Consider the following 57,550-nt stretch of genomic DNA (forward strand, 5'->3'; position numbering starts at 1 on the left):
CTCGCCGAGATCGCCGGCCAGTACCTGCGCAAGGGCTCGCAGGTCTACGTCGAAGGCTCGCTGCGCACCCGCAAGTGGACCGGCCAGGACGGCATCGAGAAATACACCACCGAGATTCGCGCCGACCAGATGCAGATGCTCGGCAGCCGCACCGGCGCCGGCGGCGGTGGCGGCGCACCGCAAGGCGGCGGCTACGACGAAGGTGCCGGCGGCGGCTACGACAGCATGCCCGCACCGGCGCCCGCACGCCGCGCACCGGCACCGGCCGGCGCCCCCATGGCGGCACGCGCCCCGGCGCCCGCACCGCGCGCGGCGGCACCGGCGCCCAGCCGGCCGTCCTCGGGCTTCGACGACATGGACGACGACATCCCGTTCTAAGCCGACGCAGGTTCTCCCCACCGAAGACAAAGGGCTCCAGTCATCAGGCTGGAGCCCTTTTTCCATTGCCCCTTCCGAGCCGATCCACCCGCCATGAACACCAACGCCGCCACCACCGCCGCGACCTCCAGCTTCGACCAGCTGGCCCTCTCGCCCGCCACCATCGCCAACCTCACCGCCCTGGGCTACACCGCCATGACGGCGATCCAGGCCGCCGCCCTGCCGCCCGCCCTGCTCGGCAAGGACCTGATCGCCCAGGCCAAGACCGGCAGCGGCAAGACCGCCGCCTTCGGCCTGGCGCTGCTGGCCAACCTCAACCCGCGCCGCTTCGCCGTGCAATCGCTGGTGCTCTGCCCCACCCGCGAGCTGGCCGACCAGGTCACCGCCGAGATCCGCCGCCTGGCGCGCGCCGAGGAGAACATCAAGGTCGTCACCCTGTGCGGCGGTGTCGCCATGCGCGGCCAGATCGCCAGCCTGGAGCACGGCGCCCACATCGTGGTCGGCACGCCGGGCCGCATCATGGACCACCTGGAGCGCGAGACACTCGACCTGTCCGCCCTCAACACCCTGGTGCTGGACGAGGCCGACCGCATGCTCGACATGGGCTTCGTCGACGACATCGCCAAGGTGGCCGCCCGCTGCCCCGCCAACCGGCAGACGCTGCTGTTCTCGGCCACCTACCCCGAAGGCATCGCCAGGATCGCCGCCCGTTTCATGCGCGATCCGCAGCGCATCGAAGTGGCCTCGCAGCATGCCGAGGCACGCATCCGCCAGCTCTGGTACGAGGTGCGCGAGAACGAGCGCCTGCAGGCCGTCACCCAGCTGCTCGACCATTTCCGGCCGGAAAGCACCCTGGCCTTCTGCAACACCAAGCAGCAGTGCCGCGACCTGGCCGAGGTGCTGCAGGCGCGCGGCTTCTCGGCCCTGGCGCTGTACGGCGAGCTGGAACAGCGCGAGCGCGACCAGGTGCTGGTGCAGTTCTCCAACCGCAGCTGCTCGGTGCTGGTGGCCACCGACGTGGCCGCGCGCGGCCTGGACATCGCCCAGCTCGAAGCCGTCATCAACGTGGACACCACGCCGGACGCCGAAGTGCACATCCACCGCATCGGCCGCACCGGCCGCGTCGGCCAGGCCGATGCCGAGGGCCTGGCGCTGAACCTGGCCAGCCTCAACGAGATGGGCGCCGTCGGCCGCATCGAGCAGCTGCAGGGCCGCGAGTCGGACTGGCACCAACTCAGCGAGCTCACCCCCGCCCCCGGCGGCACCCTGGTGCCGCCCATGGCCACCCTGCAGATCATCGGCGGCCGCAAGGAAAAGATCCGCGCCGGCGACGTGCTGGGCGCGCTCACCGGCGACTGCGGCTACACCCGCGAGCAGGTCGGGCGCATCAACGTCAACGATTTCTCCACCTATGTGGCGGTGGATCGGAACATCGCCGCGCAGGCGGTGGAGCGGCTGTCGGCCGGCAAGGTCAAAGGACGCAGTGTGAAGGTGCGTGTTCTGGAATAAAGTCACGATCTTGCGCGCGTGTCCATTTGCGTTACCAGGTGTGACTTAATGAGTACATTCCTGCCGCAAATGTGGGAATCCACGCGTTAAAAAGTACTCGCTTGCGGTATCTTTGAAGCTCTTCGCGCGGCTGCATCGGCGTCTCCTCACCGCCAGCAGCGGCGCCAGTTCTCAAGGTTGACCCAATCGATCCTCGTGGCAACCAGGAGCTCCAGGTGGAAAGCAACGTGTTACACATTCCTTTTCGGCGCCGCATCCGGGGCCGTTCGGCCGCTTGTGCCGCCGCCTTGCTGGCGCATGCCGCGCATGCCCAGTTCGTTCCCCCGAACCCGACCGCACCGGCAGCGGCAAGCTGTTGCTGACCGGCGGCGTCTCGCAGGTCGAGGGCGCGGCCGGCGGCGGCCTGGTGCCCTGGGCCGTCGTCAGCGGCTACGACACCGGCGGCCAGTGGGGCGGCAATGTGCACGCCACCCGGGTGCGCACCGGTGAATTCAACCTCGACACCTACGGCGTGGCCGTGGGCGTGAACGACCGGCTCGAACTGACCCTGGCGCGCCAGATCTTCGACACCCGCGCCGCCGGCGCCGCGCTCGGCCTCGGCGCCAACTTCAAGTTCGAGCAGAACATCGTCGGTGCCAAGCTCAAGATCATGGGCGACACGGTGCTGGACGCCGACACCTGGATGCCCCAGGTCGCCGTCGGCATCCAGTACAAGCAGAACCAGCAAGGCGACGTAGTGCGGGCCGTGGGCGCGCGCAGCGACTCGGGCACCGATTTCTACGTGGCCGCCACCAAACTATTCCTGGCCCAGAGCGTGCTGGTCAACGGCACGGTGCGCATGACCAAGGCCAACCAGTTCGGCCTGCTGGGTTTCGGCGGGCCCAACGGCAATTCGTACAAGCCGCAGGCCGAACTCTCGGCCGCCTACCTGTTCCGCAAGGACCTGGCCGCCGGCGCCGAATTCCGCACCAAGCCCAACAACCTGGCCTTCGCCCGCGAGCAGAGCGCCAAGGACATCTTCGTGGCCTGGGCGCCCAACAAATACCTGTCGCTCACCGCGGCCTACGTCGATCTGGGCGACATCGCCACCGTGCGCAACCAGCACGGCTGGTACCTGTCCGGCCAGGCCGGCTTCTGAGCGGAGCGCACCCTGCCATGACATCCCTGTTTGCCCGTATCGCCGCCGCCTTCCTGTGCGCGGCATGCCTGGTCGCCGCGCCCCTGGCGCGTGCCGACGAAGCCCTCTACCAGCAGTTCGGCGGCGAAGAAGGCCTGCAGCGCATCGCCGACGACATGATCGCCAACTCCTTCTCCAACCCGAAGACGGCGCCCTACTTCGCCAAGGCCTCGGTCAAGCGCCTGCGGGTGCAGCTGGCCACGCACTTCTGCGAGCAGATCGGCGGCCCCTGCAAATACACCGGCAGCTCGATGAAGAACGTGCATGCGCCACTGCACATCGACCGCGCGGCCTTCAACGCGCTGGTGGAGAACCTGCAGGCCGCCATGGACAAGAACAACGTGCCCTTCCGCGCGCAGAACCAGCTGCTGGCCAAGCTCGCGCCGATGTACCGCGACATCGAGAACCCGCGCGACGCGCCTTCCGTGGTGCCGCTGCGCGAGCCCCTTCCCTCTCCCGACGAGCCGGCTGAAGCCGCGCCGGCCGACACAACCAAGCCCGCCACGCCATGAACACACAAGTCTCGTCCCGGCAGCTCGCCCGTCGGCTCGCGGCGCTGGCACTCGGCCTGATGGCCGCGGCCGCAGCGCAGGCAGCCGGTGTCGCGGTGCAGGCCGTCAACGCCCGCGGTGCGGCGCTGTCCAACGTGGTCGTCTACGCGGTGCCGGTCAACGGCAAGGCGCCGGCGCTGGAGCCCGGCAAGAAGGCCATCATCGACCAGATCGACCGCGAGTTCGTGCCCCTGGTCTCGGTGATCCAGACCGGCACCGCCGTCAGCTTCCCGAACAAGGACGACGTCGAGCACGCGGTGTATTCCTTCTCGCCGCCCAAGCGCTTCGAAATCAAGCTCTACTCGGGCGTGCCGGCCCGGCCGGTGGTGTTCGACAAGCCGGGCATGGTGACCCTGGGCTGCAACATCCACGATTCCATGGTCGCCTATGTGATGATCGTGGACACTCCGTACTTCGCCAAAACCGACAAGTCCGGCCGCGCCACTATCGAGAACCTGCCGGCCGGCGCCTACCGCATCACCGCCTGGCATCCCCAGCAGCGCGACCCCAATGCCTTAATGACGCAGAATACGGATGTCGCCGCCGGCACCGCCACCGCGCCGCCACTGAAGTTCACGCTGCCCACCGAAACCAACTGAGATCGTCTTGCCCACGCTGCGCATCCGGAGCCTTCGAACCCGCATCGCGCTGACTTTCTCCGCGCTGCTGCTGGTGGTGCAGCTGCTCGGCTTCTTCGCCGCGCGCGAAACCATCACGCACGCCGCCCGCCTGAACACCGAGACCGAGCTGCAGCAGGCCGAGAAGGTGTTCAACCAGATCATGCAGTCGCACCGCGACCAGCTCTCGCAGGCGGCGGCGGTGGTGGCGGCGGACTTCGGCTTCCGCGAGGCGGTGGCCACCCGCAACCAGGGCACCATCGTCTCGGCCCTGCGCAACACCGGCGACCGCATCAAGGCCGACCTGGTCATGCTGCTCGACCTCGATGCCCGCACCGTGGCCGACACCCGCATCAGCGACGAGGAAGGCGCCCTCTTTCCCTACCCCGACCTGATCGCCCAGGCACGCAGCAACGGCAGCGCCTCCAACATCATCCAGCTCGACGGCCGGCTCTACGAGCTGGTGGTGGTGCCGGTGAAGGCGCCGGTCACCATCGGCTGGGTGGCCATGGGCTTCGAGATCGACTCGCGTTTCATCGGCCTGCTCAACTCCACCATGGCGCTGGACGTGAGTTTCCTCGGCCAGGCCGTGGGCGGCGGCTGGGCGGTGCTGGCCAGTTCCCTGCCCGGCGGCACCGCGGCCAACCTGATCGCGCCGGCCAACGCCGGCCAGCTCGGCCGCGAAAAATCGATCCGCCTGACCCTGAACCAGGAGGAATACGGCGCCCGCACCGTGCTGCTGCACAGCGGCCCGAACGGGGTGGAGGCGGTGCTGCAGCGCTCCATCGCCGAGGCCGCCGCGCCCTTCCTGCGCATCCAGGCGGCTTTGCTGGTGCTCTCCCTGATCGGCTTGGTGGTGTCCATCGTGGTCAGCCTGCTCATCGCCCGCGGCGTGACCCGCCCGGTGGCCATGCTGACCGGCTTCGCCCGCAGCGTGGGCGAAGGCGGCAACCCGCCGCCGCTGGAGCTGGCGCGCGAGGACGAGATCGGCGCCCTGGCCCACACCTTCAACGACATGCGCGAGGCGCTCGACGAACGCGAGGCCCGCATCACCGGCCTGGCCTACCAGGACAGCCTCACCGGCCTGCCCAACCGCGCCCTGTTCCGCGAACGGGTGATGGAAGCGATCGCCCTGGCGCAGCGCGGCGAAGCGATGGTGGCGGTGATGGTGATGGACCTGGACCGCTTCAAGTACGTCAACGACACCCTGGGCCACACCATCGGCGACCAGCTGCTGGTGGAAGTGGGCCAGCGCCTGCATGCCGCCATGGGCCCGCAGTCGGCCACCGTGGCGCGCCTGGGCGGCGACGAATTCGCGGTGCTGCTGATCGACGGCAGCGAGGCCGAAGCCATGCGGGTGGCCCAGAGCCTGCTCACCCTGCTGGAGCGGCCGATGCTGCTCGAAGGCCAGGTGGTGGACGTCGGCGCCAGCATCGGCATCGTCTGCTGCCCCATGCACGGCGACGACGTCGACACCCTCATGCGCCGCGCCGACATCGCCATGTACGCCGCCAAGCGGTCCGGCTCCGGCTGCCTGCTCTACGACAGCCGGCACGACACCCAGACCCCCGAGCGGCTCTCGCTCATGGGCGAGCTGCGCCATGCGGTGGAGCACGACCACCTCACCGTCTTCTACCAACCCAAGATGGACCTGGCCACCGGCGAGGTCCGCCAGGTCGAGGCCCTGGTGCGCTGGGACCACGCCACCCGCGGCTTCATCGCGCCGGACCGCTTCATCCCCTTCGCCGAACAGACCGGCTACATCAAGGCGATCACCCGCTGGGTGGTGCGCCATGTCGTGGCCCAGACCGCCGACTGGCTGGAGCGCGGCATCGACCTGCAGACCTCGATCAACGTCTCCGCCCGCGACCTGCTGGACAACGAGCTGCCCGACTTCTTCCAGAACGTGCTCAAGGAATACCGGGTCGACCCGCGCCAGATCTGGATCGAGATCACCGAAAGCGCGGTGATGGAAGACCCGGCCCATGCACTCAGCACCCTGGAGAAGCTGCACAACCTGGGCTTTCGCCTGTCGATCGACGACTTCGGCACCGGCTACTCCTCGCTGGCCTACCTCAAACGCATGCCGGTCGACGAGATCAAGATCGACCGCTCCTTCGTCATGGGCATGGTGACCGAGCGCGACGACGAGGTGATCGTGCGCTCCACCATCGACCTGGGCCACAACATGGGCCTGAAGGTGGTCGCCGAAGGCGTGGAGACCCAGGAGATCCTGGACCGCCTGCGCGAATGCCGCTGCGACCTGGCCCAGGGCTGGCTGCTGTCGCGGCCCATGCCGGCGGCCAAGCTGGAAGACTGGCTACTGGCCTGGCGAGCGAAGAAGGCGACGGCCTGAGGCCCCGCCGGCCTGCGAGCCGGTCGAACGCAGATCGTGCTCCAGGATCGCCAGGCGCTGCTCCGGCGTGAGCGGATCCGGCCGAAGCCCCGTCGCATCGCGGAAATCGTCGATGCGCTCGATGCAGTCGGCCAGGTAGCCGCAGAAATCATCCACCGCATCGACCAGCGGCCGCGGCGCGGCGCCCCGCAGCGCGGCCTCCAGCCGCTGGCGCTGCAGCACGTTCCAGCCCAGCCGCAACAGCAGCGTGGCCAGCTCCGGCGGACTGCGGCCGAACACCTGCTCGGTGCTCCATGCCTCGGCACGGCACAGCGCCTGCGCGTAGTCGATATGCATCGCCGGCCGCAGCAGCATGAGTTCGGCCAGGCGCTGCCGGCAGGCGGCCAGCTTGTCCGGCGCCGGGCCCAGGGTCTTGCCGAACAGGGCCTGGAATTCGGTGACCGCGTCGGTATAGACCTTCTGGCGCACCGCCGCGCCATCGACCGGCTGCACGGCCACCGCAGCCGGCCTGGCAACGCTGGAGCGGGCAAAGGATTTACGCACCTGATCCCAGGCCTGCGCCACCCCGGCCTGCGCGCCGGCGCCGCCGCCGGGCCCCACCACCGTCACCTGCATGCCGGCGACCTGCGAGGGTGTCAGGCCCCGGCTCAGCAGGTCCTGCAGCGGATCGACGCAACAGCCGCGCAGGTCCGGCTGGAAGGCGTTCGAGACGCTGGTGGACGCATGTGGGTGCCAAGCGGGAAAGGTGGTGGACGATAGGGAAAGGTGCACGGCGGACCTCGAAAAAAACGCCCATGCTCGCCATTCCCCGGCCGCCGCGCCGTGCCTTGGCGAAGCCCGCGGGCGCTCAGGCGAACTCGCCCTCGGTCCCCGCGCCGAACAGGGACGGCGGGCGTTCTCCGTCGGGCTTGAGCAGGTAGAGCCGGTGCAGCACCAGCTCTATCGCCCGGTGCAGCTCGGCGGCGACCGTCCGGCATGTATCCAGCGGCGCCTGGCTGTCCAGGGCACGCGCCGCCAGTTCGTTCAGGGCCGTCTGGTAGAGATTGATCAAGGTCACCTCGATGGCGGCGGCCGGCGCGCCGAAGAAGTCCAGCGCGCTCCAGGTCGCCACGAATGCCCGGCTGCCGTTGGCGCATTGCGCCACGGCCTCGTCGATCGGCGCATCGAAAAGATAGTTGACCAGCAGTTCCTGCTTCATGGCCCTGCGCAGGACATCGGGCGTCAACTCGGCATGGGGCGGCTCCACATCCCAGGCACTGCGAAAGCGCTTCACGCAGTCTTGCCAGACCTGCAGGAACAGGGCGGCGCTTTCCGGGTCCGGCGGCGCCTGCCGCTGGCGGGGCGCCTCGGCCTCCAGCGGCGGCTGCACCGGGCTGGCGACGACACCGTGGGCGCGGCAGGCCTGCTCCCAGGCCTGCTGCACGTCGGGGGCGTCCTGCGCCGTCGGTGCGAACACCTGGTACTGGCCCAGATCCGCATCCTCCAGCCCATAGGCCATCAGCCAGGCCAGCGAACCCACCGGCAGAAAGGACACCAGGGCCTGGCTGTCCGGCCCCGGACTGGCGGCGCGGCTCACCACCGTCGAAGCGCTGGCGGCGGAACTGGAGCTGGAAGAAGAGGAACGGGCGGAGAGCACAGGCAGCATGGGAAAGATCCTTGGGCAATGGCCGCGCCGGAAGATGGCGCGATCCGCGATGCTGGCCTCGCCGCCCTGCGCATCCGCCGTCCGATCCGAATGCCTCGGGCCGGACGCGAACGCTCAGGCCTTGGAGCCGATCACCCCGCCGCCCAGGCAGATCTCGCCGTCGTACAGCACCGCCGACTGGCCCGGCGTCACCGCCCATTGGGGCTCGTCGAAGTCCAGCGCGAAGCCTTCGTCGCCCCCGGCGCTCAGCAGGCAGGCGGTGTCGGCCTGGCGGTAGCGCGTCTTGGCGGCGTAGCGGCCGGGCGGCGGCGGCGTGCCGGCCGTCCAGCTGGTGTCGGCGGCCTCCAGCTGCTGCGACAGCAGCCAGGGATGGTCATGCCCCTGCACCACCCGCAGCACGTTGCGGTCCAGATCCTTGCGGGCCACGAACCAGGGCTCGTGCTCGCCCTGGCCGCGCTGCGCGCCCTTCTCCTTCACGCCGCCGATGCCCAGCCCCTGGCGCTGCCCCAGCGTGTAGAAGGACAGCCCCTGGTGCTGGCCCAGCGTGCGCCCCCGGTCGTCCTGGATGGCGCCTGGCGCATGGGCGATATAGCGGTTGAGGAACTCGCGGAACGGCCGTTCGCCGATGAAGCAGATGCCGGTCGAATCCTTCTTCTTCGCATTGGGCAGGCCGATCTCCTCGGCGATGCGGCGCACCTCGGTCTTGTGCAGCTCGCCGACCGGGAACAGCGTCTTGCTGAGCTGCTGTTGCGTGAGCCGGTGCAGGAAATAGCTCTGGTCCTTGGACGGATCCAGCCCCTTCAGCAGCTCGAAGCGCCCTTCGCGCTCGCGCACCCGGGCGTAATGGCCGGTGGCGATCTTCTCGGCGCCCAGGCGCATCGCGTGGTCGAGAAAGGCCTTGAACTTGATCTCGGCATTGCACAGCACATCGGGATTGGGCGTGCGGCCGGCCTGGTATTCGCGCAGGAACTCGGCGAACACCCGGTCCTTGTATTCGGCCGCGAAATTCACATGCTCGATCTCGATGCCCAGCACATCGGCCACCGCCGCGGCGTCCACGAAATCGATGTTGGACGAGCAGTATTCGCTGTCGTCGTCATCCTCCCAGTTCTTCATGAAGATGCCGACCACCTCGTGGCCCTGCTGTTTCAGAAGATGGGCGGTGACGGCGGAATCCACCCCCCGCTCAGACCGACGATGACCCTTTGTGCGCACATAGGTGTGCGATTATCCCGGCGCCGCCTTCCCCTCTGCCCGCCACGGGCCATCCCCCTCCCGATCTCTCCGTTCCATGGAACTGCGCCAGCTCCGCTACTTCGTCCGCACCGTGGAACTCGGCAGCATGGGCAAGGCCGCGCTGGACCTGGGCGTGGTGCAGTCGGCGCTGAGCCAGCAGATCAGCCGCCTGGAAGGCGAACTCGCCGCCCGCCTGCTGCAGCGCAGCGCCCGCGGCGTGCTGCCCACCGAGGCCGGCGCCGCCTTCTTCCGCGAGGCCCAGCTCACCCTGCGCCATGCCGAGCAGGCCCAGCGTGCGGCGCGCGAGGCCCGGCTGTCGGGCACCGTCAGCGTGGGCCTGGCGCCCACCACCGCCGCCGTGCTGGCCCTGCCCCTGATGCGCGCCATGCGCGAGCGCTACCCGGACGTGCGCCTGCACATGGTGGAGAGCCTGTCGGGCCACCTGGCCGCCATGCTCAACGCCCGCCAGCTCGACCTGGCCATGCTGTTTTCCGACCAGCCCGGCCGGCGCTGGAGCGTGCTGCCGCTGCTGGAGGAAAAGCTGCTGCTGATCCGCGCCCGCGCCCACCTGCCGCCCGGCCCCGCGCCCAGCACCCGGCCCCTGCCCATCCGCGCACTGGCCGAGCAGCCCCTGATCCTGCCCACCGGCAGCCACGGCCTGCGCGCCACCATCGAGGCCGCCGCGCTGCGCGCCCGCATCAGCCTGCAGCTGGTGGCCGAGATCGATTCGCTGGCGATGCTGATGGATGCGGTGGACAACGGCTTTGGCGCCACCGTGCAGCCTGGGGCGGCTGTGGGGCGGTATCCGGATGCGGGGGAGCGGTTTCATCTGGTGCCGCTGGCGGACCGGCTGGCGCGGCGGCGGAATGCGGTTTGCAGTCTGTCGGATGACGAGTTGTCGCCGGCTGCGCTGGCGGTGCGGGTGGTGATGGCGGATGTGGCGCGGGGGTTGGTGGCTACGCGGCATTGGCCGGGGGCAAGCTTGGTTGGAAACGTGTGAAACTGCGGGCCTGTCGAAAATCCTCTCACGGCTGGCCGGTGAAAATCAGACCAGGACCGTTCAGCTGATTACTCACTGCCTGACGTAGGTTTCCATCGGCCGATCGTTCGGGTTATCCCATGCCGCCTTTACGTTGGCACTCATGGCCAGCCCGATCGGTTTGCCCGTAGGAGGGATAGCTTGCATGAACCACTTGTCCCAGAGTGCCGCCAGTTGGCCGCTGCGGATCTGGGCCTTGATGGCATCGTCCACCGCTTTTTTGAAGGCGACATCGTCCTTGCGGAGCATGAGAGCGTCCGGCTCGACGGAAAGCGGCTCTCCCACGATTCGATAGTCCTGGGGCGATTTCGATGCCGAAATCTGCGCCGAGAGTATTCCGGTGTCGATCACGAAACCGTCAGCCCGGTCGCTCTCCAGCAGCAGGAAGCTTTCCGAGTGGTCCTTCGCAAGAATCTGGTTGAACTGCATACCCGACAGCACAAGCCGGCGTAGATGCTGCGCCGAGGTCGTGCCGGTCGTCGTCACGATGGTCTTGCCGGCGATCTGATCGAACCCATTGATGCCCGACTTCTTCTTGACCGCCATCCTGATCTCCTCGATGAAGGTGGTCATGGCAAAGGAAACCAGTTGCGCCCGCGCAGCGGTGTTGGACGTCGATCCGCATTCGAGGTCGACCGTGCCGTTCTGCACCAGCGGTACGCGGTTGGCCGCTGTCACGTTCTGGTATTTGATTTCTATTTTTTTTCCGAACGACTGCTCCAGAGCCGCCACGATGCGCTGGCACAGCTCGACGTGAAAGCCGCCGTACTGGCCGTTGCCGTAGGAAAACGACAGACCGCCGGAGGCCTCGCGTACACCCAGCGTGATGGCGCCGGATTCGCGGATTTTGCCCAGGGTGTCCGGTGGTGAGCTCTGGCCGAAAGCGAGGGTGGCGGTCAGAAAATTGGCCGCCATCGCCAGCGCGATGAGGCCTCGTCGCTTCGGACGTGCGGGGCGGTGTTGGTCCATGGCGTCTTTCATGCGGAGACGGTTGCAGGGCTCTTCAGGGACAGCTCGGCCAGCAGCTTCTGCTGTTCGTTGCCTACGATGCTGAGCGCCTCGTCCACACCCATTCCCGGCTTGGCCAGCTGCATGTCCGCCTGGCCCGCTACAGCGACGTGCACGCAGACACGGGCCGACAAATCGGTTTCCGAGCAGCTGCCGCCCATGTGTGCGCCGACACCGTGCTCCTTGCAGAGAAGGATGGCTTCGAGGGAGCGGGTCACGCTTCCCACATCGGGGCATTTGATCTGGACGATATCGACCGCCGATGCCTCTGCATAGCGCTTGATGTCGTCCAGCGAATCGCACCATTCGTCGGCCACGATGCGCGCCTGCGAGCCGATGGATTTCAGTTCGCGCTTGATCGCCGCGAAACCGCCGATCTGCGCATCGACACTGCCGTAATCGGCCGGGCTTTCGATATTGAGCGGCATGGGCGCGACCCGTTTCTCGACCTTGGCGATGAATGCGGCGATGCGTGCCGGATCGCCATCGAACGATGCGCCGGCATTGCCGTACAGGTCGAAATGCAAGGTCGGCAAATAGCCTGGATCCTTCTCGCCCAGGACCGCATCCGCGACCCATCCGGCATATTCGAGAAACTCCGCGCCGTCCTTGCCAAATTTCGCCGGGCTGTTGATGAGCCCGTGCGGCAGGATCTCGGTGCGCTTCATGATCATCTTGCGGGCATTGGCCCGGCGGTCATCGCCGCTTTGCGCATAGATCGGCACACGCCTGGCGACCAGCGGCAGCGCGTACGCCTGGGTCAGCACCTCGGCCATGGTGCATCGCATCGAGTAGGCGAAGGCCTGCAATACCGCCTGGCTGAGACCGAACTCGGCCGCCAGCGAGATCCGCGATCCGTCAGCCAGCGGAGCGAACAGCATGTCGAGCTCGGCCCGCAGCGATTGCAGGGGCAACTGCCGCAGCCGCTCGCCAACCTCGCCTTCGAGCTGAGAACGCGTCAGTGCGATGTCCAGCAAGGGCTCGCGGCCCGCGGCGGCGGCGTACTGCACGCACATCATGTCGCCCCAGACGACGTGCCCGTCGGTCAGCTTCAACCCGACGGACAAGGCGTGCGCGGGCATACGGACGGATCGGAATCCGCGGGTCAGCGGCTCCCCCAGGTAGAGAGGGCCGTCGCTCATCCGACCGGCTCGGATGGCCGCCTGGTCGTCGTAGAAAAAGGCACCCTGAATAGGAACTGACAAGACGGAATCGATCATGGATAGACGGCTGTTGCGGTTGGAAAAAGTGAAGGGGATGGGTCGATGCCCGCCAGAAGCAGAATGCGGCGCGCCATGCGGACGTTGGCCTCGTCAATCATTCGGCCGCCCAGCTGAACGGCGCCGAGCTTCTGGGCGCTGGCTTCGGCACTCGCGGCGATGACGGCTTGCGCATCGGCCACTTCCGCCGGTCCCGGCTCGAAAGCAAGACGGGTGGCTGCGATCTGGGAGGGATGAATGACCTGCTTGCCATCGAAGCCCATCGCTGATGCCTTGCGGGCGGAAGCTTCGGTGCGAATGGCGTCGCGGAAGGCGCCGCAAGGCCCGTCGATGGCGCGCAGGCCGAAGGCGCGGGCGGCAACCAGCACACGCATCATCGGATAGGCCCACAAGTCGAGTGCCACGCTCTCGAAGCTGCCGTGCTCGTCAAAGTCGCCATGGCGGTACATCGGCGGGGATTGGCCGACGTCCCAAGTGCGGGCACCGATGGACGCGGCAAAGTCGCCGACGCCAAAATGCAGCGCCTCCAAACCCACTCCCTGGGTCGCAGCCAGGCTGTCGACCGCGACCAAGCCCCCGGCCGTCTCGATCAGGGCCTCCAGCCCAGGACAGGCATGGCCCCGGTCACGCGCAACGGGCGCTGCGATTTCATGCGCGGACCTCAGTTGCGCTTCATGCTCGACCTTCGGCAACAGGAAGGTGTCCAGCCGGGGCTCCCCGGCGAGCGCGCGCACCTCCTGCTCAAAGGTAGCGCTGCCTACGACATTGGTACGGACGCAAACGGTCTTGCCGCCCCAGTCCAACTGATGCAGGGCCTGCAACGCCCCGCCCAGCGCCTCGCCCTTTTGCTCGGGCGGCACGGAGTCCTCAAGATCCATGAAGACGGCATCGGCTTGACTCGCTGCCGCGCCTTTCACCATGGAGGCGCGGTGCGCCGGCACGGCAAGAAAGGTCCTGGTGCGCCTCATGCCGCAACTCCGGCCAGGACGGCGGCGGTGTGCTGACCGGGCGCAGGCACCGCTTTCATCACCGGCGAGACACCGCTGATCGTCAGCGACGGGAGCAGCACCCGTTGCGGCCCGAATGCGCTATCGACTTCGGCAAACCGGCCTCGCTGGACGAGTTGAGGGTGGCCGATGAAGCCTTCGACATCGTTCAACTGCGCATTGGCAATGGATGCTTCGTCGAGCAAGGCCAATGCCTCGTCTGCCGTGACGGCTGCGAGGCGTTTTTCGATGAGCAGCCGCAGTGCTTCGTGGTTATGCAGACGGGCCGGGTTGTCTTTGAACAAGGCCATGTCAGCCAGCGAATCGTCCTGCATGATGCGCGAGCAGAAGGCACGCCATTCACGCTGGTTCTGTATGCCGAAGAAAATCGTCTTGTCATCCCCTGTGCGAAATGGGCCGTAGGGCGCAATCGTCGCGTGTCGCAGTCCGCTTCGCTCTGGCGCTGCGCCGCTGCCCATGGCGTAGTACGCCGGGTAGCTCATCCATTCGGCGATCGCGTCGAACAGCGATGTTTCGAAGTGCAAGCCGGCACCGGTACGCGCCTTGCGCAGCAAGCCCATCAGGATGCCCTGCAGCAAGGCCATGCCACCAGCGATATCCACGATCGAAAGACCGCACTTGGCTGCTTGCTCGGCGCTGCCGTTGATGGAGACGAAGCCTGCCTCGCATTGCACCAGCAGGTCGTACGCCTTCTTGTCGCGGTACGGCCCAGTGCTGCCGTACCCCGACAGATCGGCCGCGACAATGCCGGGGTGGCGCGACAGCACGGCCGCGCCGTCGAGTTCCATACGGGCAGCTGCGCCGGGCGCGAGGTTTTGAACCCAGACGTCGGCGGTCGAAAGAATGCGTTCCAGCGAATCCCGCCCTTCGGACGTTTTCAGGTCGAGCGCCACGCTTTCCTTGCTGCGGTTGGCCCAGAGGAACTGGCTGGAGAGGCCGTTGTTGGCCTTGTCGTAGGCGCGGGCGAAATCTCCCCCGTCCGGTCGTTCGACCTTGATGACCCGGGCACCCCAATCGGCCAGATGGCGGCTCGCCAGCGGCGCGGCGATGGCCTGTTCGAGCGAGACGACCGTGATTCCGGATAGAGGAAGGGACATGGATTGCAGCGATAGAAAAGCGTTGCCCCGAAGGCTACGCAAACGCTGCAAATCCAGGAAATACGGAATCTCGAAAGGGGGTATGGGTAGAACCTATACCTGCGCTGGCCTTTCGGTATCGGTTCAAACGGCAGATAAGCCAGGCGGGATTTCCAGGGCGCCGTCCCATCCGCCCTCCAGCCGCAAGGAGCGGCAATGCTCGACAACCAGGTGACGCACGGCATCGATGGCGGAACTGCCGACCGCGGATGTAGTCCAGCAGAGGCTGACGGTGCGGTGCATGTCCGGATCGAGCATGGCGAAATGCTGCAATCCATGGGCGCCGGCCAAGCCGGTCAAGCCTCGCGACAACACGGTGCCGACTTCGCCACCCGATGCAAGCTCCATCAACGCAGGGAGTGAATCGACATCCGCCACCGCGTTGAGCGAGGCCCCGGCGCGTGCGAAGGCCCGCTCCAAGAGTTGGCGCAATCCGTTGCCGGGGCCAGGCAGGACGAGCGGCACACCATCGAGTTGACGAATGCTGGTGACTGCCGAGGCGGCGGCCGAGCCCCTCTTGCTGTAGAAAGCCAACGCGTCGCGCAGGAGCGGAAAGGCTGCGATGCCGCGAGACTCGGCATCGCGAAACAACACTGCGAAATCCAGCCGTCCACTGGCAAGCTGTTCGTCGAGGCTGCGACTCATGCTTTCGACCACATGCAGATGGATTCCCGGATGTCGTTGCCGGACCGCCCTGACCAATGGTGCGGCGAGCAGGGCTGCGACACTGGTCGGCAGTCCGATGGTGACCCGGCCGACCTCGTCGCCCACGCTGCTGGTGACTTCGGCGCGCAGTTGGTCGAACTGTCGGAGCAGTTGCCGAGCCCCACGGTACAGCGTATTGCCCGCCTCTGTTGGCGCAATGCCCTGCGAGTTGCGCAGAAGAAGGGCCAGACCGAGATCTGCTTCCATGGCCGCAAGCTGCTGGCTGAGAGACGGTTGCGCGATGTGCAACCTTTCCGACGCCTTCGAGAGACTTCCTGCGTCGACGATGGCAACGAAATATCGGAGTTTGCGCAGGTCCATATCGGTGCTGGTTTTAACGGCGAATTTTCGGACATCCTGGGGGGTGTGGATTGCCAGCATAGCCATGAGCTGGCCTGGCACGCGACGACCAAGTCCGCCGACGCGCTCGTGCACAAACCCGGTCCAGCCTCCGTTTGCTCGGCATTCCGCGGCAAGGCGAGCACCAGACGGCGAGCGCGCCGCGACTTGTATTCTTCGCATTCCCCACACAACGAAGACAACAAGATGCCAGCAAGCCCTTCCCTCCCCCTTCGCCACCTCTGCTGCGCCATCGGCCTGGGCCTGGCCGTGCTGGCACCGGCAGCCCACGCCCAGACACCCACCCCAGCCATCCAGCAATCGGTAGACGCAGTCCGCAAAGCCCCAACCGTCCGCCAAGTCCTGGACGACATCAAATCCGACCACGCCCGCACCGTCGATGAGTTGCGCACCCTGGTCCAAATCCCCGCCCCGCCTTTCAAGGAACAAAAGCGCGCCGAATACTTCCTCTCCCGCCTCAAGGCCCTCGGCCTGACCGACGCCTACATCGACAAGGAAGGCAACGCCATCGGCGTGCGCAAGGGCACGGGCCAGGGGCCCAAGCTGGTCGTGTCGGCCCACCTCGACACCGTCTTCCCCGAAGGCACCGATGTCACCGTGAAGGAGCGCGACGGCAAGCTCTACGCCCCGGGCATCGCCGACGACACCCGCGGCCTGAGCGTGCTGCTGTCCTGGATCAAGGCGCTCAACGAGCGCCAGCTGCAGACCGTGGGCGACATCGTCTTCGTCGGCAACGTGGGCGAGGAAGAACTCGGCAACCTGCGCGGCATGAAGGCCATCTTCCGCGACCACACCGACATCGACGGCTTCGTGGGCCTGGAGCCCGGCGTGGGCAATGTGGTGTTGAACCAGGGCACCGGCAGCCACCGTTTCGAGGTGGCCTTCAAGGGCCCGGGCGGCCACAGCTTCGGTGCCTTCGGGCAGGTGCCCAGCGCCATCCACGCCATGGGCCGGGCCATCGCGCATATCGCCGATGTGCAGGTGCCCACCGACCCCAAGACCACCTTCACCGTCGGCAAGGTCGGCGGCGGCACCTCGGTCAACGCCATCGCGGGCGATGCCAGCATGGCGATCGACATCCGCTCCAACGCGCTGCCCACGCTGCTGCAGGCCGAGAAGGACATCATGGCCGCGATCCAGCTCGGCGTGGAGGAAGAGAACCGGCGCTGGAACACGCCCGCCAAGATCACCGTGACCAGCACCCTGATCGGCGACCGCCCGGCCGGCACCACCGCGCTGGACCAGCCCATGGTGCAAACCGCCTATGCCGCCATCGCGGCGGCTGGCGACAAGCCCAGCGCACGCGCCGGCAGCACCGATGCCAACGTGCCGATGGGCCTGGGCATCCCGGCCATGATCCTGGGCAGCGGCGGCAAGAACGCCGGCTCGCATGCGCTGGGCGAGTGGTTCGATCCCACCGATGCCTGGCAGGGTGCGCAGACGGGGCTGACCACCGTGCTGTCGCTGGTCGGTGTGCAGGGTGTGAGCCAGCCGGTGCTGGCGCGGCGCACGGCGCGCTGAGCGGCCGGGGCCGGGCTTTCAGGCGCCGGGGAGCATCCAGTCCTCGGCGCTGGCGAAGGCGCCTGATTCGCCCAGCTTGCGCAGGCCCACGTCGGAGATCCAGCCGATGCGGTCCACGACCAGGCGCAGCACCTCCATGCGGGTTCGCAAGCCGTCCAGATCGTCCACGTCGGTGCTGAGGATGCCGTCTCTGGTCATACGCATGGCGGTACCGGCCAGCGAGCCGAGTTCGCGGAAAAGCTCTCGTGCCTGATCGACATCGGAGGGCGCGGGCGTGGGGAGGGACGGGGTCTGCGAGCTGTTCATTGCAACGGTTCCTGCACAGGAGATCACAAGGGAAGCAGCCGCCATTCCTTGCGAAGGAATGGCGGCGGCCCGAACAGGTTGGCGTACCGGTTGATAACTACGATGAGCCGGCAGGGCGCGAGCCCTCCCATCCGAGCCGCCATAAAGCGAATCGAATGAAAAGGCCGCATCCATGCGGTCACATGTCTACGGCCTTGACCGTAGCTAACAAATCAGGACGCCAATCCCGGCCGCGCTTTTTTTGCGCGACGGCGGACTGTAGCCCAGCGGTCAGAGGCCAACAACCCTGCCCGGCCTCGCGGAACTAGCTCCGCACGAACGCGCCCATCGCCCGCCCCAGCCGCTCGATCTCCGCGCGCATCTCGCTCGATGCCTCCGCCGAGGCGCTCGCCAGCGCGGCGTTCTCCTGCGTCATCGCCTCGATCTGCGCCACCGATTCGTTGACATGCGAGATGCCCAGCTGCTGCTCCGACGTGGCCGTGTTGACCTGGTCCATCAGCCCGGCCACCTTCTCCACCGAGGTGGCGATGCGCGCCATCGCGTCGCCCACGCCGGCCACCAGCTGGGCGCCGGAGCGCACCTGGGTGCTGGAGGTCTCGATCAGCGCCTTGATCTCGCGCGCGGCCTGGGCGCTGCGCTGCGACAGGCTGCGCACCTCGCTGGCCACCACCGCGAAACCGCGGCCCTGCTCGCCGGCCCGCGCGGCTTCCACGGCGGCGTTCAGGGCCAGGATGTTGGTCTGGAAGGCGATGCTGTCGATCATGCCGACGATGTCGCCGATGCGGCTGGAGCTCTGGCTGATCGCCTCCATGGTGGCCACCATCTCGCCCATCACCTGGCCGCCCTGGCGGGCCTCGCCGGTGGCGGCGGTGGCGACCTGGTTGGCCGCATGGGCGGCGTCGCGCGACAGGCGTGAGGTGGAGGCGATCTCCTCCAGGCTGGCCGCCGTTTCCTCCAGGCTTTCGGTGACGCGGCCGGTGCGCTCGCGCAGGCGTTCGCTGCCCTCGGCCACGCTGGCGGCGGTGCCTTCCATGTCGGTGGCCACGGCGTGTACTTCGTCCACCGCATGGCGGATGCGGCCGACGGCCTCGGCCAGGGCGCGCGGCTTGGGCATCTGCACGCGGATGCGCTCCACGTTGAGGTCTATGCCCTGGGCCGAGTTGATGGCGCTGACCAGCCGGGTCAGCTCCTGGCCGGCGCGCACCATGCGCTGCATGCGCACGCACAGCACCACCTCGATGCCGGTCTGCACCACCACGTAGAGGGCGTGCAGCAGCACCCGCTCCACGTCCGGCTGGGTGGTGCAGTAGAAGCCCAGGCCGGCGGCCTGCAGCCGGTCGAACAGCAGGTGGTGCACGGCGAACAGGGCGGCGGCGAAGACCACCACCCGCCAGTCGCGGTACACCATCAGCAGGGCCAGGGTGACGAAGACGCCGAAGTGCAGTTCGATGGCGCCGTAGGCCAGCTGGATGTGCAGGGCCACCAGCGCCACCTGCACCACCGCGATGGTGAGGCGCGAAGCCAGCGTGCCGCCGAAGAGCAGGTAGGCGGCGCCGGCCATCAGCGCCAGCAGCGCGGCGAAGCCGATGGCCGCGCCGGGCGCCGGATGGCGCAGCGCCAGCACGCCGGCGCCGGCCAGGCTGACCAGGATGGCGAAGAGCATCACCCGGTCGGCCTGGCGCAGGGACTGGTGTTCGTCCTGCACGGCAAGCGCCTTGTCGGCGGGGCCTTGCGGGCTGGACGGCGCCAGGCCCGCGCGGGTGAGGGCAAGCAATGAGGTCATGGCGGGGGCTCCGGCTGGAAACGGGCGGGGAAATCACGCGGTGAAGGCATGTTCCGGATTGCACATGATCGCGCGTTCATTCATCTTCGGAAAAGCCCTTGGTCGCGCCTTCATTTAGGCGGAACACGCTCGCTTGCGTGGTCGGGTGTGAGTACCCATCACGGATCGTGATGACCTCATGTCGAAACCGGTCTTTCCGGCGGCGGGGGGCAAACCTACAGTCGCGCCCACCCCATGAAACACACCCCACAAAAATCCGCGGGGCCGGCCGTCGATGTATTGGTCATCGGCGGCGGCAACGCTGCCCTCTGTGCCGCGCTGATGGCGCGCGAAGCCGGCGCCTCGGTGCTGCTGCTCGAATCCGCTCCGCGCGAATGGCGCGGCGGCAATTCCATGCATGTGCGCAACCTGCGCTGCATGCACGACGAGCCGCAGGACGTGCTGATCGACGCCTATCCCGAAGAGGAGTTCTGGCAGGACCTGCTGAAGGTGACCGGCGGCCTGACCGACGAGCACCTGGCCCGGCTGGTGATCCGCCACTCCAGCGGCTGCCGGCCGTGGATGCGGCGGCACGGCGTGCACTTCCAGCCGCCGCTGTCGGGCGCGCTGCATGTGGCGCGCACCAATGCCTTCTTCATGGGCGGGGGCAAGGCCCTGGTCAACGCCTATTACCGCAGCGCACAGGACCTGGGCGTGGAGGTGCGCTACGACAGCGCGGTCGAACGGCTGGAACTCGACAAGGGCCGCTTCGTGGCCGCCATCACGGCCAGCGGCGAACGCATCGCCGCACGGGCCTGCGTGATGGCCTGCGGCGGTTTCGAATCCAACATCCCCTGGCAGCGCGAGGCCTGGGGCCAGAACGAGCGCGGCGAGTGGCCGGCCGAGAATTTCCTGATCCGCGGCACCCGCTTCAACCAGGGCGTGCTGCTGAAGTTCATGCTCGAAGCCGGGGCCGACCGCATCGGCGATCCCACGCAGGCGCACTGCGTGGCGATCGATGCGCGGGCGCCGCTGTACGACGGCGGCATCTGCACACGCATCGACTGCGTGTCGCTGGGGCTGGTGGTGAATCGCGATGCGCAGCGCTTCTATGACGAGGGCGAGGATTTCTGGCCCAAGCGTTACGCCATCTGGGGCCGCCTGGTGGCGCAGCAGCCGGGGCAGGTCGCCTATTCGGTGATCGACCAGAAAGCCATCGGCCGCTTCATGCCGCCGGTGTTCGACGGCACCAAGGCCGACACCCTGGAAGAACTGGCCGCCCTGCTCGGCCTGGAGCCCGCCGCCTTCGTGAAGACCGTGCACGACTACAACGCCGCCTGCCGCGTGGGCACCTTCGACCACACCGCGCTGGACGACTGCCACACCGAGGGCCTGACACCCGCCAAGACCCACTGGGCCCTGCCTTTGGACACCCCGCCCTTCTACGGCTACCCGCTGCGCCCCGGCATCACCTTCACCTACCTGGGCATGAAGGTGGACGAGACGGCCGCCGTGCGTTTCGATGGCCTCGCCAGCCCCAACCTCTTCGTGGCCGGCGAGATGATGGCCGGCAATGTGCTGGGCAAGGGCTACACGGCCGGCGTGGGCATGAGCATAGGCACCGCCTTCGGCCGCATCGCGGGCGTGGGGGCGGCGCGGGCTTGCGGCTATACGCATCCGGAGTTCGAAGAAGAGATGTCGGAGGTGAGCCATGCAGCAGCTCACTGATCTCGTCTCACAGGTGCGCGAGGAAAGCGACCGGCCCGGCATCGGTTCGGCCCAGGCACGGGTGATCCCGATCCGGCCTGCCCTGCCGCTGTCGGCCGACGAGAAGGAAGTCGCCCGCATCCTGCAGATCTGCAATGCCTGCCGCTACTGCGAGGGCTTCTGCGCGGTCTTCCCGGCCATGACCCGCCGGCTGGAGTTTGGCCAAGCCGACACCCACTACCTGGCCAACCTCTGCCACAACTGCGGCGCCTGCCTGCATGCCTGCCAGTACGCGCCGCCGCACGAGTTCGCGGTGAACGTGCCGCAGGCCATGGCCCGGGTGCGGGTGCAGACCTATCACGACTACGCCTGGCCGCCGGCCATGGGCAAGCTCTACCAGCGCGCCGGCCTCACGGTGGCGATGGCGCTGGCCGTGGGCCTGGCGCTGTTCCTGGTGCTGGGCATGGCCATGGCCGGGCCGCTGCTGCACCAGCCGCTGGCGGGCAATTTCTATGCGATCTTTCCGCACAACTTCCTGGCCGCCGTGTTCGGGGTGGTGTTCCTCTTCGTGATCTTCGCGCTGGGCATGGGCGTGCGGCGCTTCTGGCGCGAGGTGACACCGGCCGCCGAGCCGCAGTCCAGCAAGGGCCCGACCATCGCCGAGGTGCGCGGCCCGGCCGCGGCGGAGGCGGCGCACGACGCGCTGCGGCTGAAGTACCTGGGCGGCGGCCACGGCCAGGGCTGCAACGATGCGGACGACCAGTTCACGCTGTGGCGCCGCCGTTTCCACCACTTCACCTTCTACGGCTTCATGCTGTGCTTCGCCGCCACCGCGGTGGCCACGCTGTACCACTACCTGCTGGACCTGCATGCGCCCTACCCGCTGACCAGCGCACCGGTGATCCTGGGCACGCTCGGCGGCATCGGCCTGCTGATCGGCCCCACCGGCCTCCTCTGGCTCAACCTGCGGCGCGATCCGCAGCATGGCGATACCAAACAGCGCCCGATGGACCGCGGCTTCATCGCCCTGCTGCTGCTGACCAGCGCCACCGGCCTGGCGCTGCTGGCCTGGCGCGACAGCCCGGCCATGGGCCTGCTGCTGGCGATCCACCTCGGTGTGGTGATGGCGCTGTTCCTCACCCTGCCCTACGGCAAGTTCGCGCATGGCGTTTTCCGCAGTGCCGCATTGCTCAAGTTCTCGATAGAAAAACGATTGCCCAATCGACTGCAGCTCGGCAGCGATTGAGGCCCACCACGGATGGAGACCAACCCATGTTCAAACGCCGCCTGCTGGCCGCCGCACTGCTGAGCCTCGGCGCCCTGGCCGCCAGCGCCCAGGACTTCCCGCCCAAGAAACCCGTCACCCTCGTCGTGGGCTTCGCGCCCGGCGGCGCGGCCGATGCCGCCGCGCGGCTGATCGCCAAGAAGCTGGGCGAGAACATCGGCCAGCAGGTGATCGTGGACAACCGCGGCGGCGCGGGCGGCAACATCGCCCACCAGTACGTGGCCAATGCGCCGGCCGATGGCTCGGTGCTGCTGTTCGGCTCGGTCGGTCCGCTGACCATCGCGCCGCACCTGATGAAGCTGCCTTACGACCCGTTCAAGGACCTGGCGGCCGTGTCGGGCGGGGTCAACTTCCCCAACGTGCTGGTGGTCAACAAGGCCGTCGGCGTGAGCACGCTGGCGCAGTTCGTGGAGCTGTCGAAGAAGAAGCCGGGCAGCGTGGATTTCGCGTCCACCGGCGCCGGCTCGGCCTCGCACCTGGCGGGCGAGCTGTTCAACCAGCGCGCCGGCATCGACATGACCCACATCCCCTACAAGGGCGGCGCGCCGGCCCTGCAGGACCTGCTGGGCGAGCGGGTGGCCAGCTACTTCTCGGCGCCGCCCACGGCCATGCCGCAGGTGGAAGCCGGCAAGCTGATCCCGCTGGCCACCACCGGGCCGACCCGGCCGGCCTATCTGCCCAACATTCCCACCGTGGCCGAGGCCGGCTACCCGGGCTTCGAGGCCCTGAACTGGTATGCCTTCGTCGCGCCGGGCAAGACACCGCCCGCGATCCTCGACCGCTGGAACACCGAGATCGTGAAGGTGCTGAACGACCCCGGCGTGAAGGAGGCCCTGGACAAGCACGGCCTGACGCCGCAGCCCACCACCCGCGCCGAGATGACCGCCTTCATGCACCGCGAATCCGACAAGTGGGGCAAGGTCGTGCGCGAACGCAAGATCACCGCCGAATAACCCAGACAACAGGAGTGAAGCCATGAGCGCCATCCAGATCGAATCGATGAAAGACCAATGCAGCCCCGAGGAGTGGCAGGCCCGCGTGGACCTGGCCGCCTGCTACCGGCTGATCGAGCTCTACGGCATGGCCGACATGATGGCCAACCACATCTCCTCGCGGGTGCCGGGCGAGGACGGGGCCTTCCTCATCAATGCCTACGGGATGATGTACGAGGAGATCACCGCCTCCAGCCTGATCAAGGTGGACCACGACGGCACCATCCTGGCCAAGCCCGATTTCGGCGCGCTGAACTACGGCGTGAACAAGGCCGGTTATGTGATCCACAGCGCGGTGCACCATGCGCGGCCCGAAGTGGCCTGCGTGATCCACACGCACAGCTGGGCCTCGATGGCGGTGTCGTCGCTCGCCTGCGGGCTGCTGCCGATCTCGCAGACGGCGATGCGTTTCCTGAAGATCGGCTATCACGACTACCAGGGCGTGGTGCTGGACACGGCCGAGCAGGAATCGCTGGTGGCCGACCTGGGCCAGGGCGAGGCGCTGATCCTGCGCAACCACGGCGCCCTCACCGTGGGCCGCACCATCGGCGAGGCCTTCAACTGGATGCACCGCCTGGAGCTGGCCTGCCGCTCGCAGCTGGCCGCCATGGCCTGCAACACGCCGCTGCAGCAGGTGTCCGCGCCCATCCTGGAAGAGACCTGGAACAACTACCAGCCCGGCACCCGCCGGCCCTACGGCGTGATGGAGTGGCCGGCCCTGCTGCGCAAGCTCGACCGGCTGGACCCGAGCTACGCGACCTGATCGCGGCGCCGCTATCGCATTCGAAAAAAACAGGAGACAAGACATGAACCGCAGACAACTGCTGGGCCGCACCGCGGCCCTGGCGGTGGCCGCCGCCTGCGCGGCCTCCGCGCTGGCCGCCGACCGCTTTCCTTCGAAGCCGGTGACGCTGATCGTGCCCTTCGCGCCCGGCGGCAACCTCGACGTGGTGGCACGCACCCTGGCACCGGCGCTGGAGAAGGCCCTGGGCCAGAACGTGATCGTGGACAACCGCGCCGGCGCGGGCGGCGCCATCGGCGCGAGTTTCGTGGCCCGTGCCGAGGCCGACGGCCACACCCTGCTGGTGACCACGCCCAACGCGGTGGGCGTGCTGCCGCAGATGACCAAGACGACGTACAAGCTGGCCTCCTTCCAGCCGGTGGGCCAGATCGCCACCACGCCGCTGGTGGTGATGGTGCGCAAGCAGTCGCGGTACGCCGACATCGCGGCGCTGCTGGCCGATGCACGCGCCAAACCGGGCCAGATCAGCGTGGCCCACAGCGGGCCGGGCACGACCAACCACATCGCCATCTTCCAGCTGGAAGCCGCCGCCAATATCCAGCTCAACATCGTCGCCTACAAGGGCTCCGGCCCGGCCCTGGTGGACCTGATCGGCGGGCAGGTGGACACCATGGTCGACCAGCTCAGCAGCTCCACCACCCACATCCAATCCGGCGCGCTGCGGCCGCTGGCGGTGATGTCGCGCGACCGCGATCCCACCCTGCCCGGCGTGCCGACGCTGCGGGAGGCGGGGCTGGCGGATTTCGAGGCCGTCACCGCCAGCGGCTTGCTGGCGCCGGCGGGCACGCCGGCCGCCAATGTGGAGACACTCAACGCCGCCCTGCGCAAGGCCCTGGCCGACCCGGCCGTCGCCGCCAAGCTGGTGCAGCTGGGCAGCCCGGGCAAGCCGAGTACCGCGGCCGAATGGCAGGCCCAACTGCAGCAGGAGGAAAAACGCGCCGTGGCGCTGGCCGCTTCCGGCAAGCTCAAGTCCGATTGAGGCGAAGCGCCATGACAAGACCCTGCCTGCCCGCCATCGCGCAGCCCAGCACGCCGCAGCTGAAACTGCCGGCCGGTGCCTGCGACAGCCATGCCCATGTCTTCGGGCCCTATGCGCAATTTCCGCTGGCCGAGGACCGCAGCTACACCCCCGCCGAATACCCGCCGGCCAGCTTCGTCGAACACCTGGACCAGCTGGGCCTTGCGCGCGGCGTGCTGGTCACCGCCAGCGCCTGCGGCACCGACAACGGCTCGGTGCTGGCCGCCCTGCAGGCCTACCCGCAGCGCCTGCGCGGCGTGTTCGTGGCCGATGCCGACACCACCGAAGCCGAACTCGATGCCTGGCATGCGGCCGGCGTGCGCGGCCTGCGTTTCAACCTCTACCGCCACGAAGGCAAGGCCGTCTACCGCAACGGCGTCGGCCTGGAGGTGCTGCAGGCCCTGGCGCCCCGGCTGGCCGCACGCGGCTGGCATGCGCAGATCTGGATCCATGCGCCCGACCTGGTGGAGCTGGCGCCGCGCCTGACCGCCCTGGGCGTGACGCTGGTGGTGGACCACATGGGCCGCATGTCCGCGGCGCGCGGCGTGGCCGACCCCGGCTTCCAGGAACTCTGCCGCCTGCTGGCCGAGGGCCGGGCCTGGACCAAGATCTCCGGCGCCGACCGCAACACGGCCGAAGGCCCGCCCTACCGCGACATCGATCCCTTCGCCCAGGCCCTGCTGGCCGCGAACGACGAACGGGTGGTGTGGGGCACCGACTGGCCGCATATCAACTACTTCGATCCCGCGCAGATGCCCGACGACGGCGCGCTGGTCGACCTGCTAGTGCGCTGGATGCCCGATGCGGCGCAACGCCAGCGGGTGCTGGTGGACAACCCCGCCGCGCTCTACGACTTCCCCCCATCCGAAGGAGACCGGGCATGACGACACGCCGCCACCTCATCTGCAGCGCCGCCGCCCTGGCCCTGCCCGTGCTGGGCCATGCCCAGGCCGCCTATCCGAACAAGCCGGTGAAGGTGCTGGTCGCCTTCACCGCCGGCGGCACCACCGACATCCTGGCGCGCGCCGTCACCCAGAAGATGACCGACAAGCTCGGCCAGCCCTTCCTGATCGACAACAAGCCCGGCGGCGGCGGCAACATCGGCACCGAGATGGCCGTGCGTGCGCCTGCCGACGGCTACACCCTGATCGTCAATTCGGTCGGCCCGATGGCGGTCAACCAGACGCTGTACAAGAACCTCAGCTACGACCCGCTCAAGGACCTGGTGCCGGTGGTGCAGATCGCCGACGTGCCCAATGTGCTGGTGGTCAACAACGAGATCCCCGCGAAGACGCTGGAGGAGTTCATCGCCTATGCCAAGGCCAACCCCGGCAAGCTGAGCTACGGCTCCACCGGCGTCGGCACTTCTTCGCACCTGTCGAGCTACATGCTCAGCCAGCGCATAGGCGCCGACACCCTGCATGTGCCCTACAAGGGCTCGGGCGCGCTCACCGACCTGCTGGCCGGGCGGCTGCAGTTCATGTTCGCCACCATCCCCTCGGTGATCCAGCACATCAAGGCCGGCAAGCTGCGGGCGCTGGCCGTCTCCAGCACCAAGCCCTCGCGCTCGCTGCCGGGTGTGCCGACGGTGGCGGAGAAGGGCTTTCCGGGTTTCGAGGCCGGCTCCTGGTTCGGCTTCTTCGCCCCCAAGGGAACGCCGCAAAACGTGATCGGCTTGCTCAACAGGACGGTCAACGAAATACTCCCGTCTCTCGAAGAACAGATGGTGCGCGAGGGCGCGGACCCGGTGGGCGGTTCGCCCGAGCAGTTCGGGCGCTTCACGCAGAAGGAATACGAGAAATGGGCAGCGATCGTGAAGGCCTCCGGGGCCACGGCGGAATGAACGAGGGGGCGCCGCTGCGCATCCTGATGTCGGCGAAGGCGCAGGCCCTGCATGGCGAGGCCGTCGCCCAGGTGCTGCAGGGGCGGCCGCACCAGCTGGTGCTGCCGGGCGGGGGCGATGTGGACATCGCCTTCGTGACACGCGAGGTGACCGGCCTGTCCACCAAACACCAGGTGCTGCCGGCCACCCAGGCCTTCTACGACAGCCTGCGGGCCGCCCCCTCGCTGCGCTGGGTGCAGCTGCATTCGGCGGGCGCCGACCGGCCGGTGTTCGTGGAGCTGAAGGCGCGTGGGGTGGACATCGCCACCGCCTCCGGCGCCAATGCCGAGGTGGTGGCGCAGAGCGCGGTGGCCGGGCTGCTGGCGCTGGCGCGGCGGTTCCCGCAGCTGATGGCGGCCCAGCAGGAACGGCGCTGGGCCCCCTTGATGGGCGGTGCGCTGCCGCGCGACCTGAACGGGCAGCACGCCACCATCGTCGGCTGGGGCCCCATCGGCCAGCATGTGGGGCGGCTGCTGACGGCCTTCGGCCTGCGCATCTCGGTGGTGCGCAGCAGTGCGTCGGCGCCGGGCGCCGAGCCGGCGGCCGTGGCCTTCGAATCATTGAAGGAACTGCTGCCCGCCACCGACTGGCTGGTGCTGGCCTGTCCCTTGAGCGAACGCACCCGCGGTCTGGTCGATGCAGAGGCGCTGGCCCTGCTGCCGGCCAGCGCCCATCTGGTCAATGTGGCGCGCGGCGAGATCGTGGACGAAGCCGCGCTGATCGAGGCCCTGCAGCAGCAGCGGCTGGCCGGCGCCTTTCTCGATGTGTTCCACCAGGAGCCGCTGCCGGCCGAATCGCCGCTGTGGAGCCTGCCCAACGTGATCGCCACGCCGCACAGCGCGGGTTTCTCGGACGGCAATGCGGCACGGGTGGCGGCCATGTTCCTGGAGAACCTGGGCCGCTGGGCGGCCGGCGAGCCGCTGCTGCGGCTGGCGGCCTGAGCCTCAGCGTGCGGTGGGCTTCAGGCCCCAGGTGACGGCCAGCCAGAGCAGCGACAGCGCCAGCGTCACGCCGAACAGCCCGGTGGCGCCCGCCGCCTTCACCAGTTCGCCGCCGAGCGCACCGCCCGCGAACAGCCCCAGCGACTGCAGCGTGTTGTAGACCCCCAGCGCCGATCCCCGCAGCGCCCCCGGCGCCATGCGCGAGACGAGGCTGGGCTGGCTCGCCTCCAGCGCATTGAAGCCGCAGAAGAACACCAGCAGCAGCAACGCCAGCGGCGCCACGCCCCAGGCCGCCGCCTGGGCGCCGTCCAGCGCCAGGCCCAGCAGCCCGGCCTGCACCAGGGCGATCAGGCCGACCGAGCCCAGCAGCGCGGCACGCAGCCGGCCCTTGCGCTCCATCGGAAACAGCACCGCGCCCATCACCACGAAGGAGGCGACCACCGCCGGCAGGTACACCCACCAGTGGCGCTCCTTGGGCAGCCCGGCCTGCACCAGCAGCGCGGGCACGGCCACCCACATCGACATCTGCACCGTGTGCAGCACGAAGACGCCGAAGTTCAGCCGCAGCAGGTCGCGACGGCCCCACAGGGCGCTGAGCGGCGCGCGCTGCGCATGGGCCGCGCGCACCGGCTCGGGCGGCACCCACCAGCAGGTGGCGGCGATGCCGGCCAGGGCCAGCACCCCGGTCAGCGCGAACAGGCCCGACAGTCCGATATGGGCCGACAGCACCGGCGCGCCCACCAGCGCCAGCGCGAACATCAGGCCGATGCTGCCGCCGACCAGGGCCATGGCCTTGGTGCGCACCTGGTCGCGGGTGAGGTCGGCCAGCAGCGCCGTGACCGCCGCCGACACCGCACCGGCGCCCTGCAGCGCACGGCCGATCAGCAGGCCGTGCAGGCTGTCCGCGAAGGCGGCGAAGAAGCTGCCGATGGCGAACACCGCCAGCCCCAGCACGATCACCCGCTTCCTGCCGAAGCGGTCCGAGGCCAGGCCGAAGGGCATCTGCAGAAAGGCCTGGGTCAGGCCGTAGATGCCCATGGCCAGGCCGACCAGGGCCGGGTCGTCGCCGCCCGGATAACGCCGCGCCTCCAGCGCGAACACCGGCAGCACCAGGAACAGCCCCAGCAGCCGCAGCCCGAAGATGGACGCGAGCGAGACACCCGCGCGCCTTTCGCTGGGCGTCATGCGGCTGGAGGGTTCGGCAAAAGCCTGGAGATCGGGGGTGGAGGGCTCGGCGGACACGAATGCAGGGGGCGACGGGACACGCGGACGGCGCGCGCAAGCCCCGGATTGTCCGCGATCGCCCGCCGCTCTGCAGCGCCACGCCCCCGCCACGTAAGACAGCGCCGCGAACCCGCTGCGCTTTTGTCGGAAAAACGTTTGCGCGTGCTGTAATTTTCCGAATGAACGCCTTGCCCCCCGATGTAGAGGCGGTCTGGTCCAGCCTGGGCCAATCCTGGTCCGAATTGCGTGGCCGGCCCGACGACGCCGATCTCTGGGCGCAGTTCATCCTGCGCTGCGACAAACTGATGTCGATCTCCGGCGAGCACGGCCTGACCAGTGCCGCCGTGGCCATGGGGCCGCTGCTCAACCGCCTGGAGTCGCTGCAGGCGCCCGGTCCGGCCCATCTGCCCGAGATCGAGAACCTGCTGCTCACCATCCACGCGGCGCTGCAGCATCCGCAGCACCACCTCAGCGAGCCCGCCGGCCGCCAGACCGGGCAGTCGTCTCCGCTGGTACTGCTCTACAGCGCCGACGCCGCCAGCGGCAGCGAGATCGAGCCGCACATGGCCCAGTACGGCCTGCGGCTGGAACGCCATGGCGATGCCGAGTCGGTACTGGGCGCGGCCCAGGCCGGCCGCGCGGCGGCGGTGCTGGTGGATGTGGAGCAGGGTTTCGACAGCACGGTCGATGCCGCCGTCACCGAGTTCGCGCGCCTGGGCGTGCCCTGGTGCGCCGTCGCCAGCCAGATCGATTTCGCGCTGCGGCTGCAGGCGCTGCGGCGCGGCGCGCATTTCTTCTTCAACGCGCCGCTGACGGTGGAGGCGCTGATCCCGGTGATCGATCCGCTGGCCTTTCCGGTGAAGGAGCCGCCCTTTCGGGTGCTGATCCTGGACGACTCGCGCACCGTGCTCTCGGGCATACGCCGGGCCATGGCGCCTTTCGAGGACATCCAGCTGGGCATCCTCAGCCAGCCGCACAAGCTGCTGGAGGTGCTGCAGTTCTTCGCGCCCGACGTGCTGCTGCTCGACATCCACATGCAGGGCTGCACCGGCCTGGAAGTGGCGCAGATGATCCGCCAGCACAAGGCCTTCGAATCCATCCCCATCGTCTTCCTGACCGCCGAGACCGACCCCAAGGCGCAGAACGAGGCGATGCGGGTGGGCGCCGACGACCTGCTGCTGAAGCCGGTGGCCACCGAGCTGCTCTACAACGTGCTGACGCAAAAGGCCAGGCGCTACCGCGGCCTGCGCCGGCTGATGGAAGAAGACAGCATGACGGGGCTGTACAACCACGGCAAGACCAAGGCCCTGCTGCTGCAGCTGCTGCAGCAGGCCGCGCGGCTGACGCTGCCCATGGCCTATGCGCTGCTGGACATCGACCACTTCAAGCGCATCAACGACACCTACGGCCACGGCATGGGCGACAAGGTCATCATGTCGCTGTCGCGCCACCTGCGCCAGCGCCTGCGCGGCACCGACGTGGTGGGCCGCTACGGCGGCGAGGAGTTCGCCCTGCTGCTGTTCAACTGCTCTCCGGCCGAGGCGGTGCAGCTGGTCGACGAGCTGCGCGAGAGCTTCTCGAAGATGGTGCACGGGCCGACCGGCGACCGCTTCTCGGCCACCTTCAGCGGCGGTGTGGCCTTCTTTCCCAACTGCCAGAGCGTGCCGCTGCTGATGGTGCGGGCCGACGAGAGCCTGTACGAGGCCAAGCGCGCCGGCCGCAACCGGGTGATGGCCCACATGCCGCCCGCCGCCCTGCCCCTGGCCCCGGCCGGGGAGGCCGGCGAGCCCGCCAAGCGGCACGCCGCGTGAACCGTCCCGCCGCCGGGGGCTCGCCGGCTATCATGGCCGGTTAGTCTCAGCACGCCCGAAGCGCCTTCTCTTGAGCCCGCCCAGCCCCACCGATACAGCAGCGCCCGCACCCGCCTACCTCGGCCAGCTGCTGCGCGAGCAGCGCATCAGCATCCGCGGCGCCCGCACCCACAACCTCAAGAACATCGACCTGGACCTGCCGCGCAACGCGCTGGTGGTGATCACCGGTCTGTCGGGCTCGGGCAAATCGAGCCTGGCCTTCGACACCCTGTATGCCGAAGGCCAGCGCCGCTACGTGGAGAGCCTGTCGGCCTATGCGCGGCAGTTCCTGCAGCTGATGGACAAGCCCGATGTGGACCTGATCGAGGGCCTGTCGCCCGCCATCAGCATCGAGCAGAAGGCCACCAGCCACAACCCGCGCTCCACCGTGGGCACGGTCACCGAGATCCACGACTACCTGCGCCTGCTCTACGCCCGCGCCGGCACGCCGCATTGCCCGGACCACGGCGTGCCGCTGACCTCGCAGACGGTCAGCCAGATGGTGGACATGGTGCTGGCCCTGCCCACCGATACCCGGCTGATGATCCTGGCGCCGGTGGCGCGCGAGAAGAAGGGCGAGTTCGCCGATGTCTTCACCGAGATGCAGTCGCAGGGCTATGTGCGCTTCCGGGTCGATGGCCAGGTCTACGAGCACGAGAACCTGCCGGCGCTCAAGAAGACCGAGAAGCACGACATCGACGTGGTGATCGACCGGCTCAAGGTGCGGCCCGACACCGACCCGCAGGCCCGCGCCGAATTCCGCCAGCGCTTGGCCGAGAGCTTCGAGGCGGCGCTGCGTGTCGGCGGCGTCGAGGGCGCCGGGCGTGTCATCGCGCTGGAGATGGACGGCGGGCACGAACACCTCTTCAACGCCCGTTTCGCCTGCCCGATCTGCGGCTGGTCGATCAGCGAGCTGGAGCCGCGCCTGTTCTCCTTCAACTCGCCGGTGGGCGCCTGCCCGAGCTGCGACGGCCTGGGCGTGCTGGAGGTGTTCGAGGAAGAACGCGTGGTGGCCTTCCCCACGCTGAGCCTGGCGGCCGGCGCCATCAAGGGCTGGGACCGGCGCAACGCCTTCTACTTCACCATGATCGAGAGCCTGGCGGCCCACTACGGCTTCGAGGTGGACACGCCTTTCGAGACCCTGCCCGCCCCCGTGCGCCAGGTGGTGCTGCACGGCTCGGGCAGCGAGGAGATCGCCTTCCATTATTCGGAGGGCAAGCGCCGGCTCAGCCGCAAGCATCCCTTCGAGGGCATCATCCCCAATATGCAGCGGCGCTGGCGCGAGACCGATTCGCCGGCCGTGCGCGAGGAGCTGGCCCGCTCGCGCGGCACCCGGTCCTGCCCGTCCTGCGGCGGCGCGCGCCTGCGCATCGAAGCGCGCCATGTGCGCCTGGGCGAAGGCCCCGAGGCCCTGGCCATCCAGGACGTGAGCCGCATGACGCTGCGCGACAGCCAGGCCTGGTCGGGCACGCTGACGCTGACCGGCGCCAAGGCCGAGATCGCCGGCAAGATCGTGCGCGAGATCGGCCTGCGCCTGCAGTTCCTGAACGACGTGGGCCTGGGCTATCTGAGCCTGGACCGCAGCGCCGAGACGCTCTCCGGCGGCGAGGCCCAGCGCATCCGCCTGGCCTCGCAGATCGGCTCGGGCCTGACCGGCGTGATGTATGTGCTGGACGAGCCCAGCATCGGCCTGCACCAGCGCGACAACGACCGCCTGATCGAGACCCTGCGCCACCTGCGCGACATCGGCAACAGCGTGATCGTGGTGGAGCACGACGAGGACATGATCCGCGCCGCCGACCATGTCGTGGACATGGGCCCGGGCGCCGGCGTGCACGGCGGCCAGGTGATGGCGCAGGGCACCTACCAGCAGGTGGCGGACGACCCGCGCTCGCTGACCGGCGACTATCTCTCCGGCCGCCGCTCCATCGCGGTGCCGCCGCACCGCACGCCCTGGCTGCCGGTGGGCGCCGCGCCGGCCGCGCCGCGCGCCGACGATGTGCCCGCGCGTTTCCGCAAGGCGCTGCCCACCAGCAGCCGCGACGGGCTGCAATCCCTGCGGGTCGTCGGCGCCCGCGGGCACAGCCTGCAGGGCGTGACGGTGGATTTCCCGGTGGGCCTGTTCACCTGCGTGACGGGTGTCTCCGGCTCCGGCAAGAGCACCCTGGTCAACGACACGCTCTACACCGCCGCTGCCCACCAGATCCACCGCGCGCACGACGAGGCCGCGCCGCACGAGGCCATCGAGGGGCTGGACTATTTCGACAAGGTGATCAACGTCGACCAGTCGCCGATCGGCCGCACGCCGCGCAGCAACCCGGCCACCTACACCGGCCTGTTCACGCCGATCCGCGAGCTGATGGCCGAGACCAACACCGCGCGCGAACGCGGCTACGGCCCGGGGCGCTTCTCCTTCAACATCGCCGGCGGCCGCTGCGAGGCCTGCCAGGGCGACGGCATGGTGAAGGTGGAGATGCATTTCCTGCCCGATGTGTATGTGCCCTGCGACGTCTGCCGCGGCGCCCGCTACAACCGCGAGACGCTGGAAGTGCAGTGGAAGGGCCGCAACATCGCCCAGGTGCTGGCGATGACGGTGGAGGAGGCCAACGGCTTCTTCACCGCCGTGCCCACCATCAAACGCAAGCTGCAGACGCTGCTGGACGTGGGCCTGTCGTACATCACGCTGGGCCAGGCCGCGACCACGCTGTCGGGCGGCGAGGCGCAGCGGGTGAAGCTGGCGCTGGAACTCTCCAAGCGCGACACCGGCCGCACGCTCTACATCCTGGACGAGCCCACCACCGGCCTGCATTTCGCCGACATCGACCTGCTGCTGAAGGTGCTGCACCAGCTGCGCGACGCGGGCAACACCATCGTGGTGATCGAGCACAACCTCGATGTGATCAAGACCGCCGACTGGGTGATCGACATGGGCCCCGAGGGCGGTGCCGGCGGCGGCATGGTGGTGGCGCAGGGCACGCCGGAAGAGGTGGCGGCCCATCCGCGCAGCCATACCGGGCGTTATCTGAAGCCTTACCTGGGCTGAGGCTTCGCCGCCGCGGCGCTTCTTGCGCCCGGCATGTTTCGCTGCCGGCCGGGGACGGCATGGTGACGGGCTTTATCTCCGCCTTCGGTCATCCATGCTGTCTCGTGTTCCGCCGCCGTCCTCGCCCCCGCGGGCGCCCCTGCCGAAGGTCGGCACCGCCCTTATCGTGGCGCCGCAGCGCCGGCTGGAATACCTGCCCAACGAGCTGCTGCAGGAGCTGTTCCTCACCGGCATGGAGCAGAACGCGGTCTGGGGCTGCCTGGGCATCGATGCGACCCGCGTGGTCGCCGGCCTCAACGCCCGGATGGCGGCGGCGCTGGCGCAGGCGGCACCGGCCAGCGAGGCGATGCGCCAGCTGACCACCGCGCGCGACACACCCGCCTTCGCCGCCGCGCTGGCGCTGCTGCCCCGGGTGGCGCCCCAGTACCGGCAGCGTTGCCGGGAAGCGGCCTGGTGGGCGGTCGTGCACCGGGCGCCGGCACCGGTGCAGCGTTCGCAGGAGGACTGGCTGCACTGCCTGCTCGATGCCGAAGCCAGCAGCGGCAAGCTGCATCCGCCGCTGTGGCAGCGCGCGGTGCGCCTGCTGGCGCGGCCGGAGATGGATGCACCGGGCTCGGCGCTGGTCGGCCGGCTGCTGGCTTGCGCCGCAGCGGCGCGCACCATGGCGCCAGCGGACTGGCGCCGCCTGCTGCGACTGGTCGCGCGCTCCATGGAAGGCCGCGGCCCCGACGCAAGCTGCTTCGACGCCAAAGGCCTGAATACGCCGCAGCAGGCCGAACTGGACACCGTGCTGGCCTGCTGCGCCCTGTCCTGGCAGCGCTGCGACCGCACGACGGTGCGGGCCATGATCGCCCGCATCGAGGCCAGCGTGTCGCCGGACAGCCGCTGCGAAGTGCTGGTGGCGCTGAGCCGCAGCTGGCCGTGGAACCTGTCGCTCGACGCCGTGGCCCTGGAGCCGCTGCGCGATGCACTGCTGCGGGTGCCCGATGGCGACCTGGAGCGGGCCCTGGAGGAACTGCCGCCGATCGGCGACCCGGCATCACGCCAGCGGATGTTCCTGGACCAGTGCGCCCGGCTGCCCCCGGACAGCGCCCTGCGGGTGCTGGACCGGCAAAGCTACGACTTCGATCGGGACACGCAGGGCCGCGACCTGCTGCAGGCAGGCAGCATCGCGCTGCTGAACGCGGCGCTGGCGCAGCCGGCCATACGCTGCCAGGCGCTGCAGGCCTTTGCCCGCCTGAGCGCGCGGCTCAAGCCCGGAGCCGACACCTCCGGACTGAGCACCCTGGCCTTGCGGGCCTGCGGCAATCTGCCGGCAGCCGAGCGCATCGCCGTGCTGGCCCGGCTGAAACCCGATGCGCCGAACGCGCAGCCATGGGCCGCCGCCTGGCAGGCCGCGTTGGCCGAACTGGCCGACGACGAAACACCGGGCAAGCCCTGGCGCGACGTTCGGGCGCTGACATCGGGCCTGTGGTCGCGTTGCGGACGGGCCGCCGTGCTGCCGCGGCTGGAGGCCGCGCTGCAAGGGCTGACCGTGCAGGACCGGTCGCGTGCCCTGGCCGAACTGGCCGCGCTCTGGAACCGCTGCCCGGGCGGATGCACCGAAGCGGAATTCGACGGCCTGCTGCGCTGGTGCGAGGCCCTGCCCTTCTACCTGCGCCAGCCGCCGTTGCAGGTGCTGCGGCAGACCGCCGCAACGCTTCCCCCGTATTGCGCGCACGAACTGGAGGCCCTGTTCACCGCCAGCGACGAGGCCCACGCGGCCTGGGCGGCCGGACTGCCGCCGCTTTCCTGAAAGGATGCATTCCATGGCTTTCCCCACCCTACCCGCGCCTGGCCAGCCCCTGCTGCCGCCGCCGCCACCCCGCCTGCAACAGACACCGTCGGAACTCGTGCTCCCGATGTTCGAGTTCGCCAGCTGGCGCGAATGCTGCCGCCACAGTTCGGTGATCGATCCGGTGACGGTCGTCTTCGGCCTCCATCCCCGGCTGGATGCCGCGCTGCGCGAGCTCACGCCGGCCAGCCGCACCATGCAGGCGCTGGATGCCGCGCGCGACATCGCCGACTTCTCCGCCGCGCTCGACCGCATCGACCAGGTGGCGCTGCAGTACCGGGACCGCTGCCGGGAGGCCGCCTGGTCGGCCTTTGTGCAGCAGTCGGTCGGTGCGCATCAGGCGCGGCGTGAGGCCTGGCTGGCCTGTCTGCTGGAGCGTCGGCTGCCGCTGGCACGCGGGCGTGCGCCGCTGTGGGACCGTGCGGCGCGTTTCCTCCTGCAACACCGCCAGACCGACCCGCCGCCACGTCGCGCGCCCTCGCCCTGGTGCGTGCGGCTGGTGCTGGAAACCGCGGCCGCGGAACCGGCCTTGACGCCCGCGGCCTGGCGCCGCCTGCTCCAGCTGGCCGGCGAGGCGGGAAGGTACCGAGGGCTGGACCCGGCGTTTTTCGAAGTGCCCGGCCTCGATGCACAGCAGCGCCTGGACCTGGCCGCCATGCACGCCTGCGTGGCCATCGAGGGCCAGGACATCGGCCTGCCGGCGCTGCAGGCCTTGATCGCCCGCATCGAGGACACCGTCAGCCCGGCATGCCGCTGGCCGGTACTGTCGATGCTGCGCGACTGCCTGCGCCTGGACGAGGGCGGCGCCCCCGTCCGCCAACCGCTGGTCGAAGCTTTGCTGCGGGTACGTCCCGCCGATCTGGAAGCGGCCATCAAGGCCATGCCCGCCGTAGGCACCGATGCGCAGTGGCGGGAGTTCCTGCTGAAGGAAAGCGCCCGGCTGCCACCCGCCTCCGCCTTGCGGGCGCTGGCCCGCCATGCCAGCCATTTCAACCGGCCGCCGGCCGCACGCGAACTGCTGCTGACGCGCTGCCGGCAGCTGCTGGCCGACGCGCAGGCGCAGCCGGCGGGCTGTCGCGATGCGGTGGACGCGATCAGCATGATGACCCAGTGGGTGTACGAACCGCTGGAGAGCGAGCTGCAGGCCCTGGCGCTGCAGGCCTGCACGGCGCTGCCGCGGCTCTGGACCCTGCTGCCGGCGCTGGGCCGGCTGCGGCCCGGGACGCTGCCGCCCGGCGCCTGGGAGCGGGCCTGGGAGCAGGCATTGAACAGCGCACCGGGCGGCACCACGCCCCTGGCGGCACGGCAGCGGATCCGCGCCCTGCTGCCCGGCCTGCCCTGCCGCGCGGGCCGCGACAGCCTGCGGCCCCTGCTCGACGCCACGCTGCGCTGCCTGGCGCCGGACGACCTGGCGCTGGCCCTGGTCGAGATGGCCGGCATCCTCGGCCATCCGGGCCGGGTCTGCATGCCGGCGGACGCCCGACTCGTGCTGGCGCTGTGCGGCGAGCTGCCCTTCTACCTGCGCGAGCGGCCGCTGGCCGCATGGCGAGCGCTGGGCAGCGCCCTGCCGGCCGGCGCCGCGGAGCGGCTGGACACGCTGCTTGCCACCACGACCGGGGAGCGCGAGGCCTGGACCGCCGCACTTCCACGGGCCGAGCCGCCGGCGTCCTGAAGCGCCGCCGGCGCCGCCGAATCCTGCGCCCGCAGGGCCAACGCCACACCCAGCACCCCGAGCGCCATCAAACCGCCGAAAGCCGCCACCGCCGGCCAGTGGCCGAAGCGCCAGAGCGCCCCGGCGGCCGAGCCGAGCACACTCGATCCGGCGTAGTAGCACAGCAGGTAGATCGCCGAGGCATGGCCCTTGTGGCCCTGCGCCAGCCGGCCCACCGCGCCGCTGGCCACCGAATGGACCATGAAGAAGCCCACCGTCACCAGGCTGATGCCGGCGATCACCAGCGGCAGCCCGTCGGCCAGCGTCAGCGCCAGCCCGAAGAAGGACACCAGCGCGCCGCAGCCGATCACCCGCGCGCGGCCCAGCCGGTCCACCAGCGCACCGGCGGCCGAGGAGGTGAAGATGCCGAAGACATAGGCCAGGAAGATCAGCCCCAGCGCCGTCTGCCCCAGCCGGTAGGGCGCGGCCACCAGGCGGTAGCCGATGTAGTTGTAGACGGCGATGAAAGTGCCCATGCAGAGCACGCCCACCAGGAAGAAGGGCCGCAGCCGCGCATCCTGCAGGTGCTTCTTCCAGGCCGCCAGGTGGTAGGGCAGGTTCAGCCCCGGCTGGCGCTGGAAATGGCGCGAGGGCGGCAGCAGCCAGATGAAGGCCAGGGCCGACAGCGCCGCCACCACCGACAGCGTGCCCATGGCCGCGCGCCAGGACAGGAACTCGGTCAGCGCCCCCATGGCGACCCGGCCCATCATGCCGCCGAAGGCGGTGCCGCCCACGTACAGGCCCATCACCTTGCCCAGGCGCCGCTGCGGCACTTCCTCGGCCAGGTAGGCCATGGCCACCGCCGGCACCCCGCCCAGCACCAGCCCCTCCAGCGCGCGGGCGACCAGCAGGGTCTGCCAGTTCGGCGCGAAGGAGGCCAGCAGGTTGAGCAGAGCCGCCGAGCCCATCGAGACGAACATCAGCCCGCGCCGCCCCACCGCTTCCGACACCATGCCGGCGCAGACGATGGACAGCGCCAGCAGCGCCGTGGTGAGCGACAGCGCCAGCGAGCTGCTGGCCGGGGTGAGGCCGAACTCCACCGAGAACTCCGGCAGCAGCGGCTGCACGCAGTAGATCAGGGAGAAGGTGGAGAAGCCGGCCAGGAACAGGGCCAGGCTGATGCGGGGGATGTCGTGGCGCTCGCCATCCGCGGTCGCAATATCAGGGTTAACCATGATGCGAGCGTAACGGCTAAGTCCGCTCAGCGCCGGGTCGGCCGGCGCTTCCCCGACGCAGATGCCCGGATTTAGCCGGCCACCAGCTCCCGGAACGGCGCGCCATTGAGCGGCCGCGCCGCCATGGTCTTCACCGCCGTGTTGATCGCGCCGATATGGTCCGGCGTGGTGCCGCAGCAGCCGCCGACGATATTGACCAGCCCCTCGGCCGCGAACTCGTGCAGCAGGCGGGCGGTGACGTCCGGCGTCTCGTCGAAGCCGGTGTCGCTCATCGGATTGGGCAGGCCGGCGTTGGGATAGCAGCAGATGAAAGTGTCGGCCGCGGCCTTGTGCAGCTCCTGGATGTAGGGCCGCATCAGGGTGGCGCCCAGGGCGCAGTTCAGGCCGATGGCCAGCGGTTCGGCATGGCGCACGCTGTGCCAGAAGGCGGTGACGGTCTGGCCCGACAGGATGCGGCCGGAGGCGTCGGTGACGGTGCCGCTGATGATCAGCGGCAGGCGCTCGCCGCTGTTCTCGAACCATTCGGCGATGGCGAAGAGCGCGGCCTTGGCGTTGAGTGTGTCGAAGATGGTCTCGACCAGGAACAGGTCGCAGCCGCCCTCGGCCAGGGCCTCGGCCTGCTCGTAGTAGGCCTGGCGCAGGGTTTCGAAATCGACGTTGCGGGCGCCGGGGTCGTTCACGTCGGGGCTGATCGAGGCGGTCTTGGGCGTGGGGCCGAAGGCGCCGGCGACGAAGCGGGGTTTGTCGGGGGTGCTGAACTTGTCGCAGGCGGCGCGCGCCAGGCGGGCCGAGGCCAGGTTCATCTCGCGCGCCAGGGCGGCCATGTCGTAGTCCTCCTGCGCGATGGTGGTGGCGCCGAAGGTGTTGGTCTCGATCATGTCGGCGCCGGCGGCGAGGTAGCCCTCGTGGATGGCGGAGATCACGTCCGGCCGGGTCAGCGAGAGCAGCTCGTTGTTGCCCTTCACGTCGCGGTGGAAGTCGGTGAAGCGGCTGCCCGCGCCGTCCGCGCCGCCATAGCCCTCGCCGCGGTACTGGGCTTCGCCGAGCTTGAAGCGCTGGATCATGGTGCCCATGGCGCCGTCGAGGATGGCGATGCGTTCGGACAGGATGGCCGGCAGAGCGGCGGCTCGGGTGTAGCGGGGGTGGCGGGCGGTGGGGCTGGGCATGGGGCATTGTAGGAAAAAGGCAATGGCCGGGCCCGGGCGGGGCGGTCCGCCTCCCGCACCCGCTGCCGAAGACCTGCGCATCCTGGTCCAGGGCCCGGGCACCGGCGCCCGACTGACGGCGCGGCCCGGCGCTGCCCGGTAGAGGACAATCGCGCCTTTCCTCCAACCGTCCCGCAGACGGCCGCCCGATGCGGACCGTCTCAGCGCCTCGATGGCTCTCCAAGCTCCGGCCACTCTCTCATCCGACCCCCAGGACATCCTGCAGGAGGTCTTCGGCTACGACGCCTTCCGCGGCGAACAGCAGGACATCGTCGAACATGTCTGCTCCGGCGGCGACGCCCTGGTGCTGATGCCGACGGGCGGCGGCAAGTCGCTGTGCTACCAGGTGCCGGCGATCGCCCTGCAGCGGGCGGGGCAGGGCATCAGCATCGTGGTCTCGCCGCTGATCGCGCTGATGCACGACCAGGTCGGCGCCCTGCACGAGGCCGGCGTGGCGGCCGAGTTCCTCAACTCCACCCTGGACTGGAACCAGACCCTGGCCATCGAAGGCCGCATGCAGCGCGGCGAGATCACCATGGTCTACGTCGCGCCCGAGCGCCTGAGCACGCCGCGTTTCCTGGAGCTGCTCGACGGCCTGCGCGACAGCGGCCGGCTGGCCCTCTTCGCCATCGACGAGGCGCATTGCGTGAGCCAGTGGGGCCACGACTTCCGGCCGGAATACCGCAGCCTGTCGATCCTGCACGAGCGCTATCCCACCGTGCCGCGCATCGCGCTGACGGCCACCGCCGACACGCTGACCCGGGCCGACATCGTCGAGCGCCTGCGCCTGGAAGACGCACGCCAGTTCGTCAGCAGCTTCGACCGGCCCAACATCCGCTACGCCATCGTCGAGAAGAAGGATCCGACCCAGCAGCTGCTGCGTTTCATCCAGAACGAACACCCCGAGGATGCGGGCGTGGTCTATTGCCAGTCGCGCAAGCGTGTGGAGGAGATGGCCCAGACGCTGAACGACGCCGGCCTCAACGCCCTGCCCTACCACGCCGGGCTGGACGCCTCGGTGCGCCAGCGCCACCAGGACCGCTTCCTGCGCGAGGACGGCATCGTGATGTGCGCCACCATCGCCTTCGGCATGGGCATCGACAAGCCCGACGTGCGTTTCGTCGCCCACATCGACATGCCCAAGAACATCGAGGGCTACTACCAGGAGACCGGCCGCGCCGGCCGCGACGGCCAGCCGGCCGATGCCTGGATGGCCTACGGCCTGGCCGACGTGGTGAACCAGCGGCGCATGATCGACGAGAGCCCCGCCGGCGAGGAATTCAAGCAGGCCATGCGCGGCAAGCTCGACGCCCTGCTGGCCCTGGCCGAGGCCACCGACTGCCGCCGGGTGCGGCTGCTGGGCTATTTCGGCGAACCCAGCCAGCCCTGCGGCAACTGCGACAACTGCCTGAACCCGCCCGAGGTCTGGGACGGCACCGACGCGGCGCGCAAGCTGCTGTCCACCATCTACTGGATCCGCAAGCAGCAGGGCATCGGCTTCGGCGCCGGCCAGATCATGGACATCGTGCGCGGCAAGCCCACCGAGAAGGTGCTGCAGCACGGGCACGACAAGCTCTCCACCTACGGCCTGTGCGCCGAGCTGTCCGAAGCCCAGCTGCGCGGCGTGCTGCGCCAGCTGATCGCCATCGGCGCGCTGCAGGTGGATGCCGCGGCCTTCAACACGCTGGTGCTGACCGACGCCTCGCGCGCGGTGCTCAAGGGCGAGGTGCCGGTGCAGCTGCGCGCCTCGATCTCCTCGCCGACGCCGCGCGCCAGCCGCAAGGAACGCGCGGTGAAAGCCGGCCGGGCGCCTTCGGCGGCCGCCGGGCTGGATGCCGGCGGACAGGCGCGTTTCACCGCCCTCAAGGCCTGGCGCTCGGAAGTCGCCAAGGAACACAACCTGCCGGCCTATGTGATCTTCCACGACGCCACGCTGGCGGCGATTGCCGAGCGGGATCCGCAGTCGCTGGACGACCTGCACGGCATCACCGGCATCGGCGGCAAGAAGCTCGAAGCCTATGGCGCCGAGGTGCTGCGGGTGAGCCAGGCGGCCGGCTGAGGGGCCGCCGGGCTCATCGCAAACCCGGTTCCCCCGGGGCGGCCGGCGCTCCTAGAATGGCCGGGCCCCCTCACCGCCCGCGAACGGCCCCGCCATGACACTGCCCGTCGACGCCTCCACCAACGCGCCCGCCCCCGACAACTCGCACGATCCGCGCGCCCATATCGCCGGTTCGCCCGACGCGCGGCCGCACGATCCGATCGAGGAGGTGACCAAGGTGATTCCGCTGGTGCTGCCCTTGGCCGGCGGCGTTCTCATGTTCCTGCTGGCCTTCATCGCCATCTACATGGCGTGAGTCAATCCCGGGTGGCGATGTCCGCCCGCACCCGCTTGAGGTGGCCTTCGATGTAGAAGGCCGCCGCATCCCCATCCCCGGACACCACGGCTTCGTAGATCAGCCGATGCTCCGCCACATAGAGCTGGATGCGCTGCGCGTCGTAGATGCCGTCGTCGCGCAGGCGCTGCCACAAGGGCTGGTCCATCGACTTGGCGATCTCGTCGGCGATCTTCACCACCAGGGCGTCGCGGGTCATCACCGCCAGCTGGCGGTGGAACATCGAGTCGGCGGTGTTCCAGGCGGCCTGCTGGGCGGGGTCGCCGATGTCCTGCACGTCACTCATCTGCTGCAGGTAGCGCTCGGCCAGCGGGTCGCGCGCCTTGTGGCGGGCCGCCAGGCGGGCGATGGCCGGCTCGATCAGCATGCGTACGTCGAGGATGGAACTGGGGCTGATGTCGGCGTCGCGCGGCGGTGCCGGCGGGGCCTGGTCATCGGGCGGCGCGCCGGCATCGGCGGCGGTGGTGACATAGGTGCCGGAGCCGTGCCGCGTCAGCACATGGCCCTCGTTCTGCAGCGCGCCTATGGCTTCCCGCACCGCCGGGCGGCTGACACCGAAACGCAGCGCCAGCTCCCGCTCGGACGGCAGGCGCGAGCCGCCGGGAAAGGCGCCGCTGACGATGCCCGAGCGGATCGCGTCGGCGATCTGCTCGTAGACCTGCTTGGCCCTGAAACCCGGCGCGGCGATGAGGGGCTCGACTGAATTCATCCGCGGATTGTGCGGCCCATCCGCCCGCCGCAAAACAGTGCAGGGATTTCCCGCGAACCACTTTCGGCACCATTCTGGTTTCATTGCAACCACTTCTTCAGACCAAAAGCGTAACCAATTCGGCGAAAACCGAGGTTGGCACGGATTTGGCTAATAAAACTTACCAAAGTGGTTCTAACCCGGGAGTTGTCGTCATGAAGTCCTTTGCTCCGTTCGCCCTGGCCCTGTCCTGCCTCGCCGCGCTCGTGCCGGCGGTTTCCGTCGCCGAGGCCTATCCCACCAAGCCGGTGGAAATCGTGGTCGCCTACCCGCCCGGCGGCGGCAGCGACATGACGGCGCGCACCATCGCCGACGCGGCGCGTCCGCTGATGAGCATTCCGCCGCTGGTCATCAACCGGCCCGGCGCCAGCGGCTCGATCGGCTGGGCCTATGTGGCCACCGGCGCGCCGGACGGCTACCGGGTGATCGTCGTCACGCCCGAGATCCTGGTCGTGCCGCTGATGGGCATCGGCAAGACGACCGTGCAGGACTTCCAGCCGATCGCCCGGTTCTCGGACGACCCGCTGTCGCTCACCGTGCGCGCCGACGCGCCCTGGAAGACGATCGACGAGTTCATCGCCTATGCCAAGGCGCATCCGGGCGAGGTCACCATCTCCAACGCCGGCAACGGCACGCTCTCGCACATCGCCACCGCCGCCATGGGCGACAAGCTGGGCACCGCCTTCCAGCCCGTGCCCTACCAGGGCACCACGCCAGCGGTGATGGGCGTGCTGACCGGCGACGTGATGGCCACCACCATCCCCAACGCCGAACTGCGCGAACATGTGAAAGCCGGCAAGATGCGCACCCTGGCGGTGATGTCCGAGAAGGCCGCGCCCGGCATGGACGGCATCCCCACCTTCAAGGAGAAAGGCTACGACCTGCAGTTCAGCGGCTGGCGCGGCATTGCGCTGCCCAAGGCCGCGCCCAAGGAGGTGGTGGACTACTGGCGCGACGTGGCGCGGCGCATCTCCGAATCGCCCGCCTTCCGCACCACCGTCATCAAGCAGAACCTGACACCCGCCTTCGCCGACGCGCCGGAATTCACCGCCGCCATCGCCAAACAGGACGACAGCTTCAAGAAGATGTGGCCCGGCCTGAAACTCGACAAGCAGTAAGGAACCCATGGCAGTGCACGATGCCCTGCAGGTGATAGACGGCCCCGCGACGGCCGCCGCCCTGCCCTTCGCCCCCCTGATCGCCGCGCTGCGCCAGGCCTTCGCCACGCCGATGGAGGTGCCGCTGCGGCATCACCACCACATCGAGCAGCCCGACGGCAAGACCGCCACGGTGCTGCTGATGCCGGGCTGGGCCGATGGCTATATCGGCATCAAGCTGGTGACGATCTTCCCGGGCAATTCGGCGCGCTCGCTGCCGGGGCTGTTCGCCACCTACCTGCTCTGCGACGGCCAGACCGGCCAGCACCTGGCGCTGATCGACGGCAACCAGATCACCGCGCGGCGCACGGTGGCCGTGTCGGCGCTGGCGGCCTCCTATCTCGCTCGCACCGATGCGAAGCGGCTGCTGATCCTGGGCGCGGGCCGCATCGCGCGGCTGGTGTGCGAGGCCTATCGCGCGGTGCGCGATATCGAAGAAGTGCGGGTATGGAACCCGACGCCGTCGCGCGCGCAGGCGCTGGTCGCCGAGCTGCGTGCGGCGGGGGTGCGGGCGGAACTCGCCGGGCCGCTGGAGGACGAGGTGCGCCAGGCCGACATCGTGAGTTGCGCCACCCTGTCCACCCAGGCGCTGGTGCGCGGCTCATGGCTGCGGCCGGGCACCCATGTGGACCTGATCGGCGGCTTCACGCCCGGCATGCGCGAGAGCGACGACGCGGTGTTCGCGGGTGCCACGGTGGTGGTCGATTCGCTGGACGCGCTGGCCGAGGCGGGCGACCTGATCTCGCCGATCGCCAGCGGGGTGCTCTCGCCCTCCAGCATCCGCACCCTGCCGATGCTGTGCGACGGCAGCGCTACAGGACGGGTGTCGGCCGAGGAGATCACCGTCTTCAAGGCGGTGGGCACGGCGCTGTCGGACCTGACCTCGGCCGCGCTGGTCTACCGCGCCACCGGCGCAAGGGCCGAAGCCCCCGCCGAAGCGCTGGCCTGAGGCTTCGATGGGCGGCACCGCGTTCAAGCCCGGCTTCTGCACCCTGTGCCGTTCGCGCTGCGGCACGATCCACGAGGTGCGGGACGACCGGCTGATCGCCGTGCGGCCCGACCCGACGCATCCCACCGGCGAGGCCATGTGCATGAAGGGCCGCGCCGCGCCCGAACTGGTGCACAGCCCGCACCGGGTGCTGACGCCGCTGCGGCGCACGGCGCCCAAGGGCGCGGCCGATCCGGGCTGGGTGCCGATCGGCTGGGAAGAGGCGCTGTCGGAGACCGCGCGGCGGCTGTCCCAGGTGCGCGAGGAGTCCGGCGCGGAGGCGGTCGTCTTCGCGGTCACCACGCCCAGCGGCACACCGCTGTCCGACAGCATCGACTGGATCGAGCGTTTCGTGCGCGGCTTCGGCAGCCCCAACCTCTGCTACGCCACCGAGATCTGCAACTGGCACAAGGATTTCGCCCATGCCTTCACCTTCGGCAGCGGCATGCCGGTGGCGGACTACGAAAACGCCGAACTGATCCTGCTGTGGGGACACAACCCGGCCAATACCTGGCTGGCGCAGTCGGGCGCCATCGGCAAGGGCCGTGCTGCGGGCGCCAGGATGCTGGTGGTCGATCCGCGTCCTACCGCGCTGGCCCGCCAGGCCGATGTGTGGCTGCCGGTGCGGCCGGGCACGGATGCCGCGCTGGCGATGGGCCTCGTGCGGCTGCTGCTGCGTTCGGAGCGTTTCGACCGGGACTTCGTGCGCGACTGGACCAACGGCCCGCTGCTGGTGCGCGGCGACAACGGCCTGTTCCTGCGTGAATCGGATGTGTGGCCGGGCGGCGGCGAACGCTTCGTCGCCTGGCAGGACGGCCCTGTGCCGTATGACCCAGACACGCCGGACCAAACCGGCCTGCTGCTGCGTGGCACCGTCCAGGTCACGCTGGCCGATGGCCGAACACTGGCCTGCGACACCGCCTTCGAACTGATGGCCCGGGGCGCCGAAAGCTACGACCCGGCCACGGTCGAGGCCCTGACCGGCGTCGCACCCGACGCCCTGCAGAAGGCAGCCGACCTGCTCGGCGAAAGCCGGCGTGCGGCCTACCACTCCTGGACCGGCATCGGCCAGCACACCAACGCCACCCAGGCCGAGCGGGCGGTGGCGACGCTGTATGCCCTGACCGGCGCCTACGACCGCATCGGCGGCAACCGGGTGCGCAAGGCGCAGCCGACACGCGGCGTCAACCTCTTCGGCCAGATCGCACCGGAGCAGCGGGCCAAGGCGCTAGGCCTGGCCGAACGGCCGCTGGGGCCGCCCTCGCAAGGCTGGGTCACCGCGCGCGATGTGTACCGCGCCGTGCTGGAGGGCGAGCCCTACCGGCTGCGGGCGATGGTGGCCTTCGGCACCAACCCGCCCGTCTCGCAAGGCGATACCGAACGCGCGCGCGAGGCCTTGAAGGCACTGGAATTCCACGTCCACTGCGACCTGTTCATGACCCCGGCGGCCGAGTACGCCGACATTTTTTTGCCGGTCAACACGCCCTGGGAGCGCGAGGGCCTGCGCATCGGCTTCGAGATCAACGACGAGGCCGCCTCGCTGGTGCAGCTGCGCCAGCGCATGGTGAGCCCGCGCGGCGATTCGCGCTCGGACAACGACATCGTGTTCGACCTGGCGCGGCGACTCGGCCTGGACGAACTGTTCTTCGGCGGCAGCCTGGAGGCCGGCTGGAACCACATGCTGGAGCCGCTGGGCATCACCGTGGCCGAACTGCGCGCGAATCCCCAGGGCCTGCGTTTTCCGGTCGATGGCAGCGAGGCCAAGTACCGCACGGGCGGCTTCGCCACGCAGACCCGCCGGGTCGAGCTGTATTCCGAACTGCTGCTGCGCCACGGCCAGCCCGCCGTGGCCACCCATGTGGCGCCGGCCGAGCCGGCGGGCGATGCCTTCCCGCTGGTGCTGAGTTCGGCCAAGAACGGCTACTACTGCCACAGCCAGCACCGCAGCCTGGTGTCGCTGCGCAAGCGCGCGCCCGATCCGGTGGCCGAGATCGCGCCGGCCCTGGCGGCGGCGAGCGGCATCCGCGAAGGCGACTGGGTGCGCATCAGCACCCGGGTCGGCACCGCGCGATTCGTGGCGCGGCTGGCGCCGGGGCTGGCCGGGGATGTCGTCGTGGCCGAGTTCGGCTGGTGGCAGCCCTGCCCCGAACTCGACCGCGCGGGCGACAGCCTGGCGAGCAATTTCAACGGCCTGATCGATGCTCGGGCCTGCGACCCGGTGAGCGGCTCGGTGGCCCACCGGTCCTTTCGCTGCGAGCTGGCGCTGGACGCCGCCTGGGCGCAGAGCCAGCGCCGCTGGGAGGGCTGGAAGACCTTCCGGGTGGCCGAGCTGCGCCAGGAAGCCATCGGCGTGCTGGGCATCCACTTCGAGGCGCTGGAGCCCGGCCCGCTGCCGGACTACCGGCCCGGCCAGCACATCGAGACCCGCCACGACCTGGACGGCACACCCACCAGCCGGGCCTATTCCCTGACCGGCGCCGCGGTGGTCCAGGACCGGCGCGGCTACCGCATCGCGGTGCGCCACCAACGCGGGCAGTCGGCCGAGGGCATCGCCTACGAAGGCCTGGTGTCGGGCCATCTGCACCGGCAGCTGCGGGTGGGCGACCGGGTGGAGCTGCGGGCGCCTTCGGGCAGCTTCGTCCTTCCCCGGCACAGCGAGCAGCCGCTGGTGCTGGTGGCGGGCGGCATCGGCATCACGCCCTTCGTCTCGCTGCTGGAGTCGCTGCCCGATGGCGATCCGCTGGAGATGCTGCTGCTGTATGCCAACCAGAACAGCGGCACCCATGCCTTCGCCGAGCGACTGGCCTTCCACGCGGCGCGGCTGCCGGGGCTGGTCATCCGCAATCACTACAACGCGCCCTTGCCGCAGGACCGGTTCGACTCCGGCGAGCGGCTCAACGGCGCGCATATCGCCGACGAGTGGATCGCCCGACGTGCCCGCGTCTATATGTGCGGCCCGGGTCCGCTGATGGATGCCGTGCGGGCCGACCTGGTCGCACGCGGCATGCCGGCCTTCGACATCTTCAGCGAGGTGTTCCGCTCGCCGCCCAGGCCGCTGGCCGGGGGCACGCAGTCCTTCGGCGTGACCTTCGCCCGCTCCGGCCGCCAGGTGCGCTGGTCGCCGCGCGACGGCACGCTGCTGGCCTTCGCCGAATCGCTCGGCGTGACCATGGCCAGCGGCTGCCGGGTGGGCCAGTGCGAGTCCTGCGCCACGACCGTGCTCTCCGGCGAGGTGCGCCACCTGCACGGCGCCGAGCCGGAAGATGCCAGGGTCTGCCTGAGCTGCCAGGCCGTGCCGGCCAGCGAACTGGTGCTGGACGCATGACGGCGCTGCACCTGCAGGCCCAGTCCTGGACCGAAGGCAGGGCGGCGGGCGAACTGCTCTGGTCCGACACGCCGCTGAGTTTCTGGGGCGGCATAGACCCCGCCACCGGCACCGTCATCGACCAGCACCACCCCCTGTGCGGCCAGAGCGTGCGCGACCGCGTCCTGGCCCTGCCCAGCGGCCGCGGCTCCTGCACCGGCAGCAGCGTGATGCTGGAGCTGCTGCTGAGCGGCAACGCACCGCGCGCCCTGGTGCTGGCGGGCGTGGACGACATCCTGCTGCTGGGCGTGCTGGTGGCGCAGCGCATGTTCGGCCGGAGCATTCCGGTGCTCAGCCTGTCGCCGCAGGATTACGCGGCGCTGGAGGGCGCGGCTACGGTCCACGTCGGGCCGGATGCGGGCGATGCACCGGGCGCCAGCCTGATCACCCGAACGGCAGCCGTGCCGCCACTGGCGCTCACCGCCCGCGACCAGGCCCTGCTCGCAGGCGCCGAAGGCCGCGCGCGGCAGGTGGCGATGGAGATCATCGTGCGTATGGCCGGCGTGGCCGGCGCCCCCCGGCTGATCGACATCCGGCAGGTGCATGTCGACGGCTGCATCTACACGGGCGACGCCTGCCTGCGTTTCGCGCAGCAGCTGGTGGACTGGCAGGGGCGGGTGGCGGTGCCGACCAGCCTCAACGCCATCTCGGTGGACCGCTGCGGCTGGCGCGGGCAAGGCGTGGCGCCGGCCTTCGGCGAGCCGGCCGAAGCCCTGGCCCAGGCCTATGTGGACCTGGGCGCCGCGCCCACCTACACCTGCGCGCCCTATCTGCTGAACGGCGCGCCGCGCCTGGGCGAGCAGATCGCCTGGGCCGAGTCGAACGCGGTCATCTACGCCAACAGCGTGATCGGCGCCCGCACCGCCAAGTATCCCGATTTCCTCGACATCCTGATGGCGCTGACCGGCCGCGCGCCCGAAGCCGGCTGCCACCTGGACCAGGGACGCAAGGCCGCCATGCGCATCGCCGTGGACCTTCCCGAGGGATTCGACGACTCCCTCTACCCGCTGCTCGGCTACCAGGCCGGCTTGCAGAGCGGCCGGGAGATTCCGCTGCTGGCCGGCATGGAATCGACCCGGCCCGTCGCGGACGACCTGCGGGCCTTCGGCGCGGCTTTCGCCACCAGTTCGGCCGCGCCCATGTTCCACATCGCCGGCATCACGCCGGAGGCACGCGATGCGCAGGCGGTGATGGCCGCGGGCCTCGCCATTCCCACGCAGCGCATCGACCGCGCGGCGCTGCTGAATGCCTGGCACGAACTCAACCCGGCCAGGACCCGTCAGGTCGAGCTGGTCGCCCTGGGCAATCCGCATTTCTCGATCCGCGAGATCGTGTGGCTGGCCGCCCTCTGCGCCGGGCGTACCCGGCATGCGGATACCGATGTGGTCGTCACCACCAGCCGCTTCGTGCTCGACAGCCCGGAGGCCGCCGGCAGCGTGGCCGCCCTGCGGGCCTTCGGCGTGCGATTCGTGGTCGATACCTGCTGGTGCATGGTGCAGGAGCCGGTGATCGCGCCGCGGGTGCGCACGGTGATGACCAACTCCGGCAAATACGCCCATTACGCGCCCGGCCTCACCGGCCGGCAGACCCGCTTCGGCAGCCTGGCCGATTGCGTCGATGCGGCCTGCACCGGCCAGGCCCCGGAGGGCCCGCCGGACTGGCTGCGCTGAGGGGTCCGATGAAGCTACGGGTAGACCCGTAACACGCATAGTTCAATGCATATTTTGCATGAAACTGGCCCGAAACTTCGTGCGTCGAAAAGCGCGGATTCATAGAATCGTCATCCGGGCGGCCGAAGAGCCGTCTGCTGAGTCGTTTTTTCAGAGCCCGAAAGCCGCCAGCCGCAGGCCGATCCCCTTCGCAGGGGGGCTCCGACAAGACGATTTTTCAACTCGGAGATTCCCCATGAACGCACCCGTGATGCAAGGCATCGAGCTGCAAGCCCCGGCCTACGTCCGCAACGCCAAACTGATCGCCTGGGTCGCCGACATGGTCGCCCTGTGCAAGCCCAAGGACATCTACTGGTGCGACGGCAGCGACGAAGAGTACGCCCGCCTGTGCCAGCAGCTGGTCGACGCCGGCACCTTCCAGAAGCTCAACCCCGCCAAGCGCCCCAACAGCTTCCTGGCCCTGTCCGACCCGAGCGACGTGGCCCGCGTGGAAGACCGCACCTACATCTGCTCCCAGGAAAAGGCCGACGCCGGTGCCACCAACAACTGGATGGACCCGGCCGAGATGCGCGCCACGCTGCATCCGCTGTTCGACGGCTGCATGGCCGGCCGCACCATGTACGTGGTGCCGTTCTCGATGGGCCCGCTGGGCTCGCCCATCGCCCACATCGGCGTGGAACTCTCCGACAGCCCCTACGTGGCCGTCAGCATGCGCACCATGACCCGCATGGGCAAGGGCGTGTATGACGTGCTGGGCGTGGAAGGCGAGTTCGTGCCCTGCGTGCACACCGTCGGCGCACCGCTGGCCGAGGGCCAGGCCGATGTGAAGTGGCCCTGCAACAAGACCAAGTACATCGTCCACTATCCGGAAACCCGCGAGATCTGGTCCTATGGCTCCGGCTACGGCGGCAACGCGCTGCTGGGCAAGAAGTGCTTCGCCCTGCGCATCGCCTCCACCATGGGCCGCGACGAAGGCTGGCTGGCCGAACACATGCTGATCCTGGGCGTGACCTCGCCCGAGGGCAAGAAGTACCACGTGGCCGCCGCCTTCCCGTCCGCCTGCGGCAAGACCAACTTCTCGATGCTGGTGCCGCCCGAAGGCTTCAATGGCTGGAAGGTCACCACCATCGGCGACGACATCGCCTGGATCAAGCCCTCGGCCGACGGCAAGCTCTACGCCATCAATCCCGAGGCCGGCTATTTCGGCGTGGCCCCCGGCACCAACATGCTGACCAACCCGAACTGCATGCGCAGCCTGGACCGCGACGTGGTGTTCACCAACGTGGCCCTGACCGACGACGGCGACGTCTGGTGGGAAGGCATGGAATACGACGCACCGGGCAAGCAGCTGCCGGCGCACCTGATCGACTGGCAAGGCAAGGACTGGACCCCGGAAATCGCCCAGACCACCGGCGCCAAGGCCGCCCACCCGAACTCGCGTTTCACCGTGGCCGCCACCAACAACCCGGCGCTGGACGAGGCCTGGAACGACCCGGCCGGCGTGGCGATCGACGCCTTCATCTTCGGCGGCCGCCGCTCCAACACCGTGCCCCTGGTGACCGAGGCGCGCGACTGGCTCGAAGGCGTCTACATGGCCGCCACCATGGGCTCGGAAACCACCGCTGCCGCCTTTGGCCAGCAGGGCGTGGTGCGCCGCGACCCCTTCGCCATGCTGCCCTTCGCCGGCTACAACATGGGTGACTACTTCCAGCACTGGATCGCCCTGGGCCAGAAGCTCCAAGCCTCCGGCGCCAAGCTGCCCAAGATCTTCCAGACCAACTGGTTCCGCAAGGGCGCCGACGGCAAGTTCGTCTGGCCCGGCTACGGCGAGAACATGCGGGTGCTGGCCTGGATCATCGACCGCATCGAAGGCAAGGCCGCCGCCGGCGTGGACCACATCACCGGCACCAGCCCGGCCTACGGCGACCTGAACTGGACCGGCCTGAACTTCAGCCAGGAGCAGTTCGACATCGTCAACCGTTGCGACGCCGCCACCTGGAAGGCCGAACTCGAACTGCACGAAGCCCTGTTCGACCAGATCGGCGAGCGCCTGCCGCAAGGCCTGCGCGACACCAAGGCCGCGCTGGAAAAGCGCCTCGAAGCCGCCTGATCGGCAGCCGTCTGGACAAAGAAAAAGCCGCCTGAATCAGGCGGCTTTTTTCATGGTCTCGGGGTGCGCGTCTCGCGGTCGAAAAAAAGCCGTGGCCAAAACCACGGCGAGAGAGGAGACACGCAATCCGGTATCAGTAGAACGCGACCTTGTTCGGTGCGCCTTGCTTCATCGCGCGGCTGATGTCGGCCATCACGCGGGCATCGGCCAGAGCCATTTCCCACATCTTGTGGTCTTCGGCGGCGGTGCGGTGGTCGGCCATGTAGGCGGCGACACGTTCAGCCAGGCGGCGCAGCGGCGCACCGATCGCACGGACGATCTTGGCGGCGCGGTCGGCACCGGCTTGTTGGCTGTCGAAGGAGGAAAAAGAGGGGTGAACAAAAGCGGTCATGGTGAACTCTCGGTGGTTACCGGACAACTCCGTCCGGCGGGATAGGGGTAATACTAGGGTTTACCCACCTGCCATTCAACTTTATTTAGGTGATTGATATCATTCACCGCAGTGATGTCTGAACTCAATTTCCGCAGCTTCGACCTGAATCTCCTGCGTGTCTTCGACGAGGTGATGGCCGAGCGCAGCCTCACCCGGGCCGCCCACAACCTCTCGCTGACCCAGCCGGCGGTGAGCAATGCACTGAGGCGTTTACGCGACAGCCTGGGCGACGAGCTGGTGCGCCGCCACGGCCAGGGCATGGAGCCCACACCGCGCGCGCTGGCCATCTGGCCGGGCGTGCGGGAGGCCTTGCGGCAGATGCAGCGCTCCCTGTCGCCGCAGAGTTTCTCGCCGGCCACGGCCGATCAGTCCTTCACCCTGTCCATGGCCGACGCCACCGCCACCGTGCTGATGCCCGGGCTGGTGCAGATCCTGGAGACCGAGGCGCCCGGCGTGCAGCTGCGTGCCCTGCCGCTGTCCACCCGCGACCCGCGCCAGCTGCTGGCCGACGAGAACGCCGACCTGGCCGTGGGTTATTTCCCCGCCGTGCTGGCCGACCTCACCGCCCGCAGCCAGGCCGGCGAAGACCAGACCTATGCCTTCCAGCGCCTCTACCACGGCGAATACGTGTGTGTGATGCGGCAGGGCCATCCGCTGTCGCTGCTGTCGGATGCCGAATTCACCACCGAGCGCTTCTGCGCCGCGCGCCACATGCTGGTGAGTTTCTCGGGCCGGCCCTATGGCTTCATCGACGAGGCGCTGGCGCTGCTCAACCGGCAGCGGCGCGTCACCGTGACGGTCAACCAGTTCTTCACCGCCGGCCGGGTGGTGGCGCAGTCCGACCTGCTGACGGTGCTGCCGCGCCATTTCGTCGGCGCCACGGGGCTGGCCGACCGCATCGTCTGGCGGCCGCTGCCCTTTCCCGTGCCCACGGTGCATGTGGATGCGCTGTGGCACCGGCGCCACCAGAATTCCGCCGCGCACGAATGGCTGCGCAACTCGGTGACGCGGGCGGCCGAACTGGCAGGGCCGATGGCATGAACGGCGGCAAACGCATGATGGCGGCATGAAACTGCAGCTGCTGTCCGATCTGCACCTCGAAGTGCAGCCCGATTCCGTCTTCGAACCCCTGCCCGATGCCGACCTGCTGGTGCTGGCCGGCGACATCGGCGCCGACAAGCCCGGCTCCCTGCTGCCCGAGCCCGATTTCGGCCTGACCCGTTTCTCGCCCCTGCCGCAATACGGCGCCTGGCCGAAGCCCGTGGTCTTCGTGCCCGGCAACCACGAATACGACGCGCAGGATTTCGACGCCGCCCACGGCCGCCTGCGCCGCCTCTGCGACCGCCTGGGCATCGCCTGGCTGGAGCGCGAATCCATGGTGATCGATGGCGTGCGTTTCCTCGGCAGCACGCTGTGGACCGATTTCGACGCGCTGACGCCGGCAAAGGCCACGCCGCAGCAGGCCGACGCCGCGCGCAGCAAGGCGATGCGGGCGGCCGACTTCTATCTCTCCAAGACCGGCAGCTCGCGCCAGGGCCAGCCCTGGCTGGCCTCTTCCGTGCGGGCGCAGAGCCTCGTCTGCCAGCAGTGGCTGCGCAGCATGCTGGAGCGCGAATTCGACGGCCCGACCGTGGTGGTCAGCCATTTCGCGCCCAGCCTGCGCAGCGCCGACCCGCGCTACGGCCTGGTGCCGGGCACCGCCGGTTTCTGCAACCGGCTCGACGGCCTGCTGGCCCATGCACGGCTGTGGCTGCACGGCCATCTGCATGCGCCGAGCGACTATGTGGAGAACGGCTGCCGCGTCGTCGCCAACCCGCTGGGTTATGCCCACAAGGACGAACAGCAGGGTTTCCGGCCGCGCCTGCTCGTCGATGTGCCGGGGGCTGGATAATCCGCTTCCCGCAGTGCTCACTGCCGCCCCGGCGGCGCCGAACTTGATGCCATCCGCTCCACCGGCGCTCCAGGCCCGTGCCCCCTCCTTCTCCGCGCCGGAATTCCGCACCGCGCTCGGCATGTTCGCCACCGGCGTCACCATCGTCACCGCCCGCACGCCCGAGGGTGCGCTGGTCGGGCTGACGGCCAATTCCTTCAACTCGGTGTCGCTGGCACCGCCGCTGGTGCTGTGGAGCCTGTCGCACGCGTCGAGCTCGATGGCGGCCTTCCTGCAGGGCACGCACTACGCCATCCATGTGCTGGCGGCCGAGCAGAAGGACCTGGCCATGCAGTTCGCCAGCCGCGGCGCGGACCGCTGGGCCGGCGTGGAATTCAGCGAAGGCACGAGCGGCGCGCCGCTGATCCGGGGCGCCGCCGCCACCTTCGAATGCTTCAGCCGCAGCCGCCATGTGGAGGGCGACCACACCATCTTCGTCGGCGAGGTGGAGGCCTGCCACCACCGCGCCGACGCCCGGCCGCTGCTTTTCCACGGGGGGCGCTTCTTCACCGAACTGCCGCTCTGAGACTTCCAGAACAACGACCCCACGGAGCCCCGCCCATGTCCAGCATCACCCTGCGATTCCTCGCCGAGCCCAGCACCGTCAACTTCGGCGGCAAGGTGCACGGCGGCACCGTCATGAAATGGATCGACGAGGCCGGCTATGCCTGCGCCACCAGCTGGTCCAAGCGCTATTGCGTGACGGTGTTCCTGGGCAGCATCCGCTTCCACCGGCCGATCATGATCGGCGACCTGGTCGAGGTGGAGGCGCGCATGGCCTACACCGGCCGCACCAGCATGAACATCTCGGTGGAGGTGCGCAGCGGCGACATGAAGAGCGGCACCATGGAGAAGACCACCGAATGCCTGATCGTGTTCGTGTCGGTGGACTCGCACGGCCGGCCCATCGTGGCGCCCAGCTTCAATCCCGAGACGCCCGGCGACATCGCCCTGGCCCAGCGCGCCAAGGCGCACCTGGACGCGGCGCGCGCCACCTCGAACTGAGGCGCCCGGCGGCTCAGGCCGTGGCGGTGCGCAGCAGGTTGGCCAGTTCCACCGCCGAGCGCACGCTCATCTTGTCGAACACCCGCGCGCGGTGCACTTCCACCGTGCGCACGCTGATGTCGAGCTGGTCGGCGATCAGCTTGTTGGGCAGGCCCTCGACCACCAGGCGCATCACGTCGCGTTCGCGGTCGGTGAGTTCGGTGAGCTGCTTCTGCACCACCTGGGCCTCGCTGCGCCGCACCAGCACCTCGGCCGAATGCTGCAGGGCGCGTTCGATCCGGTCGACGAGCGCGTTGTCCGAGAAGGGCTTCTCGCAGAAGTCGAAGGCGCCGCGGCGCACCGCATCCACCGCCGTGGGCACGTCGCCATGGCCGGTGAGGAAGATCACCGGCATCACCGTGTGCAGGCCGCGCGCCACCAGGGTGTCGAAGAGCGCCAGGCCGCTCATGCCGGGCATGCGCACGTCGAGCAGCAGGCAGCAGGGGCGCGACAGCGGCGACAGGCCGACGCCGCTCTCGGCCTGCTGCAGCAGCTGGTCGAAGGCTTCGGCGCTGGCGTAGGTTTCGCTCATCAGGCGGCGCGAGCGCAGCAGCCAGGCCAGGGCGTCGCGCACGCCGGAATCGTCGTCGACGATGAAGACGGTCGCATCGAGTGCCAGAACCACGTGGATTAACCTTTCTTGCCCGCGGGCAGGGTGAAGAAGAAGACGGTGCCCGCGCCCGGCTGGGGCGCGTGGCCGAGCTGGCCGCCGTGCTGCTCGATGACGGTGCGGCACAGGCTCAGGCCCAGGCCCATGCCTTCGCTCTTGGTGGTGAAGAAGGGGGTGAAGAGCTGGGCCTCGACGTCCGGCGCGATGCCGGGGCCGCGGTCGCACACGCGAAATTCGAGCCAGTCCCCGCGCGCATCGGGCACGGCCGGGCGGGCGCCGATCTCCAGGATGCGCTGCGGGATCGGCATCTGCGCCATCGCCTGCATGCCGTTGCGCGCCAGGTTGAGCAGCACCTGCTCGACCATGGTGCGGTCGCACAGCACCGGCGGCAGTCCCGCATCGACCCGGATGCGCACCTCCACGTTGAGCTTGCGCGCCTGCAGGCCGATCAGCGGCATGACCGCGTCGATCACCGCGCGCGGCGTGATGGCCTCGCGCGACTGGTCGCGCCGCCGCACGAAGTCGTTGACGCTGCGGATCACCCGTCCCGCCCGCTCGGCCTGCTCGGCGATGCGGTTCATGGCCATGGAGATGTCCTGCACCGTGCCCTGGTCGGGCGCGGCGCCGCGCGCGTTTTCGTGCGAGAGCAGGTTGAGCGAGCCGGTGGCATAGCTGGAGATGGCCGCCAGCGGCTGGTTGAGTTCGTGGCTCAGCAGCGAGGCCATCTCGCCCACCGTGGCCAGGCGCGCCGTGGCCTGCAGCCGCTCGGCGCTGGCGCGCGACAGCTCCTCGATGCGGCGCTGCTCGCTCAGGTCCAGGAAGGCGCCCATCCAGCCGGTGTGCAGGCCCTGGGCGTTGATCAGCGGCGCCTCGATGATCAGCACCGGAAAACGCGTGCCGT

Annotated in this window: 46 protein-coding genes and 1 pseudogene (2 of these 47 only partly in view); 30 read left to right on the top strand and 17 right to left on the bottom strand. The window is 69.3% G+C overall.

Translation table 11 applies throughout. From position 1 onward, the window contains the following. The 6 genes from ssb to GT347_RS12510 all read left to right on the top strand — a co-directional run. Positions 1–378: the 3' portion of a single-stranded DNA-binding protein gene (gene ssb, locus GT347_RS12485; RefSeq protein WP_160552254.1), read on the top strand. 183 nt of this gene lie to the left of the window's left edge; only the last 378 of its 561 coding nucleotides appear in the window; the start codon falls outside the window, past its left edge; the stop codon is at positions 376–378. Positions 379–471: 93 nt separating this feature from the next. Next, entirely contained in the window at positions 472–1,887 is a 1,416-nt protein-coding gene (gene dbpA / locus GT347_RS12490) for an ATP-dependent RNA helicase DbpA (RefSeq protein WP_160552255.1), read from the top strand. Positions 1,888–2,242: 355 nt separating this feature from the next. Next, positions 2,243–3,025: a DUF3034 family protein gene (locus GT347_RS12495; protein ID WP_229722855.1), complete on the top strand. Its 783-nt coding sequence runs from the start codon at positions 2,243–2,245 to the stop codon at positions 3,023–3,025. A gap of 17 nt (positions 3,026–3,042) precedes the next feature. After that, positions 3,043–3,576: a group I truncated hemoglobin gene (locus tag GT347_RS12500; RefSeq protein WP_160552256.1), complete on the top strand. Its 534-nt coding sequence runs from the start codon at positions 3,043–3,045 to the stop codon at positions 3,574–3,576. After that, positions 3,573–4,214 carry a methylamine utilization protein gene (locus tag GT347_RS12505; RefSeq protein WP_195812412.1) on the top strand — a complete coding sequence of 214 codons (642 nt, stop codon included), beginning with the start codon at positions 3,573–3,575 and terminating at the stop codon, positions 4,212–4,214. Before GT347_RS12500 ends, GT347_RS12505 begins: the two co-directional genes overlap by 4 nt. 7 nt (positions 4,215–4,221) lie before the next feature. Then, positions 4,222–6,588 (top strand): bifunctional diguanylate cyclase/phosphodiesterase, encoded by a 2,367-nt coding sequence (locus GT347_RS12510; protein WP_229722856.1) that lies wholly within the window; start codon positions 4,222–4,224, stop codon positions 6,586–6,588. Here the strand turns inward: GT347_RS12510 and GT347_RS12515 are convergent. From GT347_RS12515 to mnmA, 3 genes and pseudogenes are all read right to left on the bottom strand, one after another. Then, a complete protein-coding gene (locus GT347_RS12515) occupies positions 6,553–7,359 on the bottom strand; it encodes a hypothetical protein (RefSeq protein WP_160552257.1) in 807 nt (268 codons plus the stop codon). The genes GT347_RS12510 and GT347_RS12515 overlap by 36 nt on opposite strands. A gap of 76 nt (positions 7,360–7,435) precedes the next feature. Then, positions 7,436–8,233 (bottom strand): hypothetical protein, encoded by a 798-nt coding sequence (locus GT347_RS12520; protein WP_160552258.1) that lies wholly within the window; start codon positions 8,231–8,233, stop codon positions 7,436–7,438. 114 nt (positions 8,234–8,347) lie between these two features. Next, positions 8,348–9,450: pseudogene (gene mnmA / locus GT347_RS12525) on the bottom strand (tRNA 2-thiouridine(34) synthase MnmA). Positions 9,451–9,524: 74 nt separating this feature from the next. On the opposite strand from mnmA, the gene GT347_RS12530 reads away from it, so the two are divergent. Further along, the gene (locus tag GT347_RS12530) at positions 9,525–10,469 is read left to right on the top strand and encodes a LysR family transcriptional regulator (RefSeq protein ID WP_160552260.1); all 945 of its coding nucleotides are present in this window, start codon (positions 9,525–9,527) and stop codon (positions 10,467–10,469) included. A gap of 72 nt (positions 10,470–10,541) precedes the next feature. Here the strand turns inward: GT347_RS12530 and GT347_RS12535 are convergent, their stop codons facing one another. The 5 genes from GT347_RS12535 to GT347_RS12555 form a co-directional block, all read right to left on the bottom strand. Continuing rightward, positions 10,542–11,489: an amino acid ABC transporter substrate-binding protein gene (locus GT347_RS12535; protein WP_229722857.1), complete on the bottom strand. Its 948-nt coding sequence runs from the start codon at positions 11,487–11,489 to the stop codon at positions 10,542–10,544. Next, complete coding sequence (locus GT347_RS12540) at positions 11,486–12,736, bottom strand: methylaspartate ammonia-lyase (protein WP_160552261.1); 1,251 nt, start codon at positions 12,734–12,736, stop codon at positions 11,486–11,488. The genes GT347_RS12535 and GT347_RS12540 overlap by 4 nt, the downstream gene beginning before the upstream one ends. Beyond that, positions 12,733–13,704, bottom strand: a complete 972-nt coding sequence (locus tag GT347_RS12545; protein WP_160552262.1) for an HpcH/HpaI aldolase/citrate lyase family protein — start codon at positions 13,702–13,704, stop codon at positions 12,733–12,735. The genes GT347_RS12540 and GT347_RS12545 overlap by 4 nt, the downstream gene beginning before the upstream one ends. Further along, positions 13,701–14,840: a CaiB/BaiF CoA transferase family protein gene (locus GT347_RS12550; RefSeq protein ID WP_160552263.1), complete on the bottom strand. Its 1,140-nt coding sequence runs from the start codon at positions 14,838–14,840 to the stop codon at positions 13,701–13,703. Before GT347_RS12550 ends, GT347_RS12545 begins: the two co-directional genes overlap by 4 nt. Positions 14,841–14,963: 123 nt before the next feature. Then, complete coding sequence (locus GT347_RS12555; RefSeq protein ID WP_229722858.1) at positions 14,964–15,971, bottom strand: LysR substrate-binding domain-containing protein; 1,008 nt, start codon at positions 15,969–15,971, stop codon at positions 14,964–14,966. A 159-nt stretch (positions 15,972–16,130) separates the two neighbouring features. Here GT347_RS12555 and GT347_RS12560 point away from each other — a divergent pair, with 159 nt between their 5' ends. Further along, a complete protein-coding gene (locus GT347_RS12560; RefSeq protein WP_160552264.1) occupies positions 16,131–17,465 on the top strand; it encodes a M20/M25/M40 family metallo-hydrolase in 1,335 nt (444 codons plus the stop codon). 18 nt (positions 17,466–17,483) lie between these two features. Here the strand turns inward: GT347_RS12560 and GT347_RS12565 are convergent, their stop codons facing one another. Further along, entirely contained in the window at positions 17,484–17,771 is a 288-nt protein-coding gene (locus tag GT347_RS12565; protein ID WP_160552265.1) for a hypothetical protein, read from the bottom strand. Between the two features lie 304 nt (positions 17,772–18,075). Beyond that, positions 18,076–19,554 (bottom strand): methyl-accepting chemotaxis protein, encoded by a 1,479-nt coding sequence (locus GT347_RS12570; RefSeq protein WP_160552266.1) that lies wholly within the window; start codon positions 19,552–19,554, stop codon positions 18,076–18,078. Between the two features lie 234 nt (positions 19,555–19,788). Between GT347_RS12570 and tcuA the strand changes: the two genes are divergently transcribed. Genes tcuA through GT347_RS12610 form a run of 8 tightly spaced genes read left to right on the top strand, consistent with a single transcriptional unit; the run spans position 19,789 to position 28,160 of the window. Next, positions 19,789–21,261 carry an FAD-dependent tricarballylate dehydrogenase TcuA gene (gene tcuA, locus GT347_RS12575; protein WP_160552267.1) on the top strand — a complete coding sequence of 491 codons (1,473 nt, stop codon included), beginning with the start codon at positions 19,789–19,791 and terminating at the stop codon, positions 21,259–21,261. Continuing rightward, the gene (gene tcuB, locus GT347_RS12580; RefSeq protein WP_160552268.1) at positions 21,245–22,486 is read left to right on the top strand and encodes a tricarballylate utilization 4Fe-4S protein TcuB; all 1,242 of its coding nucleotides are present in this window, start codon (positions 21,245–21,247) and stop codon (positions 22,484–22,486) included. The genes tcuA and tcuB overlap by 17 nt, the downstream gene beginning before the upstream one ends. A 26-nt stretch (positions 22,487–22,512) precedes the next feature. Continuing rightward, positions 22,513–23,478 carry a Bug family tripartite tricarboxylate transporter substrate binding protein gene (locus GT347_RS12585; protein WP_160552269.1) on the top strand — a complete coding sequence of 322 codons (966 nt, stop codon included), beginning with the start codon at positions 22,513–22,515 and terminating at the stop codon, positions 23,476–23,478. 22 nt (positions 23,479–23,500) lie between these two features. Further along, the gene (locus tag GT347_RS12590; protein ID WP_160552270.1) at positions 23,501–24,280 is read left to right on the top strand and encodes a class II aldolase/adducin family protein; all 780 of its coding nucleotides are present in this window, start codon (positions 23,501–23,503) and stop codon (positions 24,278–24,280) included. A 43-nt stretch (positions 24,281–24,323) separates the two neighbouring features. Continuing rightward, positions 24,324–25,298 (top strand): tripartite tricarboxylate transporter substrate binding protein, encoded by a 975-nt coding sequence (locus GT347_RS12595; protein WP_160552271.1) that lies wholly within the window; start codon positions 24,324–24,326, stop codon positions 25,296–25,298. An 11-nt stretch (positions 25,299–25,309) separates the two neighbouring features. Next, complete coding sequence (locus tag GT347_RS12600; protein ID WP_160552272.1) at positions 25,310–26,221, top strand: amidohydrolase family protein; 912 nt, start codon at positions 25,310–25,312, stop codon at positions 26,219–26,221. Next, a complete protein-coding gene (locus GT347_RS12605; RefSeq protein WP_160552273.1) occupies positions 26,218–27,180 on the top strand; it encodes a Bug family tripartite tricarboxylate transporter substrate binding protein in 963 nt (320 codons plus the stop codon). Before GT347_RS12600 ends, GT347_RS12605 begins: the two co-directional genes overlap by 4 nt. Then, positions 27,138–28,160 carry a D-2-hydroxyacid dehydrogenase gene (locus GT347_RS12610; RefSeq protein ID WP_229722859.1) on the top strand — a complete coding sequence of 341 codons (1,023 nt, stop codon included), beginning with the start codon at positions 27,138–27,140 and terminating at the stop codon, positions 28,158–28,160. Before GT347_RS12605 ends, GT347_RS12610 begins: the two co-directional genes overlap by 43 nt. 3 nt (positions 28,161–28,163) lie before the next feature. Here the strand turns inward: GT347_RS12610 and GT347_RS12615 are convergent, their stop codons facing one another. Beyond that, positions 28,164–29,345 carry an MFS transporter gene (locus GT347_RS12615; protein ID WP_160552274.1) on the bottom strand — a complete coding sequence of 394 codons (1,182 nt, stop codon included), beginning with the start codon at positions 29,343–29,345 and terminating at the stop codon, positions 28,164–28,166. 218 nt (positions 29,346–29,563) lie between these two features. Here GT347_RS12615 and GT347_RS12620 point away from each other — a divergent pair, with 218 nt between their 5' ends. From GT347_RS12620 to GT347_RS12630, 3 genes are all read left to right on the top strand, one after another. Next, on the top strand, positions 29,564–31,195 hold the full coding sequence (locus tag GT347_RS12620) for a GGDEF domain-containing response regulator (RefSeq protein ID WP_160552275.1): 1,632 nt from the start codon (positions 29,564–29,566) through the stop codon (positions 31,193–31,195). Positions 31,196–31,265: 70 nt separating this feature from the next. Further along, a complete protein-coding gene (gene uvrA / locus GT347_RS12625) occupies positions 31,266–34,277 on the top strand; it encodes an excinuclease ABC subunit UvrA (RefSeq protein ID WP_160552276.1) in 3,012 nt (1,003 codons plus the stop codon). 94 nt (positions 34,278–34,371) lie between these two features. Then, complete coding sequence (locus GT347_RS12630; protein ID WP_160552277.1) at positions 34,372–36,072, top strand: hypothetical protein; 1,701 nt, start codon at positions 34,372–34,374, stop codon at positions 36,070–36,072. Positions 36,073–37,626: 1,554 nt separating this feature from the next. Here GT347_RS12630 and GT347_RS12635 read toward each other — a convergent pair. Together GT347_RS12635 and GT347_RS12640 are read right to left on the bottom strand one after the other, a co-directional pair. After that, on the bottom strand, positions 37,627–38,997 hold the full coding sequence (locus tag GT347_RS12635; RefSeq protein ID WP_160552278.1) for an MFS transporter: 1,371 nt from the start codon (positions 38,995–38,997) through the stop codon (positions 37,627–37,629). Between the two features lie 71 nt (positions 38,998–39,068). Next, positions 39,069–40,163: a homocysteine S-methyltransferase family protein gene (locus tag GT347_RS12640; RefSeq protein WP_160552279.1), complete on the bottom strand. Its 1,095-nt coding sequence runs from the start codon at positions 40,161–40,163 to the stop codon at positions 39,069–39,071. 211 nt (positions 40,164–40,374) lie between these two features. Here GT347_RS12640 and recQ point away from each other — a divergent pair, with 211 nt between their 5' ends. Together recQ and GT347_RS12650 are read left to right on the top strand one after the other, a co-directional pair. Beyond that, on the top strand, positions 40,375–42,261 hold the full coding sequence (recQ, locus tag GT347_RS12645; RefSeq protein WP_160552280.1) for a DNA helicase RecQ: 1,887 nt from the start codon (positions 40,375–40,377) through the stop codon (positions 42,259–42,261). Positions 42,262–42,355: 94 nt separating this feature from the next. After that, positions 42,356–42,556 (top strand): hypothetical protein, encoded by a 201-nt coding sequence (locus tag GT347_RS12650; RefSeq protein ID WP_160552281.1) that lies wholly within the window; start codon positions 42,356–42,358, stop codon positions 42,554–42,556. Position 42,557: 1 nt separating this feature from the next. Here the strand turns inward: GT347_RS12650 and GT347_RS12655 are convergent, their stop codons facing one another. Beyond that, the gene (locus tag GT347_RS12655; protein ID WP_160552282.1) at positions 42,558–43,304 is read right to left on the bottom strand and encodes a FadR/GntR family transcriptional regulator; all 747 of its coding nucleotides are present in this window, start codon (positions 43,302–43,304) and stop codon (positions 42,558–42,560) included. A 194-nt stretch (positions 43,305–43,498) separates the two neighbouring features. Here GT347_RS12655 and GT347_RS12660 point away from each other — a divergent pair, with 194 nt between their 5' ends. The 5 genes from GT347_RS12660 (at position 43,499) to GT347_RS12680 (ending at position 52,632) form a co-directional block, all read left to right on the top strand. Beyond that, a complete protein-coding gene (locus GT347_RS12660; protein ID WP_160552283.1) occupies positions 43,499–44,461 on the top strand; it encodes a tripartite tricarboxylate transporter substrate binding protein in 963 nt (320 codons plus the stop codon). 25 nt (positions 44,462–44,486) lie between these two features. Further along, positions 44,487–45,449 carry a bifunctional Delta(1)-pyrroline-2-carboxylate/Delta(1)-piperideine-2-carboxylate reductase gene (gene lhpI / locus GT347_RS12665; RefSeq protein ID WP_456119756.1) on the top strand — a complete coding sequence of 321 codons (963 nt, stop codon included), beginning with the start codon at positions 44,487–44,489 and terminating at the stop codon, positions 45,447–45,449. A gap of 7 nt (positions 45,450–45,456) precedes the next feature. Continuing rightward, entirely contained in the window at positions 45,457–48,813 is a 3,357-nt protein-coding gene (locus GT347_RS12670; protein WP_160552285.1) for a molybdopterin-dependent oxidoreductase, read from the top strand. After that, complete coding sequence (lhpI, locus tag GT347_RS12675; RefSeq protein WP_229722860.1) at positions 48,810–50,522, top strand: cis-3-hydroxy-L-proline dehydratase; 1,713 nt, start codon at positions 48,810–48,812, stop codon at positions 50,520–50,522. Before GT347_RS12670 ends, lhpI (GT347_RS12675) begins: the two co-directional genes overlap by 4 nt. A 235-nt stretch (positions 50,523–50,757) precedes the next feature. Continuing rightward, a complete protein-coding gene (locus tag GT347_RS12680) occupies positions 50,758–52,632 on the top strand; it encodes a phosphoenolpyruvate carboxykinase (GTP) (protein ID WP_160552286.1) in 1,875 nt (624 codons plus the stop codon). A gap of 133 nt (positions 52,633–52,765) precedes the next feature. On the opposite strand, the gene GT347_RS12685 is transcribed toward GT347_RS12680, so the two are convergent. Continuing rightward, positions 52,766–53,023 carry a hypothetical protein gene (locus GT347_RS12685; protein WP_160552287.1) on the bottom strand — a complete coding sequence of 86 codons (258 nt, stop codon included), beginning with the start codon at positions 53,021–53,023 and terminating at the stop codon, positions 52,766–52,768. A gap of 114 nt (positions 53,024–53,137) precedes the next feature. Here GT347_RS12685 and GT347_RS12690 point away from each other — a divergent pair, with 114 nt between their 5' ends. The 4 genes from GT347_RS12690 to GT347_RS12705 are packed head-to-tail and all read left to right on the top strand — an operon-like array spanning position 53,138 to position 56,000. After that, on the top strand, positions 53,138–54,106 hold the full coding sequence (locus GT347_RS12690; RefSeq protein WP_160552288.1) for a LysR family transcriptional regulator: 969 nt from the start codon (positions 53,138–53,140) through the stop codon (positions 54,104–54,106). 25 nt (positions 54,107–54,131) lie between these two features. Next, a complete protein-coding gene (locus GT347_RS12695; protein ID WP_160552289.1) occupies positions 54,132–54,956 on the top strand; it encodes a metallophosphoesterase in 825 nt (274 codons plus the stop codon). Positions 54,957–55,002: 46 nt separating this feature from the next. After that, a complete protein-coding gene (locus tag GT347_RS12700; RefSeq protein WP_160552290.1) occupies positions 55,003–55,521 on the top strand; it encodes a flavin reductase family protein in 519 nt (172 codons plus the stop codon). 35 nt (positions 55,522–55,556) lie between these two features. After that, a complete protein-coding gene (locus GT347_RS12705; RefSeq protein ID WP_160552291.1) occupies positions 55,557–56,000 on the top strand; it encodes an acyl-CoA thioesterase in 444 nt (147 codons plus the stop codon). Between the two features lie 13 nt (positions 56,001–56,013). Here GT347_RS12705 and GT347_RS12710 read toward each other — a convergent pair whose 3' ends face one another. Next, a complete protein-coding gene (locus GT347_RS12710; RefSeq protein ID WP_160552292.1) occupies positions 56,014–56,664 on the bottom strand; it encodes a response regulator transcription factor in 651 nt (216 codons plus the stop codon). Positions 56,665–56,669: 5 nt separating this feature from the next. Further along, positions 56,670–57,550 carry the 3' end of a two-component system sensor histidine kinase NtrB gene (locus GT347_RS12715; protein WP_229722910.1) on the bottom strand. Its footprint extends 1,141 nt past the window's final position, so 881 of the gene's 2,022 nt are visible here — the last part of the coding sequence; its start codon lies off the right edge, out of view; the stop codon is at positions 56,670–56,672.

This window comes from Xylophilus rhododendri (assembly GCF_009906855.1).
Classification (GTDB): Bacteria; Pseudomonadota; Gammaproteobacteria; order Burkholderiales; family Burkholderiaceae_C; genus Xylophilus; species Xylophilus rhododendri.

Excerpts from the sequence above, each read along its gene's own strand:
- dbpA (WP_160552255.1), top strand. The coding sequence starts at position 472 with ATGAACACCAACGCCGCCACCACCGCCGCGACCTCCAGCTTCGACCAG.
- GT347_RS12500 (WP_160552256.1), top strand. The coding sequence starts at position 3,043 with ATGACATCCCTGTTTGCCCGTATCGCCGCCGCCTTCCTGTGCGCGGCA.
- GT347_RS12505 (WP_195812412.1), top strand. The coding sequence starts at position 3,573 with ATGAACACACAAGTCTCGTCCCGGCAGCTCGCCCGTCGGCTCGCGGCG.
- GT347_RS12520 (WP_160552258.1), bottom strand. The coding sequence starts at position 8,233 with ATGCTGCCTGTGCTCTCCGCCCGTTCCTCTTCTTCCAGCTCCAGTTCC.
- GT347_RS12530 (WP_160552260.1), top strand. The coding sequence starts at position 9,525 with ATGGAACTGCGCCAGCTCCGCTACTTCGTCCGCACCGTGGAACTCGGC.
- GT347_RS12535 (WP_229722857.1), bottom strand. The coding sequence starts at position 11,489 with ATGAAAGACGCCATGGACCAACACCGCCCCGCACGTCCGAAGCGACGA.
- GT347_RS12540 (WP_160552261.1), bottom strand. The coding sequence starts at position 12,736 with ATGATCGATTCCGTCTTGTCAGTTCCTATTCAGGGTGCCTTTTTCTAC.
- GT347_RS12545 (WP_160552262.1), bottom strand. The coding sequence starts at position 13,704 with ATGAGGCGCACCAGGACCTTTCTTGCCGTGCCGGCGCACCGCGCCTCC.
- GT347_RS12550 (WP_160552263.1), bottom strand. The coding sequence starts at position 14,840 with ATGTCCCTTCCTCTATCCGGAATCACGGTCGTCTCGCTCGAACAGGCC.
- GT347_RS12555 (WP_229722858.1), bottom strand. The coding sequence starts at position 15,971 with ATGGCTATGCTGGCAATCCACACCCCCCAGGATGTCCGAAAATTCGCC.
- GT347_RS12560 (WP_160552264.1), top strand. The coding sequence starts at position 16,131 with ATGCCAGCAAGCCCTTCCCTCCCCCTTCGCCACCTCTGCTGCGCCATC.
- GT347_RS12565 (WP_160552265.1), bottom strand. The coding sequence starts at position 17,771 with ATGAACAGCTCGCAGACCCCGTCCCTCCCCACGCCCGCGCCCTCCGAT.
- GT347_RS12570 (WP_160552266.1), bottom strand. The coding sequence starts at position 19,554 with ATGACCTCATTGCTTGCCCTCACCCGCGCGGGCCTGGCGCCGTCCAGC.
- tcuA (WP_160552267.1), top strand. The coding sequence starts at position 19,789 with ATGAAACACACCCCACAAAAATCCGCGGGGCCGGCCGTCGATGTATTG.
- tcuB (WP_160552268.1), top strand. The coding sequence starts at position 21,245 with ATGCAGCAGCTCACTGATCTCGTCTCACAGGTGCGCGAGGAAAGCGAC.
- GT347_RS12585 (WP_160552269.1), top strand. The coding sequence starts at position 22,513 with ATGTTCAAACGCCGCCTGCTGGCCGCCGCACTGCTGAGCCTCGGCGCC.
- GT347_RS12590 (WP_160552270.1), top strand. The coding sequence starts at position 23,501 with ATGAGCGCCATCCAGATCGAATCGATGAAAGACCAATGCAGCCCCGAG.
- GT347_RS12595 (WP_160552271.1), top strand. The coding sequence starts at position 24,324 with ATGAACCGCAGACAACTGCTGGGCCGCACCGCGGCCCTGGCGGTGGCC.
- GT347_RS12600 (WP_160552272.1), top strand. The coding sequence starts at position 25,310 with ATGACAAGACCCTGCCTGCCCGCCATCGCGCAGCCCAGCACGCCGCAG.
- GT347_RS12605 (WP_160552273.1), top strand. The coding sequence starts at position 26,218 with ATGACGACACGCCGCCACCTCATCTGCAGCGCCGCCGCCCTGGCCCTG.
- GT347_RS12610 (WP_229722859.1), top strand. The coding sequence starts at position 27,138 with ATGGGCAGCGATCGTGAAGGCCTCCGGGGCCACGGCGGAATGAACGAG.
- GT347_RS12615 (WP_160552274.1), bottom strand. The coding sequence starts at position 29,345 with ATGACGCCCAGCGAAAGGCGCGCGGGTGTCTCGCTCGCGTCCATCTTC.
- GT347_RS12620 (WP_160552275.1), top strand. The coding sequence starts at position 29,564 with ATGAACGCCTTGCCCCCCGATGTAGAGGCGGTCTGGTCCAGCCTGGGC.
- GT347_RS12630 (WP_160552277.1), top strand. The coding sequence starts at position 34,372 with ATGCTGTCTCGTGTTCCGCCGCCGTCCTCGCCCCCGCGGGCGCCCCTG.
- GT347_RS12635 (WP_160552278.1), bottom strand. The coding sequence starts at position 38,997 with ATGGTTAACCCTGATATTGCGACCGCGGATGGCGAGCGCCACGACATC.
- GT347_RS12640 (WP_160552279.1), bottom strand. The coding sequence starts at position 40,163 with ATGCCCAGCCCCACCGCCCGCCACCCCCGCTACACCCGAGCCGCCGCT.
- recQ (WP_160552280.1), top strand. The coding sequence starts at position 40,375 with ATGGCTCTCCAAGCTCCGGCCACTCTCTCATCCGACCCCCAGGACATC.
- GT347_RS12650 (WP_160552281.1), top strand. The coding sequence starts at position 42,356 with ATGACACTGCCCGTCGACGCCTCCACCAACGCGCCCGCCCCCGACAAC.
- GT347_RS12655 (WP_160552282.1), bottom strand. The coding sequence starts at position 43,304 with ATGAATTCAGTCGAGCCCCTCATCGCCGCGCCGGGTTTCAGGGCCAAG.
- GT347_RS12660 (WP_160552283.1), top strand. The coding sequence starts at position 43,499 with ATGAAGTCCTTTGCTCCGTTCGCCCTGGCCCTGTCCTGCCTCGCCGCG.
- GT347_RS12670 (WP_160552285.1), top strand. The coding sequence starts at position 45,457 with ATGGGCGGCACCGCGTTCAAGCCCGGCTTCTGCACCCTGTGCCGTTCG.
- lhpI (WP_229722860.1), top strand. The coding sequence starts at position 48,810 with ATGACGGCGCTGCACCTGCAGGCCCAGTCCTGGACCGAAGGCAGGGCG.
- GT347_RS12680 (WP_160552286.1), top strand. The coding sequence starts at position 50,758 with ATGAACGCACCCGTGATGCAAGGCATCGAGCTGCAAGCCCCGGCCTAC.
- GT347_RS12685 (WP_160552287.1), bottom strand. The coding sequence starts at position 53,023 with ATGACCGCTTTTGTTCACCCCTCTTTTTCCTCCTTCGACAGCCAACAA.
- GT347_RS12690 (WP_160552288.1), top strand. The coding sequence starts at position 53,138 with ATGTCTGAACTCAATTTCCGCAGCTTCGACCTGAATCTCCTGCGTGTC.
- GT347_RS12695 (WP_160552289.1), top strand. The coding sequence starts at position 54,132 with ATGAAACTGCAGCTGCTGTCCGATCTGCACCTCGAAGTGCAGCCCGAT.
- GT347_RS12700 (WP_160552290.1), top strand. The coding sequence starts at position 55,003 with ATGCCATCCGCTCCACCGGCGCTCCAGGCCCGTGCCCCCTCCTTCTCC.
- GT347_RS12705 (WP_160552291.1), top strand. The coding sequence starts at position 55,557 with ATGTCCAGCATCACCCTGCGATTCCTCGCCGAGCCCAGCACCGTCAAC.